Raw genomic sequence first — 56777 nt, forward strand, 5'->3', positions numbered from 1 at the left:
GGTCCATGTCGAGCTGGTCCCGGCCGGAGAAAGCATGAGCCAGCGCCCGGTGCGGCTCGCCAAGCACGTTGAGCGCGAAAGCACCGGAGCGTGCGAAGATATCGTTGCGCGGATTTGCTGCATTGAGGCAGGCAAGGATCGTCGGCGGATCGTCAGAGACCGAGCAGGACGCAGTGATCGTGACGCCGCGCCGCGTGCGCCCATCGGCCGTGGTGATGAGGTCCACATGAGCGGACATGCGGCTCATCGCGTCGCGGTAACTTATTGGGTCCAGTCGGGTCTTCTCCAACACATCTCTCTCCGGATTGATGTCTTGCACATACATAGACTCTCACGGAAAATATGAAACCCGGCCGCGCGAGATTCTTGCGGAGCAGCGGCATAGTCATGGCGTGATCGGAATGGCGAGCTCTTATTGTGCGATCTTTTCCTTTGACGGAGAGAGACACATCCTTAAAACATGGCGTCGTTGCGGGAAAAATGCATGTTTAGATTGATTGTTAAGAGCATCGTCGTTGCCGGATTGATATCGGCCTCCCCTGCCCTTGCGGCGGGTTTGAAAGTTGCCGTCGTCGCTCCCGCCGAAGGGCCCTTCGCCGCGCTTGGAAAGCAGATGGTGGACGGCGCCGCTTTTCAGGCAGAGGATCGTGGAAGTCAGGTTATCCCGATCGCCGAAAGCTGCGATCCTGCCGGCGGCGAGGCGCTGACGAAGGCGCTGCTGGCGAGCGGCGCGGAAGCTGCGATCGGCTTTCTGTGCACGGAGAGCCTCGAAGCTGCCCTGCCTGCCCTAGCCGAGGCTCGCATTCCCGCCATCACGCTTAGCGTCCGCTCCGACATTCTGATGGAGGACGCGTTAAAGAAGGAGTGGCCGTTTTTCCGGCTGGCGCCGAGTGGAAAGGCCGAAACTGCGGCGGTCACCGACGTCATCGTGGCGAACTGGAAGGGCAAACCGCTCGCGCTCATCGACGACGGCACGATCCATAGCCGAGAGCTCGTCGAAAGCGTTCGGAACGCGCTTGCGGAGATCGGGGTGACACCCGTGTTCACCGACACTTACCGTCCGGCGCAGGAGCAGCAGGTTGGCCTCGTCCGTCGACTGGCGAAGAGCGGCGCCACCCACGTCTTTACCGGAGGCGACCGCTACGACACCGCCGTGATCGCGCGGGATGCAAGGGCTGAAAATGTTCCGATAACACTGCTCGGCGGCGACGTACTGAATGCGGCCGACCTTGACGTACCACTCGAAGAGGGAGTGCTTGCCGTGACGGTTCCGGAGGCGTCTCGGTCGAGCGAAGCAGAAGCCATCGCCAAGGCAATGCGCGCAAGCGGAATCGAACCCGAGGGTTATGTCCTGCCGGCCTTTGCCGCGATGTCGCTGCTCGAACAGGCGAAGGATCAGGCTGCCAAGGACGGCAGCGCGCTTTCCGAAGCCTTGCTGAAAGGGCCCTTTGCAACGATCCTGGGGCCGGTAAAGTTCAACGCCAGCCACGAGAGGACCGACACGCCCTATCGGCTGATGGAATGGCACGATGGCCGTTTCGTCGCCGCCACGGGCGCAGGCGGTGCGGAGTGATGCGCAAGGGGCCGAACAATCTGATTACTGATGTCGCTGGCCTGTTGGTCGGCAACGCAGAAGATCACCGGTTGAAATCCGGTGTCACAGTCGTGCTTTGCGAACGGCCGGCAACGGCAGCGGTTCAGGTTCTCGGCGGCGCGCCGGGCACACGGGAGACCGACCTGCTCGCGCCGGAAAACACCGTTCAGAGTGTGGATGCGGTCGTGCTCTCCGGCGGTTCGGCCTTCGGTCTGGATGCCGCCTCAGGGGTGCAGGCCGCCCTGCGGGAGATGGGACGCGGTTTCGAGGTCGGTCCCCACCGCATTCCGATCGTTCCGGCGGCAATTCTCTTTGATCTCGTCAATGGTGGCGACAAGGGTTGGGGACGCTTTTCGCCCTATCGCGACCTTGGTTACGATGCCGTACGGGCTGCCGGTGCCACATTTCTGACTGGGACTGTCGGTGCCGGCACGGGTGCGCTGACCGCCACCTTCAAGGGGGGCCTCGGGTCGGCATCGACCGTGCTGGCCAATGGCATCACGGTCGGCGCACTTGTCGCCGTCAACGCGCTAGGCTCGGCGACGATCGGCAACACCCGCCATTTCTGGGCCGCGCCCTTCGAGTTCGACGGCGAGTTCGGCGGGCTCGGCTATCCTGCCCCAATGCCGCAGGATGCGGCGCTGCCACGCCTCAAGTTCCGCGAGAAACAATCGGCCGCTGCGAATACGACGATCGCCGTCATCGCCACCGATGCGGTGCTCGGCAAGGCCGAGGCAAAACGACTGGCGATCGCCGCCCATGACGGCTTTTCTCGCGCGCTCTGGCCATCGCATACGCCGCTCGACGGCGACCTTGTCTTCGCCTTGGCGACTGGAGCGAGCGGCAAGGCGCCGCTGCTTGAAGATTTCATCGATCTCGGCGCTGCCGCCGCCTCGACAATGGCGCGCGCGATCGCACGCGGCGTTTACGATGCGGTTGCGGCCGACAACGATACGAAGCCGTCCTGGTCGCAATAGAGCGGGATGAGGAACAGTGTGCGCGGTTTACGGCCCGCGTCCCGCGTCTCAACTTATTAGAATCGATAAGGCGCTGAGCCCCGGGGCTTGCCTCCGATGTTGTTTGCGCGTCGGGGGAATGCTATGGCGCGGGAAACATCGGAGCCCGTCATGACCCACCCTATCCGTATCGCCCCGTCGATCCTCGCGTCCAACTTCTCCAAGCTCGGCCAGGAGGTTCGCGATGTCGTCGAAGCCGGCGCTGACTGGATCCATCTCGACGTTATGGATGGTCATTTCGTGCCGAACATCACCTTCGGCCCAGACGTCATCAAGTCGCTGCGTCCGCATACGGACGCGACCTTCGACTGCCATCTGATGATCTCGCCCGCCGATCCCTATCTTGAAGCCTTCGCCAAGGCTGGCTGCGACATCCTCACGGTGCACGCCGAGGCCGGTCCCCACTTGCATCGGTCGCTGCAAACCGTGAAATCGCTCGGCAAGAAAGCCGGCGTCTCGCTCAACCCAGCCACTCCGGAAAGCGCTATCGAATATGTGCTGGACACGGTCGATCTGATCCTGGTGATGACGGTCAATCCAGGTTTCGGCGGACAGAAATTCATTCACGCAACCGAAGAGAAGATCCGGCGCATCAAGGCGATGATCGGCGATCGGCCGATCGAGATCGAGGTCGATGGCGGCATCACGCCTGAGACGGCCGCGCTGCCTGTCAAGGCTGGTGCCAACGTGCTGGTAGCGGGCTCGGCCGTCTTCAAGGGCGATTCCGTCGAGACCTATCGCAGCGCGATCAAGGCGATCCGCAAATCGGCGGAGAAGGCGCGCGGATGAGCAAGCGGGCGGTAGTCATCACAACGCTTCTGGCAGCGGCGACGATTGCGACTGCCGAAGTGCGTGCCGGAGACTTTGCCGCCTTGCAGCCGATCGGATTTTCGTCTGATGGCAATGTGTTCGCCTTCGAGGAATATGGCGTCCAGGACGGTTCAGGCTATCCCTATTCGACCGTCTACGTCCTCGATACACGCAAGGACGCCTTCCTCCCGGGCGCACCTGTCCGCGCCATCATCGAGAAAGATGGAGCGTCACTGCACGAAGCGCGCCGCGAGGCGCACCGCCGTGCCGCACCACTGATCGATGCTTACCGTCTGCAAGAAACACCCGGCATACTGGCGGCATATAACCCTATAACCGAACGAAGCAGCGCGCCCCACACGCTAAGCTATGATGCGTTTCCGGCCAATGAGCCGTTCCGTAGGAGCTACGCGCTGAAGCTTGAGGAGAAGAGCTTCGAGCCACAGGGTGTGTGCAGCAGCTTCTTGCAGGAGGTCAAGGGCTTCCGGCTGGTGATGACGGAGAAGGCGGGGAAACCTGCAACGGACGTGTTGCAGGAGGACACACGCATCCCCGAGAGCCGTCGCTGCCCGACGGGTTATCGCATCGGTGGCGTCGTGACCCGCATCAATGATGATGGTTCCGAGGTCCACGTGGTGATGATCTTGGTCCAATCGCTCGGTTTCGAGGGCTCGACCGATGGCCGCTGGATTGCGCTGCCCGTCCGGCTTCCCAAATGACGAGTGACGAGCAGGCTGCCAAATCGCCCGCGCTCTTTTCGGATGTCGCACCATCGAAACGATCGAGATTTGTGCGCTCGCTCCCCAAACCGCATGAAGTGCTGATCGGTGCCCCCGGCTGGGCCTTGGCAATGGCAATTTCCGCCTGCCTGGCGCTTTGGTTGCGTGGAAACGGGGCGGCCCTCCACCTCAGGGACGTCCTGCTGCTCTACGCACTCGGCGGCCTGTTTGCCTGGCCGCTTTCGCTGTTTGCGGCGCGTTTTGCAGCACAAGAACGAGAGGTCGAGACCCGCTTCTCGGCCTTTCTCCTGTGCCTCATCGCAGGTACGGTCGCTACGACGGCATGTCTCTTCACCTTCGACTACCGGATATTCTATGCGCAGTGGCATGCGGCCACGGGCACGCGCACATGGCTCTTCCAGTTCCTGTTCACGTTTCTCGCCGCCCTGTATCAGTTTCTGGTTCTGGGCGTTCGGCTCTATCTGCCGTTCGGCCTCGTCGCCGTTGTCGCCGCGAGTCTTTGGCTGGCGCAATCGGACATGCGCCAACGGCGTTGAGCTTAAGCGCCATCTTTGATAGACGCACAGCCATCCTTCACTGACGACGAAAGCTTAAGCCCATGATCCCCCGTTACTCCCGGCCGGAAATGGTGGCCATTTGGTCGCCGGAAACGAAATTCCGCATCTGGTTCGAGATCGAGGCGCATGCCTGCGATGCCCTCGCCGAAATCGGTGTCATTCCCAAGGACGCGGCGAAGACGATCTGGGAAAAGGGCGGCGCGGCAACGTTCGACGTTGCCCGGATCGATGAAATCGAGGCCGTCACCAAGCACGACGTCATCGCTTTCCTCACCCATCTGGCGGAATTCGTCGGGCCGGACAGTCGTTTCGTCCATCAGGGCATGACCTCGTCGGACGTTCTCGATACCTGCTTCAACGTGCAGCTGGTTCGTGCGACGGACCTCTTGCTCGCTGACCTCGACAAGCTGCTCGACGCCCTGAAACGCCGTGCCTTCGAGCACAAGGACACTGTCACCATCGGCCGGTCGCACGGTATCCACGCCGAGCCCACCACCTTCGGCATCAAGCTGGCGCTTGCCTACGCGGAATTCGATCGCTGCAAGCAGCGCCTCATCGCTGCACGCGAGGAAGTTGCGACCGGTGCCATTTCCGGTGCTGTCGGCACCTTTGCCAACATCGACCCGCGGGTCGAGGAGCATGTCGCAAAGGCTCTCGGCCTGAAGCCGGAACCGGTCTCGACGCAGGTTATCCCGCGCGACCGCCATGCCATGTATTTCGCGACGCTCGGCGTCATTGCCTCCTCGATCGAGCGTCTGGCGACGGAAATCCGCCATCTGCAGCGCACGGAGGTGCTTGAAGCCGAGGAATATTTCTCCCCGGGCCAGAAGGGCTCCTCAGCCATGCCGCACAAGCGCAATCCGGTGCTGACGGAGAACCTGACCGGACTTGCCCGCATGGTCCGCGCCTTCGTCGTGCCGGCCATGGAAAATGTGGCGCTCTGGCATGAGCGCGATATTTCGCACTCCTCGGTCGAGCGCATGATCGGACCGGACGCGACGGTGACGCTCGATTTCGCACTGGCCCGGCTGACCGGTGTGATCGACAAGTTGCTCGTCTATCCCGAGAACATGATGAAGAACTTGAACAAGTTCCGCGGTCTTGTTCACTCGCAGCGCGTGCTGCTCGCGCTCACCCAGGCCGGCGTTTCGCGCGAGGATGCCTACCGGCTCGTTCAACGCAACGCCATGAAGGTCTGGGAACAGGGCAAGGATTTCCTTGAGGAGTTGCTGGCCGACACTGAAGTTCGGGCCGCACTCTCGGAAGAGGAAATCCGCGAGAAATTCGATCTCGGTTACCACACCAAGCACGTCGACACGATCTTCAAGCGTGTCTTTGGCTGATGCGAACGGGGCATCTTGTCCCGTTACAAGACACGGTGACGTTGTCGCGTGTTGTAAGCGCTCGCATTCGATGCAATTTGTTCGAGTGCGGGCGAGCTTATTAGCAAGTTATTCATAAGTGGTGTGAGAGCTTCCAGATCTGTCAAATCAGGTTTCGGGGAAGCCATGACGTACAGGGACAGTGTTCAACGCGCATCACAGCGCACGCAGACGAAAATAACAGGCAAAGTTACATGCAAGTTCGGGTCGAGCAACGGGGTTGTTAGAGACCTCTCTGACGAGGGTATCTGTTTCCAACTCCTGTTCGACATCGGCGCCCAGACGGGACAGGAAGTCACGATTCAGAGTGAAGAGCTCGGCTATCTGACAGGGATTGTGCGCTGGTATCGCGGCGACAAGATCGGCATCAAACTCAAGCTCTCGTCGAACACCGCGGCGCAAATTTCGTCTTACTATAAATTTTTCCGCCCGTGACAGTGGCCGCAGTCGTGCGGCGAGCCGGAAAATTCTCATAAAAACAATCGCGGCGATCTTGGGTCATTCAAGATCGCCGCGATGTCTTTGGAGGACCCGCCGTTCAGGCCTTGCGGCCGGCAGGATCCGGTTCCACCATCTTCCGATAGAGATGCCATGTGGCGTGGCCAAAGATCGGCATGATGACGGCAAGGCCGACGAAGACCGGAATCGAGCCGATCACCAGTCCAGCCGCGATGATGAGGCCCCAGCAGGCGACCGGCACCGGATTGGTAAGCGTCGCGCGGATAGAGGTCTCGACGGCCGCGACGGCGCCGATATCGCGATCAAGCAGCAAGGGGAATGAAACCACGCTGATCGAGAGCACGATCACGGCGAAGACAAACCCGACGGCATTGCCGACAACGATGAGATTCCAACCCTCTTGCGTGCCGATAATGCCGTTCCAGAAGGCTGCAATCGACATCGGTGGCACCGTTCCGAAAATCCTCACATAAAGCGCCTGTGCAACCAGAAGCCAGGCAATGAAGATAACGAACAACATGGCGGCGACCGCTAAAATCGAGGGCAGCGCCGGCGAGCGGTGCAGTCGCAAGGCGTGCGGCCATGACGCATCCATGCCCAATTCACGGCGGCGGCTGATCTCGTAGAGGCCGATTGCCGCGACAGGACCGATGAGGGCGAAGCCGGAAGCAAGCGGATAGAGCAACGGCAGCATGTTTGCGCCCGCGCTCCAGGTTATCAGCACCGCACCGGCAATAGGGTATATCAAGCACAAGAAAACATAATGCGACGGCTTCTCGCGAAAATCATTCAGTCCGAGACGCAACGCGTCAAACACATCCGCAATGCCAATCTTTCGTATTCCGGGATGCGAGACTCTCGCATTCGCCCCCGACAGGACATGGAAGGTTGTCATGGCTCACACTCCTCAACGAACCAGAGCGGCCACGGACTCGCGACAACGGTGAAACTAGCCGCTGTCAACCGCGACCGGCATTTCGATTATACAGAAAATGCGGCCTCTGTCGCCTGTGCCTTGACTTCGGCGCTTTTCACCTCCAAATCGCCGCAATCATGAAGATTTCAGAAGCTGACATCCTGATCGTGCCGGGCTACACCAATTCCGGCCCGGAGCATTGGCAAACCCGCTGGGAGCGAAAGCTCTCGACGGCGCGCCGTGTCGAGCAGGCCGAATGGTCGAAGCCCGTGCGCGAGGATTGGGTGGCGCGGATGGTCGAGGCAGTCAATGCCGCGCCAAGGCCGGTCGTGATCGTCGCGCATTCCCTGGGTGTCGCCACAGCGATCCATGCCCTGCCCCATTGCGCGAAGAAGATCGCAGGCGCCTTCCTGGTCGCGCCGCCGGACGTCGCCAATCCCAAGATCCGCCCGAAGCATCTGATGACCTTCGGCCCCTACCCGCGCGACCCTCTGCCCTTCCCGTCGCTGATGGTGGCAAGCCGCAACGATCCCTTCGGGTCCTACGAGCACGCCGGAGACATCGCCAACGCCTGGGGTGCGTTCTTGGTCGATGCCGGCGAAGCCGGGCACATCAACGCGGAATCGGGTCACGGCCCTTGGCCCGAGGGTACGATGGTCTTTGCCCAGTTCCTCAGCCGGCTGCGGCCGTAGAGCGTGGAGCGGCGAGCGCGCGCCATTAATCCGAATTTCATTGCTGCAGATCATCATCGGCTTGCAACCCTCAGGATCCGGGATAAGTGACCGAGCCGCACGAACCGATCGACACCGGCAATAGGCCGACGACACAAGACAGCCTGGTGCCGGACGCGATAGATCAAGTCCCGGCGGGTATGATCCTTGTCGGCGCAGGCGATGCCATACGCGCGGCCAACGCGCCCGCCCTCCGGCTGCTCGGGCGGACGGCTGAAGAAGTCATCGGCGCACCGATCGCCGCATTCGTTCACGGTGGAGATCTTCCAGTAATCGTTGCGTTGGAGGGGGCGCAGCCTGCGGTCATCCGCTTCCTCGGTAAATCAGGCACGCTTTCCATGCTCGTTTGCCTCACCCGTCTGCCGGCACCGGGAACCGACGCGACGACGATACTGACAATGCTTCCGGCCGACAGCCTCGTTTCCGAAATCGCAAGCCTGCGCAAGGACGAGACACGTTGGAAATATGCCCTTGAAAGCGCCTTGGAAGGCGTCTGGGATCACGACTTCGAAACCGGCAATCTGTTCTATTCGTCGACCTGGCGGCGTCTGCGAGGGTTGGCGGATGACGCGGAGGTCGACGGCACGCTGGACAAATGGATCGAAAATGTCCATCCGGACGACCGCGCGCACGTTCTCGCCTGCATCGCGCGGCAAGACTCCGGCGAAGTCCAGTTCAACACATTCCAATACCGGGAGCGCCATGCGGACGGACGCTGGGTCTGGATCGAGAGCCGCGGCGCATCGGTCGCTTATGGGCCCGACGGCAAGCCATGCCGCATCATCGGCACCGATACCGACATAACCGCACGCAAGGAAGCGGAGGCCCGGCTCGCGGAGGTTTCGCGCCGCCTGCAATTGGCGCTCGACATTTCGAAGATCGGCGTCTTCGAGCACAATCTCGATACCGGCGTTTCGCACTGGGACGAGGCCATGTTCAGGATGTATGGCCTGGACCCTGCCGGCCAAGCGCCCTCGTCTGCCGGTTGGGAGAGCGTTTTGCACCCGGAGGACAAAGCCGCCGCGATCGGACGCGTCGACGATGCGATCGCCAGCCGCACGCCCTTCACCAACGCGTTCCGCATTATCAGGCCCGATGGAGCCGTTCGCCACATTCGCTCGAATGCCGCGTTTCATACTGATCTCAACGGCGCAACGAGGCTCGTTGGCGCCAATTGGGACGTGACGGATGATATCGCCCTGCAGGAGGAGCTGAGGCGGGCAAAATCCGTTGCCGAGGCGCGCAACTGTGAACTTGAGGCGGCGCGCGTCAGCATCGAGTACAACGCGCTGCACGATCATCTGACGGACTTGCCGAACCGCCGCTATCTTGATCGGATCCTGTCGGAGGCGCGCGTCGTCAACGCCATTCTTCATCTCGATCTGGATCGCTTTAAGCAGATCAACGATACGCTCGGCCACCAGGCCGGAGACGCCATGCTTATTCATGCTGCGACCGTACTGAGGTCACACGCCGAGAGCGACGATTTCATCGCTCGCATCGGTGGCGACGAATTCGTCATCGTATGCCGCAGCGGCCGGGGTTCGATGCAACTCGCAGAGCTTGCCGGGCGCATCATCCAGGCATTTCGCCGTCCCGTCCCCTACGCCGATCAATTATGCCGCCTCGGCGCGAGCATCGGCGTTGCCCTGGACGAAGGCAGGCTTACCGATCCCAGGCAGCTCTTGATGGACGCCGACATCGCCCTTTATCGCGCCAAGAGCCTCGGCCGAGACCGGTTCGAACTCTTTTCCGACGAGATGCAGAACCAGATTCTGACCGCCAAGCGGATCGGCGACGAGCTCCGCGAGGCGCTCGAAAAAGGGCAGTTCGTTCCTTATTACCAGCCGCAGTTCGACGCCCGAACGCTGGAAGTCACGGGCGTCGAAACCCTGGTGCGTTGGAACCATCCGCACCGCGGCGTGCTGGTGCCCATGCAATTCCTGAAAGTCGCCGAAGACATCAATCTTCTCGCAGCAATAGACCGGACGGTGGTCGAAATGGCTTACGCCGACTTTCAAAGCTGGCAGCGCCAAGGGCTCGCGGTCCCCAAGATTTCGGTCAATATCTCCTCACGCCGCCTGCGGGACCCTCAGCTTGTCTCTGACCTGCGACAGATGAACATCCCCCATGGCGTCATGTCGTTCGAGCTGCTTGAGTCGATCTTTCTCGACGAGTTCGAGGACGAAGTTGCGGAAACGATCGCGGCCTTGAACGAACTCGGCATCGACATCGAGATTGATGATTTTGGTACCGGTCACGCGTCGATCATCGGACTCCTCAAACTCAACCCGGCGCGCCTGAAGATCGATCGCGCCTTGGTAGGGCCGGTCACGGAAAACAGCAAACAGCAAAAGCTGGTGCGTGCCATCATCGACATCGGCCATTCGTTGAATATCAAGGTGGTAGCCGAAGGGGTCGAAACGTGGGCCCACGCCGCGCTTCTCGCCGATCTCGGCTGCGACGTCCTGCAAGGCTATGCTCTGGCGAAACCCATGAGCCGGCAGGATTTCGAGAAAATGGCCCAAGGCGGCTTCAACGTGTCGCGCATCTTTTCTGAAGCGCGCCGGATACGGTGACGGCATTCTGCAATTCCAGCGTCAGGCGCCGGGACAAAAAAAGCCGCCCGATTTTGCTGCCGGGCGGCGCGTTTCTTTTTCTTGGGCTGCAGGATCAGTTGTTCTGAACCTGCTCTATCGCTTGGGCGAGAAACTCCATCATCCGCAACCGGATTTCGTCTTCCGACTTTAGGACGCCGGCAGCGTCGAAATCGGCCTTGATCTTGCGCGCCACGTCTTCGTGGCCGGTCGCCGCGAGGTCGATGGTAATGATTTCCGTCGCGTAGGCTTCCGGATCGGCCTTGTTCAAGAGACCTGCGGCCCAAAGACCGAGCAGTCTGTTGCGGCGAGCTTCCGCCTTGAACTTCAGCTCTGCGTCCAGTGCAAACTTCGCTTCGAAGCCCTTTTCGCGGTCCTGCATCGTCGTCATAAGCTATTCTCCCTCAGAATTCCTTGCCGGAAACAGTTATCGCTATAAACCAAAACACAGTGCAATGCGAAGTTTTCGCCTTTGGTGACTTTCATGATACCCTAATCTAAATCGGGGGATGGGAAGATACGCCGATTGTGAAATGCGTTCTTTTCAGATATGGACCCGCTGAGAAAATTCCAATTGCGCGACCCAAGAGCGCCACCAACCACAGAGACAAATTCCATGAATCGTCGCCGCCGTATCTACGAGGGCAAGGCCAAGATCCTTTACGAGGGTCCGGAACCGGGCACGCTGATCCAGTTTTTCAAGGATGACGCGACCGCTTTCAACAAGAAGAAGCATGACGTCATCGACGGTAAGGGTGTTCTGAATAACCGGATCTCCGAGTACATCTTCACGCATCTCAACAAGATCGGCATTCCGACGCATTTTATCCGCCGCCTGAACATGCGCGAGCAGTTGATCAAGGAAGTGGAAATCATTCCGCTCGAGATCGTCGTGCGCAACGTCGCCGCCGGTTCGCTTGCGAAGCGCCTCGGCATCGAGGAAGGCACTGTGCTGCCGCGCTCGATCATCGAATTCTACTACAAGGCCGACGCGCTCGACGACCCGATGGTGTCCGAAGAGCACATCACCGCCTTCGGGTGGGCAAGCCCGCAGGAACTTGATGACATCATGGCGCTTGCCATCCGCATCAATGATTTCCTCTCCGGTCTCTTCCTCGGCGTCGGCATCCAGCTCGTTGATTTCAAGATCGAGTGCGGACGCCTGTTTGAAGGCGACATGATGCGCATCGTCCTCGCCGATGAGATTTCTCCGGATAGCTGCCGCCTTTGGGACGTCGAAACCAAGGAAAAGATGGACAAGGACCGGTTCCGCCGTGACATGGGCGGTCTCGTCGAAGCCTATCAGGAGGTGGCGCGCCGCCTCGGCATCATCAACGAGAACGAGCCGCCGCGCGGTTCTGGCCCGGTGTTGGTCAAGTAATTTCGGGGATAAGCGAAGTGATCAAAGCACGTGTAACCGTGACGCTCAAAAACGGTGTTCTCGATCCTCAGGGCAAGGCAATCGAGGGTGCGCTCGGGGCGCTCGGGTTCAACGGCATCGGCCAGGTTCGTCAGGGCAAGGTCTTCGATCTGCAGATCGAAACGGCAGACAAGGCCAAGGCGGAAGCCGACCTCAAGGCCATGTGCGAGAAGCTGCTGGCCAACACTGTCATTGAAAACTACACCATCTCCCTCGCCTGACGGCGGGGGAATGGCCTTCGCTGGTGATCCGCTGGTCGCCCGCCCTGCAGCGTGCCTCTTTAGATCGACCTCGATTTAAGGACAAAGGCACGCAGTAATTCAAAGTGCTACCGCGACCCTTGCGCGCCCGATGAGACGCGCGGCGCTGTAGGTCCACTGCGCATTGAAACCGCCTCGACCTGCTCAGGCGCCGAGGCCAAGGCAAGGTATGAACGTCCCATGAAGTCTGCCGTCGTCCAGCTCCCCGGTCTCAACCGCGATCGCGACATGATCGCGGCGCTCACCAAGATCTCCGGCCATAAGCCTGTGACCGTTTGGCAGACGGAAACGGAAATTCCGGATGTCGACCTGATCGTCATACCCGGTGGCTTTTCCTATGGCGACTATCTGCGCTGCGGTGCAATCGCCGCGCGCATGCCGGTGATGCAGGCGATCAAGGCCAAGGCCGATCAAGGCGTCAAGGTTCTCGGCGTCTGCAACGGCTTCCAGATCTTGCTTGAAGCGGGCCTCTTGCCCGGCGCCCTGATGCGCAATGCTTCGCTGAAGTTCGTCTGCCGCGAGGTGAAGCTCGAAGTGGTCAACGCCGACACGTATTTCACGCGCGCCTATTCGAAGGGACAGGTCATCCGCAGCCCTGTTGCCCATCATGACGGCAACTATTTCGCCGATGCAGAGACACTGAAGGCGATCGAGGGCAGCGGTCAGGTCGTGTTCCGTTACGCCGAAGGCACCAATCCGAACGGATCGATCAACGACATTGCCGGCGTCATGAATGCGAAGGGCAACGTGCTCGGGATGATGCCGCATCCGGAAAACCTGATCGAGGCGGCACATGGCGGCTCGGACGGACGCGGGATCTTCGCCTCCGCCCTCGACGTAATCGCTGCTTAACCATCGCGCTGATAGAAGACGGCCTCCCGCCACCGCCCGACGATCGAGACCGCCGATGCCTTCATTTTCCTCCGCACGCCTCACCGTGCTTGCCTGCGCCGTCGCGAGCTTCACGCTTGTCGCCGGTTGCCAATCGAATCGTCCGGCGACGCCGTCGGCGAGTTCCGCCGCGTTGCCGACTATGGAGCGCGTGGCGCTCGGCGCCAATGGTTGCTGGTTCAAATCGGGCGACCCGGCCTTCAAGGCCTATCGCCTCGCACCGGAGCTCAACTCCTTCTCGGGCCGTCCGCGCATCCTGATCGTGCCGCGCAAGTCGCCCGAGGCGCGTCCGCTCGCGGTTATCCAGGCTGAAGGGCACCCTGCCCGCCTCCAGGCTTTCGGTCCGCTCCTCAGCGAGTCGGTGGGCACGCGCATAACGACGGATGTGCGCCGTTGGGCGGCCGGCGATGAGGGCTGCAGTTGATCGTGGGCCGTCGGGCTCCCGCTTCAAGGACCTGAGGCTAAGGCGCGTCGCGTTTAAACGGGCTCATGCGACGCGCATTAGGTCCCTGTTTTCATGCATGTCGTTGTCCCAAAACCGCTGCACCTTTGCGCGATACGCATCAGGGACTGTCGTAACCTTCGACGATTGCCAGATCCATCTCCGACTTGCCCTGCCTCAGCGCCATCGCTTTAGCATATTCGGGCGAACGATAGCACTCCAGCGCCGCGCTGTAGGTGGGGAACTCGATCAAGACAATGCGCGAGCGCATCTTTCCCTCGGGTGTCTCGCGCTGACCACCGCGGGCGAGAAAGCGTGCACCGTACTTTCGAAAGGCATTCGCATTCTCGGCAATGTAGGCCTTGTACCCCTCTGGGTCAGTAACATCGACGGAGGCCACCCAGTATCCTTTCGCCATCGCTCTTCTCCCATTCCCCAAGGAAACATGCAGCAGACCGTGTGGGGAGGAACAATACCATCCCCGCGGCCCTGGCAACATATGCCGCCGGAGAGCGAGAACCGAGTATCGCCTACAAGAGTCGCGAGCGCCAGAATGGTACGGCTGCCTCGCGCCGTGCTTCCTCTTCCGTCACGCCGATATCGTCGAGTTGGTACTTGCTCAGTTCATCAAGCGCCAGGCGACTGCGCCTCATCGCGGCCAGTGCGCAATATCGGCGCCAGAGCCGCGAGAACACATTTCGTGCCGGGCCCTGATGCTCGCAGGCGAAGTTTGCGTTGCGGGGCGCCACCGCCCGCGGTCGCAAGGATTGAATCGCAACGATTGTATTCATTGTAAACATTGTCCATTGCCATTGTATCTATTTAGCTATTGCCTAGAGATAATTGACACGGATTTCGATGCAATATAGACAATTGTCACTATGACAACTTGGTTGCCCGATATACAGCAGGGTCAAGGCCCCCTCTACGCCCGGATCGCTGACCAGATCGAACAGGCGATCGGCAGCGGGGACTTGCCTGTGGGGACGAAGCTGCCGCCGCAGCGCAATCTTGCCTTCGACATAGGCGTGACGATCGGGACGATCGGCCGGGCCTACAATATTGTCCGCGAACGGGGACTCGTCAGCGGCGAGGTCGGCCGCGGCACGTATGTCCTTGATCACCCGGAAAGCCGCCCACCCGAACAGGCCGATCCTCTGACGACCTCGTTGGCCGGAACGCGGCCGATCAATGCGCCGCCGGGCAAGTTGCGGTTCGACAGCACGGCGGCGCCCGATGTCGGCCAGGGTGACATTCTGGCGAAATTGCTGGGTGACATCAGCCGCGAGCACCACGCGGACATTGCGAGTTATGCCCGCAATTTCCCCGACGACTGGTTCGAGGCGGGGTGCCAATGGCTCGCGCGCGGCAATTTCCGACCGGAACCCGATCGCATCGTGCCGACGCTCGGCGCCCATGCCGCCGTCATTGCGGTGATCTCCGCCGTCACCTCTCCTGGTGACCGGATCGCGTTCGAAACATTGACCTATTCGCAGGTCAGCCGCAGCGCAGGCCTGGTCGGCCGCAGGACGGCACTGGTAGAAAGCGACGAATTCGGCCTCGTCCCGGACGATTTCGAACGCGTCTGCGCCCAGCAGCATCCGAAACTTGTCTTCCTCATGCCGAGCGCCCAGAACCCGACGGTCGCCGTCATGCCGCTGGACAGGCGTCTGGCCGTCGCAGAGATCGCGCGAAAGTACGGCGTCTGGCTCGTCGAGGATGAAGTCTATGGTTCGATGACGGGCGATCGGGTGCCGTTGCTGGCGGAATTGGCACCGGAGCGAACATTCCTCGTTGGCGGCCTGTCGAAGTCCGTCGCCGCCGGCGTGCGTGGCGGTTGGGTCGCCTGCCCGCCGAACTTCAGCCAGCGCATCCGCATCGCGCACAAGATGGTGAGCGGCGGCCTTCCCTTCATTCTCGCCGAGCTTTGCGCGCGCTTGGTTCTGTCCGGCGCCGCATCCGCCTTGCGCAACCGCGCCGTCGCGGAAATCACCGCGCGTGAAACGATGGCGCGCGAAATCTTCTCGGGACTCGAATTCAATTCCCATCCGAGGGTGCCCTTCCTCTGGCTGAAGCTGCCGGATCCCTGGCTATCGGGAACCTTCAAGCAGGCGGCGCTGCAGGAGGGCGTGCTCGTCGACGACGAGGACGAGTTCAAGGCGGGGCGCGCCGAGCGCGCCTTTCACCGCATCCGCGTCGGCTTTTCTTCACCGCCCGAGCGGTCCGAAGTACAGAGAGGATTTCAGGTCCTGCGGCGGCTGCTCGACAGCGGCCGCACCGGCTACGACAGCTTCGATTGAAGTCAATTTTTGGAGGTGACTTTCGCGCAAGCCACGGCAATCTATTGCTGTGCTGCGTAAAATTGATTCGGTTGAAGGATTTTTTGCATGGCGCATCCACGCTCGTTCGCAGGTCAGGGCAAGTCTTTCCATTTCGCGGTCGCCCTGCTCTTCTCGACCGGGCTGGCGGCGGGCGCATCCCAGGCGAAAGCGGCAGAAGGCATTTTCGATGAGATGCGCTTCGGTGCCACCACCTCGATCGGCAACGGAGACAATCACGAGAGCGGCGTCTTCCCGTCCTTCACGATCTTCTTTGATCCCCTCGGAGCCGACAGCGCCGCCGGCATTGCGGAAAAGATCCTGCGGCCGCGTATTCACGCCGGCGCGTCGATCGCAACCTCCTCCAGCGGCGTCAATGAGGTCTATGGCGGTTTCAGTTGGGATGCCGATCTCACTGAACGGCTTTTTGTCGAACTTGGCGTAGGTGCCACCGTTCACGATGGTGACTTGCACGATGACGGCACGAGCGGACCGAAGCTCGGCTGCCGTCTGCTGTTTCGCGAGTACGCGGCTGCCGGCTATCGCTTCGACGATCATTGGAATCTCTCGGCAACGCTTGAGCATGCCTCGAATGCCGATCTTTGCAACGGCCCCAATGACGGCCTGACGCGTGCAGGCGTAATGCTCGGCTACAAATTTTGATGCTAGGAACTTTGCGCCGTCGCCCGCGGATGCACGCTCCGGCGCCCTGTTGATCGACCTTATTTTTCTGTCGCGCCGCGCCGCAGCATAGGCTAAAGAAGCCGCAAAGCGCCCCCTGCAGTGCCGCGCGTCCTTATCAGACGCGCAAAGGTCGCTGTAGCAGTTGTGTCTGTTGCGGTTCGCACGCGCCGTATCCCTAATGGAAGGGTTGCGCGCCGCCCGAAGGATTGACGGTCGACGATGACGATTTCCAACACCCGCCCCATCACCCCGGATCTTATCGCCTCGCACGGGCTGAAGCCCGATGAATACGAGCGCATCCTGAGCCTGATCGGGCGCGAGCCGACCTTCACCGAACTCGGCATTTTCTCGGCGATGTGGAACGAGCACTGCTCCTACAAGTCTTCGAAGAAGTGGCTGCGGACACTTCCGACCAAGGGGCCGCGCGTCATTCAAGGACCGGGCGAAAACGCCGGCGTTGTCGACATCGATGATGGCGACTGTGTTGTCTTCAAGATGGAGAGCCATAACCACCCCTCCTATATCGAACCCTACCAGGGGGCTGCGACCGGCGTCGGCGGCATCCTGCGCGACGTCTTCACCATGGGCGCACGTCCGATCGCAGCAATGAACGCGCTGCGCTTCGGCTCGCCGGATCACCCCAAGACCCGCCATCTGGTGTCCGGCGTTGTGGCCGGTGTTGGCGGCTACGGCAACTCCTTCGGCGTCCCGACCGTCGGCGGCGAGGTTGAATTCGACGCGCGTTACAATGGCAACATTCTCGTCAACGCCTTCGCCGCCGGTCTCGCGAAGAGCGATGCGATCTTCTATTCGAAGGCGGAAGGCGTCGGCCTGCCCGTTGTTTATCTCGGCGCCAAGACCGGCCGAGACGGCGTCGGCGGCGCGACCATGGCGTCGGCCGAATTCGACGAGTCGATCGAGGAGAAACGCCCGACCGTGCAGGTCGGCGATCCCTTTACCGAAAAATGCCTGCTCGAAGCCTGTCTCGAACTGATGCAGACGGGCGCCGTGATCGCGATCCAGGACATGGGCGCGGCAGGCCTTACCTGCTCGGCGGTCGAGATGGGCGCCAAGGGAGACCTCGGCATCGAACTCGAACTCGACAAGGTGCCTGTGCGCGAGGAGCGCATGACGGCCTACGAGATGATGCTTTCGGAAAGCCAGGAGCGCATGCTGATGGTGCTGCGCCCCGAAAAGGAAGAAGAAGCCAAGGCGATCTTCGTCAAGTGGGGCCTCGATTTCGCAATCGTCGGCAAGACCACGGACGACCTGCGCTTCCGCATCCTGCATCAGGGCGAGGAAGTGGCAAATCTTCCGATCAAGGAACTCGGCGACCAGGCGCCGGAATACGATCGTCCGTGGACGCCGGCAACGACCGCCTCGCCGCTCGCCACCAACGACATTCCGCAGGCGGACGTCGCCGAAGCGCTTCTCAAGCTTGTCGGCTCTGCCAACAATTCGTCGCGCCGCTGGGTTTACGAGCAATATGACACGCTGATCCAGGGCAATTCGCTGCAGCGCCCGGGTGGCGACGCCGGCGTTGTCCGCGTCGAAGGCCATGAGACGAAGGCGCTCGCTTTCTCCTCCGACGTCACGCCGCGTTATGTCGAGGCGGATCCGTTCGAGGGCGGCAAGCAGGCCGTCGCCGAGTGCTGGCGCAACCTCACGGCAACCGGCGCGCTGCCGCTCGCCGCTACCGACAACCTCAATTTCGGCAACCCCGAGCGGCCGGAAATCATGAGCCAGTTCGTCCATGCAATCAAAGGCATCGGCGAAGCCTGCCGCGCGCTCGATTTCCCGATCGTTTCGGGCAACGTGTCGCTCTACAACGAGACCAACCGCCAGGCGATCCTTCCGACCCCGACGATCGGCGGCGTCGGTCTCATCAAGGACTGGTCGAAGATGGCGCGCATCGGCTTTGCCGCGGCGGACGAGATCATCCTGCTCGCCGGTGCGCCGGAAGGCTGGGGTACCCATATCGCCCAATCGGTCTACATGCGCGACATCCATGGCCGCACCGACGGTCCGGCGCCGCATGTCGATCTCACGCATGAACGCAAGGTGGGCGATTTCGTCCGCAGCCTGATCGAGGACGGATTGGTTACGGCCGTGCATGACTGCTCCTCGGGCGGCCTGGCGCTTGCCGTGGCGGAAATGGCGATCGCCTCGGGCGTCGGCGCGACGGTCGAGGCATCCACGGGACGCGATCCCATCCCGGTGTTCTACGGCGAGGACCAGGGCCGCTACGTGCTGACCGTCGCTGCCGGCAACGCCGAGGCGGTCGCGGCGCGGGCAAATGCCGCTGGCGTTTCCTTGCCTGTCATCGGCAGGACAGGCGGCACTGCGGTCAAGCTCGGCGACGCGAAGGCAGTTTCCATCGGCGAATTGCGCACCGCCCATGAAGCTTGGTTCCCCGAGTTCATGGCCGGTGAAATGGCGCCCGAGAACTGAGGGCCTGTCCAAGGCGGGAAGAATTTCCGGACGCGCCATGTTCGATTGGAGCGATCTGAAACATCTCCTCGCCGGTGTGCGCGGGGGCTCCACGGTCGCCGCAGCACGCGTCTCAACGTCAATCAAACGGCGGTGGCCCGCCGCCTGAGGCCCTGGAACGCGGCCTTTGTCTTTCTCTTTGTCCGGCACCCTGCGGCGGCATTGCCGCGGCCGGCTTCTGCATATTTGCAGACCGCGCAGGGTTCTGTGTGCAAGCAATTCAGCATTTGCTTTCCGCACCTGAATCGTGGTTCCCTGAAGCGATGAAAGGCGCCGGCAGCGGTGCAGAATAAAAAGGGAGTTGGCGTATCATGCCCATGACACCAGGCGACATCGAAGACTTGATCAAGGCCGGAATCCCCGGTGCAAAGGTCACGATCCGCGATTTGGCCGGTGACGGCGACCACTATGCCGCCGAAGTCGTGGCCGAAGCGTTTCGCGGCAAGACTCGCGTGCAGCAGCACCAGATGGTCTACAACGCATTGAAGGGCAATATGGGTGGCGTGCTTCACGCGCTCGCCCTCCAGACCAGCGCGCCGGAGTGAGTTTAAATGGCGGATCTGATCAAGGAACTCGTCAGCGGTGTCGTTGACAGTGCGCTGAAGGAGATCCTGAAGAAGACCGGCACGAGGCGTACCGCGACGAAGCGGACGAGGCGCCGGACCAGGAAGGCCAGTGCGGGCGGCGGTCTGCTCGCCGAGATCATCGAAGCTGCGGTCCGCAAACCAGCGAAGAAACAGGTGAGCCGTCGCCGCACGGCCGCCGCGAGGAGCAAGCTGCGCCGCCGCTCCTCGTAGCGAGTGGTATCAAAGCCGCATTTTGAGGACCATCAATATTTGTTGCGATTGGGTGGTGAAAATCACACGCACGCATGCTATCTAAGCCCCAATCGACATCCGGTCCTTGAAGCCGGCGCAGGAAGGAAGACAAAATGAGCGGAATTCACGATTTCATCGACAACGAAGTCAAGACGAACGACGTCGTTCTCTTCATGAAGGGCACGCCGCAGTTTCCGCAGTGTGGCTTCTCCGGCCAGGTTGTCCAGATCCTCGATTATATCGGCGTCGACTACAAGGGCATCAATGTGCTTGCCGATGCGGATCTTCGCCAGGGCATCAAGGACTATTCCAATTGGCCGACTATTCCGCAGCTTTATGTGAAGGGCGAATTTGTCGGCGGCTGCGACATCGTCCGCGAGATGTTCCAGGCCGGTGAATTGCAGTCGCATCTTCAGGGACAGGGTATTTCGGTGAAGGGTGCCGCCTGACCCGGAAGGAATCTTTCCAAATATCGGGAAAGGCGGGCGACCGCCTTTTTTGATTCTGAAGCTATATTTCGACTGTCTAATTTCTAATGTGCTTCTTGAGTGACTGGCAATTTCCGGTTGCGGGGGAGCCTTCTCGATAGCCTGGTATAAGCTGCCCGCGAGGGCACCTTTTTATTCAAGGGCATAAGAAAGCGGATACCGCTTTGCCCGGACCTCCGCTCGCCGCCGGTTCTGACGAGTGAGCGCGTCCTACCTCCACACCTGACGTGGCGATCGGCATTCGCCGGGCGCCAGTCTGTTCGGGACCTCCGACCGTATCGTTCGGGCCGGGCGCGGCCGGCTTCAGATGCGGAAATTCAACGCGTTGCAGCCCTCCCCGCACTCGGGGAGCAAATAGTTTCAAGACCCGATTGCCATGCCCCGGCCATCAGCAGGACAAATGACATGACGAGGCCCATTGATCAGACCGCCACCCTCTCGGGACTGACGAAGTTCCAGTTCATCGCGCTGATGGCGATGCTGATGTCGATCAACGCGATCTCAATCGACATCATGCTGCCGGGGCTGCAGGAGATCGGCGCCAGCCTCGGCGTTGCCGACGAGAACCGTCGGCAATATGTCATCACGGCCTATCTGATTGGCATGGGCTTCGCGCAGCTGTTCTTTGGCCCGCTTTCCGATCGGCTTGGGCGTAAGGCGCCGCTGTTGGCCGGTCTTGCAATCTACGGCCTCTGTGCGCTTGCGATCGCATTCGTGCCGACGTTCAGCGCGCTGCTCGCCTTGCGTTTTGCGCAGGGCGTCGGCGCTGCGGCGACCCGCGTGATCACGGTTTCGGTCGTGCGGGATGTTTACGGCGGTCGACAGATGGCAGAGATCATGTCCCTCGTGATGATGGTGTTCATGATCGTTCCGGTAATTGCGCCGAGCGTTGGGCAATTGATCATGATTTTTGCGGAGTGGCACATGATCTTCGTCGTCATTGCGCTCTTCGCCGTGGCCGTTGCGGCGCCGGTGGTCTTGCGTCTCCGCGAGACATTGGCTCCGGCCAACCGGCGCCCTTTCACCGCTTCGGCGATACTGAACGGTTTCCGTGTCGTGCTGACGAACCGGCTCGCTCTTTGCTACACGCTGGCGACGTCCGTGTTGCTTGGAGCCCTTTTCGGCTTCGTCAATTCGGCGCAACAAATTCTCGTTGGCATCTACGGGCTCGGTATCTGGTTTCCCGCCGTCTTCGCAGCCTTCGCCGGGATGATGGCGGTCGCCTCCTTTACCAACTCGCGGCTTGTCCAGCGGTTCGGCATGCGGGCGCTCTCACATGCGGCGCTTATCGGTTTCACGCTGGCGAGCTTCGTCCTGATGTCCCTTTCGCTGATCGGGCCGATGCCGCTGGCGCTCTTCATGATCCTCTACGCGGGTGTGATGTTCCAGTTCGGCCTGATCGCCGCGAACTTCAACGCGATGGCGATGGAACCGCTCGGTCATGTGGCCGGAACCGCGTCGTCCGTGCTGGGCTTCACCCAGACGATCGGCGGCGGGGTGATTGGCGCGTTCATCGGCCAGGCCTTCGACGATACCGTGACGCCCCTTGCAGTCGGATGCTTCACCGTCGCCATTTTCGCCCTCGCCTTCGTGCTGATCGCGGAGGGTGGTCGGCTCTTCAAACCACACCATCCGGCCGGTTAACCCGAAACGCGGCATGGGGGCGTCACCCGCCTCCATGGCTGACGCGCCGATCTTTCCTCCCAAGCTCAGATTACGGTTATTCGACAATGTCCTCCGTCTCAGAACGATCTTCCATTTCCAAGCACGCCGAGCACGTCGACGGGGTTTCGGGCGCGGCACGCATCCATATGGGGCTCGCCGAGTTCATCGTGACGATCGCGCTCATGACCGCCAGCGTGGCGCTTGCGATCGACAGCATGCTGCCCGCCCTTCAGAGCATTGGTCAATCGTTCGATGTTGCAAATCCGAACGACGCGCAGCTCGTCATCGGCATCTTCCTGCTCGGATTCGGCCTCTCGCAGATCTTCTTCGGCAGCCTCTCCGACGCCTTCGGGCGGCGCATCGTGCTGCTCGGCGGCCTTGCGTTCTTCACGCTCACCTCATTCACCGCGTCACAGGCCACGAGTTTCGAAGCGCTGCTTGTGATGCGTTTCGTCCAAGGGATCGGTGCAGCCGCCATCCGCATCACGACGATGGCAATCGTGCGCGATTGTTTCGGTGGCCGCGAGATGGCACGAGTCATGTCTTACGTGATGATCGTCTTCATGATCATTCCGATCGTCGCTCCGTCCCTCGGCCAGCTTGTGGTCGTCTCCGCAACCTGGCACTGGATCTTCATCCTGATAGGCGGCATCGGCGCAGTGCTCTTCATCTGGGCGCTTACCCGGATGAAGGAGTCCCTGCCGCCAGAGGAGCGTCTGCCGCTTTCGGTCGGCGCCGTCCTCTCCGGATTCCGCACGGTACTGACGAACCGCATAACCTGCGGCTATATGATCGGGCTTACGCTCTTTTCCGCCGTGATCTGTGCCTATGTCGTCAGCGTTCAGCAGGTCTTCGGAGAGGTCTACGGTCTTGGCGACTGGCTGCCGATCGCCTTTGCAGGGACCGCGGGCGGCATTGCAGTTGCCAATTTCGCCAACGGCTTCTTCGTCCGCAGCTTCGGGATGCGCCGCATCTCACATGCAGCGATGATCCTCTTCACGTCGCTGGCGTCGATCGGTTTCGTGCTGTCGCTCGCCGGCACGCCCGCCTTCGCCATCAGCTATCTGCTGTTTTCGATACTGCTGATGTTCTTCGCCGCCATCGCGACGAACTTCACAGCCATCAGTCTTGAGCCGATGGGGCATCTCGCAGGGACGGCGACCGCGATTACCGGCTTCGTGTCGACCACGGGCGGGACACTACTCGGCGCCGGCGTTGGCCAGCTCTTCAACGGCACGCTGCAGCCGTTGTTCGGTGGGTTCGCGCTGTTCGGCCTACTCACCATTCTCGCTACGCTCTGGGCGGAGAACGGCAAGCTCTTCACGCATCCGGGTGACAAGGACGTGGGGCACGACCACGGCGGCGGCAACATGTAAACGAAGAGGCCCACCCGGAGCGTCCGGGCGGGCCTTTTCTTTTGAGAAACCTGCGAATCCTGCTCAGACGGTGAAAACCTCGCGACGCAACACGTCCCAGCTTTCCTTGTCGGTTGCCAGAAGCAGGCCGCCGTTCGTGTGGGCGGGCAGATAGCGCGAGCCATCGAAGCGCGCTGCATAGGCGCCCGCCTCTTCGGCGATCAGCGTGCCGGCCAAGTGGTCCCACGGCATCAGCTTCTGGTACATCAGGAAATGCAGATGGCCGCCGGCAAAGATCCGATATTCATGGGCGGCGCAGCGATAGCTGGTAGCGATCCTGACCTTGGCCAGATTGCCCATGACGATCCGGCGGTCGTCTTCCTTGTAGAAACCGGTCGAAGCGCCGCCGACCATGGCCTCGAGCGGCACGCCAGCGGTCACTGCCAGTTTCTCTTGCGATCCGTCTGGCCGGCAGAGCCAGGCGCCCGCCCCCTTCTCGGCAATGACCCAATCGTTGCCGAGCGGATCGTAGATGATCCCGGCGACGGTCTCGCCCTTGGCGACCACGCTTGCCATCACGCCAAAGAGCGGCAGGCCAGCCGCGAAATTGAAGGTGCCGTCGATCGGATCGACAACGACCGCCAAATTGGCACCGGCGAGCTTGTCGAGAAGCGCCGGGTCAGCGGCGACCGATTCCTCGCCGATGAAGACGGCGCCGGGCGCGATCGTGTCGATCCTGGCCTTGATGAGCCTTTCCGCGGCTTCGTCGCCCTCGGTGACGAGATCGATCGCCTCCGACTTCATCCGCACATCGCCCGAGCCAAGATTGCGGAAACGCGGCAGGATTTCCTTGACCGCCGCCTCCTGCAGAAGGTTGGCAAGCGCGGCGATGTCGACGGAATGGCTCATTCTTTGGGCTCCGGAGCAAGGGATTGGAAATCGAAAAGTTTTAGATCAAGCAAGTGCGACGGGTTCACATGGCCAAGCGCGCGCAACATCGTGTCCTTGCGGCCGGGCATGCGCCGCTCGATGTCGGCAAGCATCGCCTTCATCGCATTGCGTTCGAGGCCGTCCTGCGAACCGCAGAGATCGCAGGGGATGATCGGAAATTCCATGGCCGCCGCAAACTTTGCGAGATCGTCTTCCGCCGCATAGGCAAGCGGCCTCAACACCATGAGATCGCCTTCGTCGTTGAGAAGCTTGGCCGGCATCGAGGCAAGGCGCCCGCCGTGAAAGAGGTTCATGAAGAAGGTTTCGAGGATGTCCTCGCGATGATGACCGAGGACCAGGGCATCACACCCCTCCTCCCGCGCGATGCGATAGAGGTTGCCGCGTCTCAGCCGCGAGCAGAGCGAGCAGTAGGTCGCGCCAGTCGGCACTTTTTCCTTAACGATGGAATAGGTGTCGCGGTACTCGATGCGGTGCTTGACGCCAATCGAGGTCAGGTATTCCGGCAGGATATGCTTCGGGAAGTTCGGCTGACCCTGATCGAGGTTGCAGGCGATGAGTTCGACCGGCAGTAGTCCTCGCCACTGCAGGTCCATCAGCAGGGCCAGCAGGCTGTAGCTGTCCTTGCCGCCGGAAAGGCCGACCAGCCAGCGCCTCGCGCCCCTCAGCATGCCGAAATCGTCGAGCGCCTGGCGCGTTTGCCGCAACAGCCGCTTGCGAAGCTTGTTGAAGGACACGGACGACGGCATCCGGGCAAAAAGCGGATGGGCGTCGGCATCGAGGCCAGCGTCTTCCTCATCTACGATGATGTTCATCCCATCGTGCTGTGACGATCGTGCGAGTTCCATGGCGATAGTCTCGGATTAGGCGGGCGGCAACGGCAGCGCCCCGGTGCATCAACCAGCACTTGCCCTGTCCGGCGCTGGAGATCAAGGGGAAACGGTCTGGAACGGCATGATCAAGGGCCGAAAACGGACCAGCCTGTGCGCGCTGCGAGCATTTCGAGAGCCAGTGAACCGAGCAGCGAATTGCCGTTCTCGTTGAGGCCCGGCGACCAGACAGCGATGGAAGCCCTGCCCGGGGCGACCGCCATAATCCCGCCGCCGACACCGCTCTTGCCTGGCAGGCCGACCCGATAGGCGAAATCGCCGGAGCCGTCGTAGTGGCCGCAGGTCAGCATCAGGGCATTGATGCGGCGCGCACGTTGACGCGAGACGACCGAATGCCCCGTCAGGGGATTGGCGCCGCCGGCTGCCAGGAACAGGCCGGCCTTGGCGAGCTGCACGCAGGTCATCGCCAGCGCGCAATGATGGAAATAGACGCCGAGCACGTGTTCGGCCGGATGATCGAGCCGGCCATAGGAGCGCATGAAGTTGGCAAGAGCGACATTGCGGAAACCGGTTGCCGTCTCCGAGCGCGCTACCTCGTGGTCGATGACGATATTGTCGTCGTCGGCAAGATAGCGGACGAATTGCACGATTTCACCGATCAGCTCCTTCGGCGTGTGGCCTGCGAGGATGAGGTCGCTGATGGTGATCGCGCCGGCATTGATGAAGGGATTGCGCGGCTTGCCGCCTTCGTGCTCGAGCTGCACGATCGAATTGAAGGCCGAGCCGGAGGGTTCGCGCCCGACACGGTGCCAGATGTTCTCGCCGTGCTTGCCGAGCGCGAGGGTCAGGGTGAACACCTTGGAAATGCTCTGGATCGAAAACGGCACCTCAGCATCGCCTACGCGATAGATCTGACCGCTCGTCGTCACGATTGCCATGCCGAAACGGCGAGAGTCGACGCGCGCGAGTTGCGGGATGTAGTCGGCCACCTTGCCTTCGCCGAGGCGCGGCGTCAGTTCGCGATAAATGTCATCGATGATCGCCTGCAGATCTTGCGGCGCCTGCTGCTCCGGCATGCGGCATCCCTCGACACGGATTGATCGGCACATCGTACAAAAAAACCGCCCGTCGCCGGGCGGTTTTTCGAACGCTCACAAGGCCAGAGCCTCGGATTAACGCGAATAGAATTCGACGACCAGGTGCGGTTCCATGACGACCGGGTACGGAACGTCGGTGAGAACCGGAACGCGGACGTAGGTCGCGACCATCTTGTTGTGGTCGGCATCGATGTAGTCCGGAACGTCGCGCTCAGCGAGCTGTACGGATTCGAGAACCGAAACGAGCTGCTTGGACTTTTCCTTGACTTCGATGACGTCGCCCGGCTTGCAACGGTAGGAACCGATGTTGACGCGGACGCCGTTGACCTTGACGTGGCCATGATTGACGAACTGGCGAGCGGCAAAGACGGTCGGAACGAACTTGGCGCGGTAGACGATCGCGTCGAGACGCGATTCGAGCAGACCGATCAGGTTTTCCGGGGTGTCACCCTTGCGGCGCGAAGCTTCGGCGAAGATCGCACGGAACTGCTTTTCACGGATGTCGCCGTAGTAGCCCTTCAGCTTCTGCTTGGCGCGCAGCTGCACGCCGAAGTCGGAAAGCTTGGACTTGCGGCGCTGGCCGTGCTGGCCCGGGCCGTATTCACGACGGTTGACCGGAGACTTCGGGCGGCCCCAGATGTTTTCGCCCATGCGGCGGTCAATTTTGTACTTGGACGATTCGCGCTTGCTCATCGCATTTCCTTTCAAACGGTTACACCGGCCTGTTGCCAAGCCGGATCAAGGAAACACGCCCTCCTCTGAACCCATTTTGGGAGTTCTGACAGGCCTCTCACGATCACGCTGCCGGAGAAACCACGGGACATGTCAAATGAAACACCGGGCATCGCTGCCCGGCGTTGGGCGGGTCTTTACGCACCGGTCGCTGATTTGTCAACGGAATATGACAGGAACATAGCGATTTTCGCGACTGCAGCGCGACCTTTACGCGTCTTTATAGGACGCACGGCGCTGCAGGTTGTCGTTACTCGGCGGCTGCCCGTTCCCCGTTGCCGATGCCCGGACCATTCGCGTCGCCGGGCGCGGTCTCGCTCCCGAGATCGGGGAAAGCCACGATACGCTTGCCGGAAAAATCCGCATGCACGACGATGAGGCCATGCTCTTCAAAATAGCCGAGCAGCCGCCGTGCGCGGCGGGCGGAATGGGTGCCGTAAGCGCGCGCGATCATCGCGTCCGAAGGACACGGCAGGCCGCGCACAGCGGCCTGCGCCATCATCAGGAACACCGCTTGCAAGTCGTCGCTCACGCGGTCGGCAAGGCGGAGCGCCGATGTCCACGTCTCTGTCGCAGCCGTGTCGGCATCGACGCCGGACCGGGCGACGGCCATCTTGCGGCGGAATGCGTTTAACGAGAGTGCCGGCCCCGGCACGCGCCGGATACGGCAACGAACGAGAAAATCCTGGAAGAGTTCTGCGTCCGGCCGGAACGCCGCGTCCGGATTGGCGAGGATTTCGGCGAACAGGCTGTCGAGCAGCGCGTCTCGCTCCTCAGCGGACATTTCCGGCGGGGCAGGTTTGGTTTCCACTGGCGCCAAAGGCTCGGGCCGCGGCCGCGACAGTTCAGCCAGAATGTCGGTCGCCGGACGCGGCTGCGGCGTCGGCCGGCGCAGGACAGGTCGCGTCAATTCTTCCGGATCCGGCGTGAAGATCAGGTCCTCGACATCCTGCGGCGCTTCCGGCAGCGGCATCAGCTTCGGGCTGGTGGACCGCGCGGAGGTCTCGACCGAGCCGATCGTCACCCTCAGTGGCCGACGCGACAGCGCTGGCCCGAGCGCAACGAACGAGCCGCGCTTCAGGTCGCGGAACATCTCGGCCGTGCGGCGGTCCATGCCCAGGAGATCGGCTGCGCGCAGCATATCGATGTCGAGAAAGGTGCGCCCCATCAGGAAGTTCGAGGCCTCGGCCGCGACATTCTTTGCGAGCTTCGCCAGGCGCTGCGTGGCGATGACGCCGGCGAGCCCCCTCTTGCGGCCGCGGCACATGAGATTGGTCATCGCGCCGAGCGATACCTTGCGGGCGTCCTCCGAGACATCGCCACCGACCGACGGCGCGAACATCTGCGCCTCGTCGACAACGACCAGGACGGGGTACCAGTATTCGCGATCCGCATCGAACATCGCATTCAGAAAGACGCCGGCGCTGCGCATCTGCTGCTCGATGTCGAGACCTTCCAGCGAGAGGACGCAGGAGACGCGGTGCTGCCGGATGCGCGTCGCGATGCCGATCAGCTCCGCATCGGTGCGCTCGCCTTCGATGACCACATGGCCGAACTTGTCGGCGAGCGTGACGAAGTCACCTTCGGGATCGATGATGCATTGTTGCACCCAAGGGGCGGACTGTTCGAGCAGGCGGCGCAGGAGATGCGACTTCCCAGAGCCGGAATTGCCCTGCACCAGAAGGCGCGTCGCCAAAAGCTCCTCGATATCGAGCGAGGCCGAAGTCCCTTCGGACGTCGTTCCCATGTCGATGCCGACTTTCATTCCCACCTCGTCAAGAAATGTATATCCGCTCCACGGGACAACCGTGGGCACGTACCAGCGTCTAGCACCGTTCCCTGCGCTTTGCTTGGCGCAATGGGCAAAACCCACAGATATGAGTTTGTTTACCTTACAGTCAGGCCAAAACCCTGCATCAGCCGGCGCGTGGCGAAATCGGGTTTGCCGGAGGTGAAGATCGCAGGATCCTCGCCGTTGAGCGGCTCGAAGCCATTCGGCAGCGGCACTAGCGAGCGGGCGCGCCGGGCAATCGCCTCTGCCGGATCGAGCCAGTCGACCGGCCAGGGCGCCAGCCGCCGGAAAACATTCGCCATGAAGGGGTAATGCGTGCAGGCGAGCACGACGATATCAGTCTTCTTCCCGTCCCTCTCGACGAAACATGGGGCGATCTCAGCCAGGACCGTCTCGTCCTCGAGTTTCTCGCCGCGAATATACGCCTCCGCCATGCGCGCCAGGTTTTCTGAGCCGACAAGCCGCACATGGCATTGCGACGCAAAGGACTGGATCAGATCGCGTGTATAGGCGCGTTTGACCGTACCGGGTGTTGCGAGAACCGAGACCAGCCCGGAACGCGTCCGCTCCGCCGCCGGCTTGATCGCCGGCACCGTGCCGACAAACGTCATCTGCGGGTAAGCTGCACGCAGATCGGTACCGACGAGCGTGAAGGCGGTGTTGCAGGCGATGATGCAGATTTCCGGGTCGTGCGCGGTGAGCAGTTCGCCGAAGAGCGCGATCACGCGCTCCTTCAAGGCCCCCTCCTCCCAGCCGCCATAGGGAAAACCCGCATCGTCGGCGACATAGATGAAATGCCGCTCCGGCATCAGCACGCGCGTCTCGCGCAGCACCGTCAACCCGCCGATCCCGCTGTCGAAGACGAGTATGGGTTTCAGTTCAGTCGTTGTCACCGCCGCCTTGCACTTTCCTGCTGCGACCCGCCGGCGCGCCGGAGCCGCGCGGATTTTCGCGCGTAAACCGGTCGAGCGAAGAGATGACGCCGCGCAGCACCTGGATTTCGGATTCGGTAAAGGATGGTCTCGTCAGAACAGCGCGGAGATTTTCGACCAATTTCGGCTTTTTGTCGGCGGAGCGGAAGTAATTGCGCGCTTCCAGGGCGTCCTCCAGATGATCGAACAGACCTTGCAGATGTTCCTTGGTCGCCGGACGCTGTGCGATCGCCTGGAACGACGTTTCCTCTTCCGAATCCATGCCGGTCTTCATCCACTCGTACGACATGAGCAGCACGGCCTGCGCGAGGTTCAGCGAGGCGAAGGCCGGGTTGACCGGGAATGTCACGATCTCGTCGGCGAGCGCCACTTCCTCGTTGGTGAGGCCCGTGCGTTCGCGGCCGAAGATGATGCCGATCGCCTCCCCGCCTCTAAACCGCTGGCGCAGTGTCCGTGCCGCGACGATCGGCGAGCGTACGGGCTTGTAGCCGTCACGGTCGCGGGCCGTGGTAGCGTAGACGAAGTTCAAATCCGCGATCGCCTCCTCAAGCGAGCCGTAGAGCTTGGCGCCATCGATAACATGGTCGGCGCGGCTTGCGGCGGAGCGCGCCTTTTCACTCGGCCAACCGTCGCGCGGATTGACGAGGCGCAGTTCCGACAGCCCGAAATTGGCCATCGCGCGCGCCACCATGCCGATATTCTCGCCGAGTTGGGGGTAAGCGAGGATGATCGCCGGACCTTCCGTCAAGAGTTCGCGCTCGCTGTTCGTACCTGCCATTGCCTAAGCCTTCGCCTTCTGTTCGGCGCTTCCCTTGCACAATTGTTCACGAAATTAAAGTCATGCCGGCCTTCAGCCTGCAAGATGACTACACGTCAGCAATGTGAAGGCGCCGCAGAGATATGGAGATCATCTCAAGTCCAAGTTGGGCGTCGTCCCGGGAAATCGGCAAGTGGCGTTCGACAGGCGCTCCCACCCGGCGGGTTTCATAGAAGTAGGCGGCGCCATTCCCTCGGACCTGCTTAGCGATCTTCAGGTTTTCTTCGATCTCGGCGACGAATTGAGGCGCGTCGCCATCGGCCGCCTCCGGCATTCGGCGGGCGAAGATGCGGGCCCAATAGGTGCAGCCCATGAAGACCGCCAGCGTCTGGCGCACTTGGCCCGGCCGCGTGACGAGCTGCCAGGAGGCGCCGAGCGGCTTCGCCGCCGCCGCCAGATCCCTGTATGCGCGATCGAGGGCCTGCGATTGGGCAATCAACGACAAACCCGCTGTACCCTTCTTTGCATCTTCAAGCAGCGCGATCAAAGTGTCGCACCAGCCTTTGATTGCCGCATCAAGGGTGGTCCGCGTCCGCGTCGGAAAAACCAGAAACGCGACCGCCGCGCCGGCGACCGAGCCGATGAGCGTTTCCTCGAGACGCAGTTGCAGTAGGTGCGGCGTCAACACGCCCATCAGGCCGTAGAGAAGCGCGAGGACGATCGAGACGAAGAATGTCATCGTCGCGTAGGACACAGCCAGGAAATAGAAGGCGAGGAAGATGCAAACGGCGCTGAGCGGCAGGATGACGTAGAAATTGCCGGCGACCACTGTGCCAAGCGCGATTCCGACGACGATACCGAACAGCGTGCCCGCCGAGCGCTGCAGCGCCTTGACCGCCGTGTCGCCGCGCGAGCGCGTGTTGGTGAAAACGAGAAACGCCGCCAGAACCGCCCAGAACCAGCGGTCCCGCGAAAGCATCAGCCCGAAGAGCATGGCGATGCCCGTGGCAAGCGTTATCTGGATCGCCGTCCGCAGCGCGGGATCGGATAAGGAAAAACGGAAGCGACTGGTCGAAGGCACGCCGCCGTGAGCAGCCGTCGGTTCCTGCAGGTCGCTTTCGTCGAGCGCGGCGAGGCTCCGCTGGAGCCACCGGCGGACGTCACGAAGCCAAAGCAAGGCCTTGGCCGTCTCGATCTGCTTCAAGTTTGCGCCGTCAAGCCGTTGCACTTCGTCTTCGATCTTCAGGGCGTCGCGCGTCAGCATCGCGTCAACAAGGGTTGCCGGTGCCATTGCCTGAAAGCTGAGGACGATGGCGCTCTCGGCGGCGAGATGGATGTCGAACAGATCGATGACGAGGTCCGAGGAGGCGAGGCCGGGCGCCGGCTCCGGCCGCCGGTTCTCCGTCGGGATGAAGCTCTCGGCCATCAGCACCGCTTCCTTCAGCCGTTCTTCCTGCGTCAGCAAGCGGCGACGGTCGATTTCGGTGAAAACCGGTCTGCGGGCGGTTTCGGCCAGCTCGACGAGGATCTGATCCACCCGTCGTTGAATGCTTGCGGCGGCGCGCATGAGGTCAAGGTAGCGATTGTCGGGAAGAAGGCGGGTTCGCACGAGATGTGCGACGGTTGCGGAGATTGCCGCGCCCATGAAGAGCGCCGGCAACTGGTCAGGCGTCGGGCGAAGATAGGCGCCGATGAAGTAGGACATGAAGGCGAACATGCCGACAGCGAACCAGCGCGGCCCGTAACCCCGTCCGTAGACCGCCAGAAAAATGATCACCAGGAAGATCACGTCGGAGAGGTAGCGGTGGCTTTCCAGGGCCGACGCGAGAGCAACCATTGCGACGCTGGCGAGGACGGCAATGACGCGCGTGATCATCTGTTCATGCGGCGTGCGATCCCTGACGGCGAGTCCGCCTTCGATCGACAGGGAAACGGCAAGGCCGTAGGCCGCCGGCGGTAACGCGGCGACGATGAAGTGGAACGCCATCAGCAGGCAAACAGAAATGACGATCGTGGACGTGATGCGCGATGCCTGCCGAAGCCGGGAAAAGGCCGGATCGTTGGCCAGCAGCCAATCACGCAAACGAAGCCGAAACGTCATGAGGCGCCTTCTGCCTTTCCGCGTAGGGGGCGATGCCGGACGCCACCGTCACCCTCTGCATATCTTCCTGGGCGATCTTTTCAAGGACCGACGCGGGTTCACCAAACGATGCGCGTCCTGCGTGCGGACGGTCCGAGGCTACGGTTCCTTCTCCATCCAAAGTTTCACCGAAGCATGCTTTGCCTTGCCGGTTCACAGTGCTATAGGGCTCTGGATTTCTCCCACCCGGGGGGCATCGCGTGCGATGCTCCGCAAGCTACGAGGCATATCCATGGCAAAGATCAAGGTCGCCAATCCGGTTGTCGAACTCGACGGCGACGAGATGACCCGCATCATATGGCAGTTCATCAAGGACAAGCTGATCCATCCCTATCTCGACCTCGATCTCGAATATTATGACCTCAGCGTCGAGAACCGCGACGCGACCGAAGACCAGGTGACAGTCGACGCCGCCAACGCCATCAAGAAGCATGGCGTCGGCGTCAAGTGCGCGACGATCACGCCGGACGAGGCCCGCGTCGAGGAGTTCAAGCTGAAGAAGATGTGGAAGTCGCCGAACGGCACGATCCGCAACATCCTGGGCGGCGTCATCTTCCGCGAGCCGATCATCTGCAAGAACGTGCCGCGCCTCGTTCCCGGCTGGACCAAGCCGATCATCGTCGGCCGTCACGCCTTCGGCGACCAGTATCGCGCGACGGACTTCAAGTTCCCGGGCAAGGGCAAGCTTTCGATCAAATTCGTCGGCGAAGACGGCCAGACGATCGAGCACGACGTCTATGACGCCCCCGGCGCCGGCGTCGCGATGGCCATGTACAACCTAGACGAATCGATCACCGAATTCGCCCGCGCTTCGTTCAACTACGGCCTCCAGCGCAAGGTTCCCGTCTACCTCTCGACCAAGAACACGATCCTGAAAGCCTATGACGGTCGCTTCAAGGACATCTTCCAGAAGGTGTTCGAAGAGGAGTTCGCTGAGCAGTTCAAGGCGGAGAAACTCTGGTACGAACATCGCCTGATCGACGACATGGTGGCTTCGGCCCTCAAATGGTCCGGCGGTTATGTCTGGGCGTGCAAGAACTATGACGGTGACGTCCAGTCCGATATCGTCGCCCAGGGCTTCGGCTCGCTCGGCCTGATGACTTCCGTGCTGATGACGCCGGACGGCAAGACGGTCGAAGCCGAAGCCGCGCACGGCACGGTGACCCGCCATTACCGCCAGCACCAGAAGGGCGAGGAAACCTCGACCAACTCGATCGCCTCGATCTTCGCCTGGACCCGTGGCCTTGCCCACCGCGCCAAGCTCGACGGCAATGCCGAACTCGCCAAGTTCGCCGACACGCTCGAGCGCGTCTGCGTCGAAACGGTCGAAGCCGGCTTCATGACCAAGGACCTCGCTCTGCTGATCGGTCCCGACCAGCCGTGGCTTTCGACCACCGGCTTCCTCGACAAGATCGACGAGAACCTCAAGAAGGCAATGGCAGCGTAAGCAGGCCAACCTGATAGGACGTCTCGGAACCCGGCCATGCGCCGGGTTTCTTGCCTTTATCGGTCCTTTAGGGTCGACCAACAGCCGGGAATGAGGGCAGCCGCGCCGCGGGGGAACGCTTACGGCACTCGATCATTTCCCGATGGACGTCCCCAACTGTGGGCATGAGCGGATGGACCGAGCGGCACCAAAGCCGGTAAGGCTCGTCGCCTTCGATATAGACGGCACGCTTCTTGGCGATGATGAAGCTGCGAACCGCTTTCGTTCGGCCTGGCAGGCGCTCGATGGACGCAAGAGGCCGCTGCTCGTCTACAATAGCGGCCGACCGATCAACGACATATTGGCGCTCGTGGATGTCGACCAGTTACCGCCGCCTGACTACGTGATTGGCGGCGTCGGTACGATGATGGCCGACGGGCGTAAAAGGAAACGGTTGCAGGCGTTCACCGCGGAGCTTGGCTCTCCCATCGACGTCAAGGCGGTGACGGCGATCATGGAGACGGTGGAAGGCGCAGTGCCGCAAGCGGCCGTTGACCAACATGCCCACAAGGCGAGTTGGTGGTTGCCAGAGGCACGAGAAGCGGAAATCGCTGCCATCGGGCAACGGCTGGCATCCGCCGGATTGGACGTGAAGCTTATCTATTCCAGCAGCCGGGATCTCGACATATTGCCGCGCGCCGGCGGCAAGGGCAGCGCGCTCGCCTGGATCTGCCGGGAGCTTACAGTCGATCTCGGCGAGGTGGTCGTGGCCGGCGACACCGGCAACGACCGCGAAATGTTCGACATACCGCGTGTGCGCGGCGTGGTGGTCGCCAATGCGCTTGCCGAACTGCGCCGGGTCGCCGAGCACGAGCGGCGGCATTTTCTCGCGCGGAATTCGTACGCCGACGGCGTGCTCGAAGGGCTGCGCCACTGGGGCGTCATCGAATAGATTCGGTCCTTCGACCCGCCCCTGCGGCGCCGCGCGTCTTACCAGACGCGCAAGGGACGCCGCAGCACTTATCCTTAAATCGGATAGTCATTTCAGCGGAAGAAAGATTTCCGTAATGAGTTCCGTCGGCGCGACCTCCCGTGGATTGTTGAGATACTTCTCGAACATCACGCTGTCGCGGATTGCCCGACCAGATTGCGGCAACCAGGTCGCGTAGAGCCACTGATAGGCCTTCGGCATGTCGGCGTAAGGCCCCTTGTGGCGGAGCACCGCATAGTGGCCACCCTCGATACTTTGCGGCGTCAGTGGCGCTTCGACCGGAAACTCACCGTGTGTCGTGACGCAGGCAAATGAACGGAGCTTGTCCGTGTCTACGAGTTCGGGGTCGTCCAGATAAATGCCAATCATATCCATGCCCGGTCGGAACAGGTTACGCGAAAATAGCGTCCCATAGAGCGTCTCGAAGGCCTGGCCGATGGCCATGTAGGAGCCAGTGTGGGCCACGCCGACAAGCGCGAGCGTGTCGACTTCCCGTAAGGTGACGTCATACATATCAGGATTTCCTTCTATCAAAGTGGTTTCAAAGGCTTTGTGGCTCCCTTCATTCCTGTAGCGCGCCGGCGGCAGGCGATAGAGGGCCTTGAAAGTGCGATTGAAGGACTGAACATTCGGGTAGCCCGAACGTCGCGCGATTGCTTCGACTGAAAGACTGGTCTGGACGAGATCGGCGGCAGCCTGCTGCAACCGCAGTCTCTTCACCGTCGCGGCCAGAGTTTCTCCATGGACTGCACGATAGACCCGATGCCAATGGTGCGGCGACATGCAGGCAATTTCCGACAGCCTATCGAGATCGAGTTCCTCGTCGAGATGCGCATAGATGTAAGCGGAGACGCGGTGAAGTCGCCTCTCATAGCCCGCCCATGCCGTTTCTTCATTCATGCCGAACCTTTCGCGTTTCGCTTGGAAATCGATAAAGCATAGATGGAATTGACAAATCCTGCGGACATCGAGCGCTCGATTGCAACTGCTTGTTCGGCGGAGCGACTCATATAGTCTGACGGTGTCCAGCACGCGTTGCCCGCCATAGTGGATTCCCGAAAGTCTCGTCGATGCCCGATTCTCTCGTCGCCAAAACGGTAAGCGTCTTTAGAGAAGGATATGGTAGCGCTCGCCTGAAGGCGGACGCCTTTGCCGGGTTGACCGTTGCTATCGTCGCCCTGCCGCTGTCCATGGCCATCGCGATTGCCTCGGGTGTTACGCCTGATCGCGGGCTCTACACCGCGATTGTCGGCGGTTTTCTGGTCTCGCTCCTCGGCGGCAGCCGCGTGCAGATCGGTGGCCCTGCTGGTGCTTTCATCGTGCTCGTGGCTGCCACTGGTGCGAGGCACGGCCTCGACGGCCTGCTGCTGGCTACGGCGATGTCGGGCATCATGCTTGTTGCGGCCGGTTACCTGCGGCTTGGCAACTACATCAAGTTCATCCCCTACCCGGTTACCGTGGGCTTTACAGCCGGGATCGCGGTGATCATCTTCGCCAGCCAATTGCGCGACCTCTTCGGCCTGACACTCAGCGGCCGAGAGCCCGGGCCCATCATCGAGAAAGTCGCGACGCTTGGACTTGCCGCCGGTACGGTCAACTGGGGAGCAGTTCTGACGGCAGCGCTAACGATCGGCATCATTCTCGCGCTGCGCAAGCTGCGACCGCATTGGCCCGGCATGCTGATTGCCGTTGCCGCCGCTTCCGCCTTCGTCGCTCTCCTGCAATTGCCGGCGGAAACGATCGGCACGCGCTTCGGCGGCATTCCGCGTGGCCTTCCTTCACCGACATTTCCGCCTTTCTCGCTCGAGAAGGCCGCCGCCGTCTTTCCGGATGCCGTCTCCTTTGCGCTCCTCGGTGCAATCGAGTCCTTGCTGTCGGCCGTTGTCGCCGACGGCATGACCGGGCGCCGCCACCGTTCGAGCATGGAATTGATCGCGCAGGGAATCGCGAACTTTTGCTCGGCGCTCTTCGGCGGGATCTGCGTGACCGGGACGATCGCCCGCACGGCGACGAATGTGCGAGCAGGCGGAACCAGCCCGGTCTCCGGCATGCTGCATTCCATCTTTCTCCTTCTATTCATGCTGCTCGCCGCTCCGCTCGCGAGCTACATCCCGCTCGCCTCGCTGGCCGGCGTGCTCGCCGTCGTTGCCTGGAACATGATCGAGAAGCCCGCGTTCATGGCGCTGCTGCGATCCTCCTACGGCGACGCGGTCGTGCTTCTGGCGACCTTCATCATCGTCGTCTTCCGCGAGCTGACGGAAGGCATCGTGATCGGCTTCGCTCTTGGCGCGGTTCTTTTCATCGACCGCATGGCAAAGAGCATCTCTGTCGGAGAAACAAAACCACTGGAGGCCCTGAAAGAGGAGAATGGAGAGAAGGAACATCCGGTCGTCGCGGACGATCCGGACACGGTCATCTATAGGATCTCGGGCATCTTCTTCTTCGGTTCGGCCGCAACCGTCGGCACGGTCCTCGACCGCATCGCCGACCAGCGTCGGAATTTCATTCTCGATTGCTCGGAAGTGCCCTTCATGGACTCGACCGCGGCCAATGTCATCGAGGGGACACTGCGGAAGGCAGAGCGGACGGGCGTGCGTTTCTTCATCACCGGCGCCAGGTCGCAGGTGCGTCGCGCCCTCCGCCAGCATGACGTTCGCCCGCCGCGTGTCGTGATGCGCGCCTCGATCCAGGCGGCGCTCGAAAGCATCCGCAGCGAAAAGAGCGCGTGAAAAAGGGCGCCGCAGCGCCCTTTCCTTTGGTTGCTCAAGCGCAAGGTCAACCGGCGAGCGCCACGGCGACCGCTTCGATCGCTTCGGCTGCGCGGTTGCCATCCGGTCCGCCGGCCTGAGCCATGTCCGGGCGTCCACCACCGCCCTTGCCACCGAGTGCGGCCGAAGCGACGCGCACCAGATCAACGGCGCTGACCTTCGAGGTGAGGTCGTCGGTAACGGCCACCACCGCGCTTGCCTTGCCGTCGCCGGAAACACCGACGAAGGCGACAACGCCCGAACCGAGCGTCTTCTTGCCGTCATCGGCGAGGCTCTTCAGGTCCTTGGGCTCGACGCCCGACACGACCCTGCCAAGGAAGCGGACGCCTGCGATATCACGGGCGGCATCGGCCGAACCATTCTGGCCATCACCGACGAGAGCCAGCTTCTTCTTCGCCTCGGTCAGTTCCCTCTCCAGCTTGCGGCGCTCGTCGAGCAGGGCCTCGACCCGGCCGAGAACATCCGCCGGCTGGACCTTGAGCGCGGAGGCCAGCGTCTTCACCCGCTCATCCTGCTCGTTGAGGTAGGCGCGAGCCGCCTCGCCCGTCAGTGCCTCGATTCGACGCACGCCGGCACCGACCGCACTTTCAGAAACGACCCGCACAAGACCAATGTCGCCCGTCGCCGATACATGCGTGCCGCCGCAGAGTTCGACCGAATAGGGCTTTCCGGCTTTCGACCCGCGAACGCCTTGTCCCATCGAGACGACGCGGACCTCGTCGCCATATTTCTCGCCGAAGAGCGCCATTGCGCCTTCCGCAATCGCGTCGTCGACTGTCATCAGTCGCGTCGTCACCGGCGAATTCTGAACGATGATCTCGTTCGCCATCTCCTCGACGACCTTCAACTCGTCGGCCGTCATCGGCTTCGGATGCGATACGTCGAAGCGCAGCCGCTCCGGCGCCACAAGCGAGCCCTTCTGCGCCACGTGCGTGCCGAGCACCTCGCGCAGCGCCTCGTGCAGCAGGTGGGTCGCGGAGTGATTGGAGCGGAGCCGCGTGCGACGCGCATGGTCGACGGTCAGCGCGGCCGCCTCGCCGGTTTTCACACTGCCTTCGGCGACAACGCCGTAGTGGACAAAGAGCCCCTCGCCACGCTTCTGGGTGTCAGTGACCGTCAGCTTGCCAGTGTCGGTCGCGATGACGCCGGTATCGCCCATCTGACCGCCGGATTCGCCATAGAAGGGTGTCTGGTTCAGGATCACTTGAACGGTCTCGCCCTTCGCAGCGGATTCGACCACAGCACCGTCGCGGACGATCGCCTGGATCACGCCTTCGGCTGCCTCGGTGTCATAGCCGAGGAATTCTGTCGCGCCGTGCTTTTCCTTGAGTTCAAACCAGATCGTCTCGGTTGCGGCCTCACCGGATCCGGCCCAGTTTGCACGGGCCTCCGCCTTCTGCCGTTCCATTGCCGCGGAAAACGCATCGGTATCGACGGTGATGCCCTTGGCGCGCAGCGCGTCCTGCGTCAGGTCGAGCGGGAAGCCGTAGGTGTCGTAGAGCTTGAAGGCTGTCTCGCCGTTGAACTGATCGCCCTCGGAAAGATCTGCCGAGGCTTCTGAAAGGAGGTTCAGACCGCGCTCCAGCGTCTTGCGGAAACGGGTCTCTTCCAGTTTCAGGGTCTCCGAGATCAGCGCTTCGGCGCGGGCAAGTTCCGGATAGGCGCGGCCCATCTGGCCGACGAGTGCCGGCAGGAGCTTCCACATCAGCGGCTCTTGCGCGCCGAGCAGCTGCGCGTGCCGCATCGCGCGGCGCATGATGCGGCGCAGCACATAGCCGCGGCCTTCGTTCGACGGCAGTACGCCGTCGGCGATCAGGAAGGCGGAGGAGCGCAGATGGTCGGCGATGACGCGGTGGCTGGCGCGGCGGTCGCCCTCCGCCTTGACGCCCGTCGCTTCTTCGGACGCAGCGATCAGCGCGCGGAAGAGATCGATGTCATAATTATCGTGCTGGCCCTGCAGGACGGCAGCAACACGCTCCAGTCCCATGCCGGTATCGATCGACGGGCGCGGAAGATCGATGCGCTCTTCCTTGGTGACCTGCTCGTACTGCATGAACACGAGATTCCAGATCTCGATGAAGCGGTCGCCATCTTCTTCGGCCGAACCGGGCGGTCCGCCCCAGATCTGCTCGCCATGGTCATAGAAGATTTCCGAGCACGGGCCGCAAGGGCCGGTATCACCCATCGCCCAGAAGTTATCGCTGGTCGGAATGCGGATGATCCGGTCGTCGCTCAAGCCGGCGATCTTCTTCCAGAGGCCGAAGGCTTCGTCGTCGGTATGATAGACGGTGACGAGCAGTCGCTTGGCGTCGAGGCCGTATTCCTTGGTGATCAGGTTCCAGGCGAGCTCGATCGCGCGTTCCTTGAAATAGTCGCCGAACGAGAAGTTGCCGAGCATCTCGAAGAAGGTGTGGTGCCGGGCGGTGTAGCCGACATTGTCAAGGTCGTTGTGCTTGCCGCCCGCGCGCACGCATTTCTGCGCGGTCGCGGCCGTCGAATAGGGGCGCTGCTCCAGGCCGGTAAAGACGTTTTTGAACTGCACCATGCCGGCATTGGTGAACATCAATGTCGGGTCGTTGCGCGGCACCAGGGGGCTCGACGGCACGATCTCGTGACCGTTCTTGCGGAAGTAGTCGAGAAACATCGACCGGATTTCATTCACGCCGCTCATCTTGCGTCCTATCTGTGCACCATTCCCGGTCGCGACCGCACTTTTGCCGGGCCGCGCACCGCTATCTTCAACCCCGCGTCTATCGGCAATAGACACGCCCTCCAGCAACGTCGGTCGCTGGAACCAAAGGCTTTTATCTTCCGTGTCTCACGCTGTCCAGACGGCAGCAAAAAACCGGCCGTCTAGAAAAACGACCGGCTTCATTCAAAACTTGCCCGCCTCAGATCTTACATTTCGGCAGCCGCATCGCCGTCGTCATCGCTCTCCGGTCCGCCGTTCTCCAGGAACTTGTCGGCGATCAGGCCCGCATTCTGCCGCAGAGCCATCTCGATCTCGCGCAGAAGATCGGGATTGTCACGCAGGAAAAGTTTCGCGTTCTCCCGGCCCTGGCCGAGGCGCTGGCTATTGTAGGAAAACCAGGCGCCGGATTTTTCGACGATGCCGGCCTTGACGCCAAGATCGATGAGTTCACCGGTCTTGGAAACGCCCTCGCCATACATGATGTCGAATTCCACCTGCTTGAAGGGTGGTGCCATCTTGTTCTTGACGACCTTGACGCGGGTCTGGTTGCCGACGACCTCTTCGCGCTCCTTGACCGAGCCGATGCGACGAATATCGAGGCGAACTGACGCATAGAACTTCAGCGCGTTGCCACCCGTCGTCGTTTCCGGCGAACCGAACATGACGCCGATCTTCATGCGGATCTGGTTGATGAAGATAACCATGCAGTTGGACTTGGAGATCGACGCAGTGAGCTTGCGCAGTGCCTGGCTCATCAGGCGGGCCTGCATGCCCGGCAGACTGTCGCCCATTTCGCCTTCGATTTCGGCGCGCGGCACGAGAGCTGCAACGGAATCGACGACGAGGACGTCGATCGCGCCGGAACGGACCAGCGTGTCGGTGATTTCCAGCGCCTGTTCGCCGGTGTCCGGCTGCGAAATCAAGAGGTTTTCAAGATCGACGCCCAGCTTGCGCGCATAGACCGGATCGAGCGCATGTTCGGCGTCAACGAAGCCGCAAATGCCACCCTTCTTCTGTGCCTCGGCGATGGTCTGCAGCGCCAGCGTCGTCTTGCCCGAGCTTTCAGGGCCGTAGATTTCAATGATGCGCCCTTTCGGCAGGCCGCCAATGCCGAGCGCGATATCGAGGCCGAGCGATCCGGTCGAAACAGTTTCGATCTCGATTACACTGTCCTTCGAACCGAGCTTCATAATCGATCCCTTGCCGAACGACCGTTCGATCTGGGAGAGAGCCGCTTCAAGTGCCTTGCTTTTATCCACCGATTTGTCCTCTACGAGCCGCAAAGAGTTTTGTGCCATTTGGTCCCACCTTTAGGTTATTGAAGCTACCGAGGCAATGAAGCCGCCGCAGGAGTTTTTGTACATGGTTTGTTCTGCTTTGGCAATAGAGTGGCAACCAATTGAATGATAACGGTTATTCTCGTTGCGTTCGATTCTTGTTCACGGGCATTGTACCACATTTCCGCAAAGCCCATGCCGAAGCTCGGCCGGGCTTGGCTACACTAGCGCGATTCGCGACCGTGCCGCCTCTGTGAATGCGGATTGAAGCAGTCCAAAGAGGAGCTTTTATGAAGAAACGCGAAATCGCCGTGTTCGGCGGCGCCCACATCGACCGCCGCGGCCGCATCAGCGGCGTGACCGCTCCCGGCGCGAGCAATCCCGGTTCGTGGTTCGAGGAAGCGGGAGGCGGCGGTTTCAATGCGGCGAGAAACCTCGCCCGCATCGGTCACAGCGTACGAATGATCAGCCCGCGTGGCGGCGACGCAGCAGGCGAGATGGTGGCGGCGGCCGCGGCCGCGGCAGGCGTCATCGATTGCCCCTTCACCTTTCTCGATCGGAAAACGCCGAGTTATACGGCGATCCTCGAAAACGATGGCAACCTCGTCATCGCGCTTGCTGACATGGAGCTCTACCAGTTGTTCTCGCCGCGCCGGCTGCAGCAGCGCGCGATACGCGAAATATTGGCGGTAAGCGATCTGGTGCTCATGGATGCCAACCTCCCCGAGGAAACGCTTGTCGCCTTGGTCAACGCGGCATCCGGGGACGGCCGACTTGTGGCCGGCATCGCCGTGTCGCCGGCAAAGGTGATGCGCTTCAGGAAATGCCTCAGCGGGCTCAGCTTCCTGTTCATGAACGAGGCGGAAGCGCGTGCCCTGACCGGGATCGACGCCAGCGACGCCAAAAACTGGCCAACGCTGTTGCGGGAGGCAGGCCTCAGGGGTGGCGTCGTAACACGCGGCGGCGCCGCTGCGGTCGCCTTCGACCGCGGCGAGGCAAGCGTCATTTTCCCGCCAGCCCTCCCGGCGCTGGCGGATGTCACTGGCGCCGGCGACGCCTTGGCCTCGGGGTTCCTCACGGCGCGGCTTTCGGGTTTCGATCTTGCCGGATGCCTGCGCCATGGCATAGCCGCGGCCGGGATTGCGCTTCGCTCGCCTTTTGCCGTTTCGGAAGAAATGTCTCGGGGCAATCTCGAACAGGCGATTGCCCTTGTGCCGGCGCCGCAAATGCTGTCATGAGAACCGACGTTGAACGCCGGGCGGGACGAAAGCATGCGCAGCTTTCCGCCCGCTCTCACTTTCACCTTTTTTACAAACGATCTCGATGATTTTGGTTCGATTCAGCCGAGCATGATCGTGATTTAAGGATAGATTCATGAGCAAGCCCTCCTCCCCGTCCCTGCCGATCGAATATTCCGATGAAGTGGCGGCCGCAAAGGCACGCGGTGCGCCGATCGTCGCGCTGGAATCGACGATCATCACCCATGGCATGCCCTACCCCGGCAACCTCAACATGGCCCGCAGCGTCGAGGCGATCATCCGTGAACAGGGCGCCGTGCCCGCGACCATTGCGGTCATTCACGGTGTCCTTCACATCGGTCTCGACGACGCGAAGCTGGAAGCACTTTCGAAAACGGAAGGCGCGATGAAGCTGTCGCGTGCCGATCTTGCCTTCGCGATCGCCGAACGCCGTACGGGCGCCACGACCGTGGCGGCGACGATGATCGCTGCGGCGCGCGCCGGCATCAGCGTATTTGCCACCGGCGGGATCGGCGGCGTTCACCGCGGCGCGGAAGAGAGCTTCGACATTTCCGCCGATCTGGACGAACTTGCCCGCACCGGCGTGATCGTTGTCTGCGCCGGCGCCAAGGCCATTCTCGACATTCCGAAAACGCTTGAAGTGCTGGAGACTCGCGGTGTTCCGGTCGTCACCTATGACAGCGAAACCTTCCCGGCCTTCTGGTCGCGCGATTCCGGTATCAAGAGCCCATTGATGCTCAACAGCCCCGCCGCGATCGCCAATTTTCAGAAGATGCGCGACCTGCTCGGCATCGACGGCGGCATGCTTGTTGCCAATCCGGTTCCCGAAGGGAGCGAAATTCCGCGCGAGGAGATGGAAATCTACATCACCCGTGCCCTCGACAATGCGGCGAGTGACGAGATCGTCGGCAAGGCCGTCACGCCCTACCTGCTCGACAACCTTTTCCACATGACCGACGGCCGCAGCCTCGACACCAATATCGCGCTCGTGGAAAACAACGCCCGTCTCGCCGCCGAGATCGCGGTCGCACTGACGGCGAAGTAAGTAACGCAACGCAACCCTGACGAGAGGTCGTTACACTTTTCCAGGAATTTGCTCGAAGAAGGCCCGGCATTGGCTCGGGCCTTTTTCATGAACGCGTTAGAGATCAACGCCCGATCAAGAATCCAGCATCTCGCGAACGGCCACTGCCAGCTGTTTCAGCGAGAATGGCTTCGGCAGGAAACCGAATTTCGCGTCGGCCGGGAGGTTGCGCGCAAACGCGTCTTCCGCGTAACCCGACACGAAAATGAACTTCAAGTCCGGGTATTTCTTGCGCAGTTCACGCAGCAGCGTCGGCCCGTCCATCTCCGGCATCACGACGTCCGATACGACGATGTCGACCGCGCCGTTGAGTTCGTCCATGATGTCGAGCGCTTCGACACCAGATCCGGCCTCGTGAACGGTGTAGCCGCGCGTTTCGAGCATGCGCTTGCCGCCGCGGCGCACCGCTTCCTCGTCCTCGACCAGCAGCACGACAGCGGAATCGCCGGTGAGGTCCGCGGGCTCCGATTCAGCCTTAGGCGCGGGCGCCACGACCAGGTTACTGGCCGCCGGCATCGGCGCCTCGGTTGCCGACGTCACTTCGGCTGCGACTTCCTCGACATGGCGCGGCAGCAGAATACGGAAGGTGGTGCCCTTGCCGACTTCCGATTCCGGATAGATATAGCCGCCCGACTGCTTGACGATGCCGTAGACCATCGAAAGGCCGAGACCGGTGCCCTTGCCGACTTCCTTCGTCGTAAAGAAGGGCTCGAAGATCTTGTCCATGATCTCCTGGGGAATGCCGGTGCCCTGGTCGGCGACCTCGACCAGGACGAAGTCGTCCTCCGGCAGCTCCCGTCGTCCGAGCGCCGCCACTTCGCTTGCCGGCAGATTTCGCGTCCGCAGCGTGATAGTTCCGCCTTCAGGCATGGCGTCGCGCGCATTGACGGCGAGATTGAGCAGGACCTGCTCGAACTGACCGAGATCGGTCTTCACCGGCCAAAGGTCTCGCCCGTAGTCAACCTCGACCTTGACATTGGTACCGGTCATCCGGTCGACAAGCATGCGCAGGTCGCCGATGACGTCGGTGAGGTTAAGCACCGTCGGGCGCATCGTCTGCTTGCGCGAGAACGCAAGCAGCTGCCGCACGAGCACGGCGGCGCGATTGGCATTGCGCTTGATTTCCATCAGGTCGGCGAAGGTGGCATCCGCGGGGCGCGCCGAAAGCAGAAGGTGGTCGGAGGAAAGCAGGATCGCGGTCAGGACATTGTTGAAATCGTGTGCGATGCCGCCTGCGAGCGTCCCCACGGCGTTCATCTTCTGCGTCTGCGCCATCTGGGTCTCGAGCGCCTTCTGCTCGGTGATCTCCAGCGCATAGATGATCGCTGTCTCCTCCGGCGCCTGATCGCTCTGGTCGATCACGGCGTTGACGTAGAAGCGGAAATGCCGCGCCTCGTCACTCGGATGCAAGGCGTCGATCGGCGCGATGTCGCCCTGCCGGTCCTTCGCCGCCGCAAGTGCTTCCTGAAGGCGGCCCTTTTCGGATTCGTGGACGACGGTTTCGATCAGCGCGCCGCGCTCGACGTCGTCCTGTGAAACAAGCCCAGCAAACAGCTTCAGGAACGGAGCGTTGGTCCTCAGGATCCGCCCGTCGCCGTCGACCGAGGCGATCGCCATCGGGGTGTTGTTGAAGAAGCGCGTGAAGCGCATGGCGGCGTTCGAAGCCGACTGATCGCCATCATCGCCTTCACGCGACATGACAATCGTCCGACTTTCGCCGGGCGCACCGTCACGGGTGGACGAAACGCGGTGGATCAGACGCACCGGCAGGCTCTGGCCGTTGGCCTTGCGCAGGTCGAGGTCGAGCACCTTCGTCTTCTTGAAGCCTGGTTCCGCCTGGACCGACTGGACGAGTGCGAGACCCTCGCCGGCGACCACATCGGCAATGCTGACCGACCCCGGTTGAAACTTGGTGAGATCGATGCCGAGCCAATCGGCAAGGGTGGCATTGATGTAGAAGATCTCGCCCTTGCGTCCGGCCGAGAAGAAGCCTGCAGGGGCGTGATCGAGATAGTCGATCGCGTTCTGCAGTTCCTTGAAGAAGCGCTCCTGATCGTCGCGCTCGGCGGTGATGTCGGCGATCTGCCAGAGATAGAGCGGGTTCCTGTCGCTGTCCTCCAAAGGCAGCACGCGAGCCTTCAGACGGAACCAGTGGGCGCCGGAGGCGATCGATGCACCGTTTGCGAGCGGCTTCAGCAGCCGGAATTCCTCGTGCCCCTTCTTGCCTTCGTGGAGCCCGTTGGTGAGCCGATAGATCGCTTCGGTTGCCTCGCGGTTCCTGGAGAGAATGGTCTCGAGCGATTGGATGCCGGCGGCGCTCTTGGCACCGGTCAGAGCGCCGTAGGCGGCATTGGCATAGATGATCCGCCCCCTGCGGTCGGTGACGATCGTGCCATCCTCGTGGGCATCGAGAAAGGCACGCGCGAGCTCGTCGGGACGCGTCTGCGGCATGACCTCTATGAAGCCGATCACCGACGAGACCAGGAAGAATATCCCGACCATCGCCAGCACGCCCAGGATGCCGAGGACGATTTCGTTTTCGAGCTGGTTCTTGAAGACGACGAAGGCGGCTGCCGACGCGGTGAGAACGATCGCCAGCAGGATGATCCGCAAGACCGTGCCGGGCCGGACGCCGCGGTCAACGACCGGCATCTGGTAGTCACCTGACTGCCGCAATTTCGTCATCGGGTCCTCACCTGCCGCTGCGGCCGCGCGCTCCTTGTTCAGGCGTGCAAGACTCGCTGCAATCCTTTGCGTTGCTGCATAACTTATCCTCAAATCGATCCCGGCTTAAGGAATCATGCAGTAGCCGGCGTTCGACCAACGCTTCGCGAAATCCGCAAGTGCTTTTCCCGCGTTCGGATCATCGAACTGGAATCATCTTTAACAATCAGAGATAACAGCAAAAAGCGTCTCTGCGGAAGCATCGCGGTCAATTCACAGGGAATGTCGGGCGCGCGCTTGTACCGGCCTGAAAAAAGCCGTCAAATATTGACATGCGGGGGAGGCAGAAGGAGTTCAGCCTATGATCGAAACCATTGTCGGGGACAACGGCAGCCGCTTCATCATCGCCGCCGCGGCCGTTGCCGTCGGGCTCTTGTGCCTTGTAGCCGTGCTCTGGATCATGCGCCACAGGCCCTCCTCTCCCTTTGTGCGCGGCGGCAAGAACAGACAGCCGAGACTCGCCGTCCTCGATGCCGCTGCCGTCGATGCGCGCCGCCGCCTGGTGCTTGTTCGCCGCGACGACGTCGAACATCTCATCATGATCGGCGGCCCGACGGACATCGTCGTCGAAAGCCGAATAGCGCCCGGTAGGACCCCACCGGCAGAGACGGGCGCCGCCGTCCCCGCGGAACAAAAGGCCGTCGAGGCGCCGAAGGTCGCCCCCAGTCCTGAACCGAGACCCGAACCAAGGCATGCCCCGGCGCCGGCACCGATCCCGGCAGAAACGGGAGCCCCTGCCCAGATGCGCCCAGCAGCGCGCGTGGAAGAGCAGGTGCAGCTAGCGGCTCCCCGAGTGGAGCCGGCACCGCCGATCCGTCTTGCTGCGGAGCAAAGACCCGCGGCGGCGGCGCAGCCACTCCAGCAACAGCCGCCCGCCAGGATCACGCCGCCCGTGTCCGCGGTTCCCACCACCTCCGCCATAGAACGTGCGGAAGATATTTTCGACGTCGCCCGCGAGCGGGTGCTGCCAGCCGCGCCGCGGCGCGAGCAGGCGCCCATGCAGCAGGGCTCAATCCAAACGGCCTTCGTGCCGGCGGCGCAGACACCGGCGATGCCGGTTCAACCGGCGGCGTCGGATAGGGTTTCGGACTTCGAGCGGATTCTCGATGCGGAGATCAGCGGCGATCTTCAACGGCTGGCGCCCACTGTTGGGCCCCAGGCCGAGAGCCGGCCGATCGCGGCTGGCCGTCAGGAACCCTTGCTCGGAGGCAGTCCGGACAATATCCGCAAGGAGCCGACGATCGAAGACGAAATGACACGCATGCTCGCCGACATTTCCGCCGGGCGTAAGCCCTGAGCGCTGGTTGCTCGAAGGCATGTAGGCCTTGAAAGTGCTTCGCGTTTAAGCGGCCTCATGTGACGGGCTTCGGTCTTTGTTTTCACCTATGTCGTTGTTCAAGACCGCTGCATACTTTTAGGCGACATGCATTAAGTGGCCCCATAAAGAAAAACGGCGCAGTTAACTGCGCCGTTTTTTCCGATCAGGAAGAACCTGTATCCGTTACTCGTCCCGATAGACTTTCTCGCGACGTTCGTGGCGCTCCTGCGCCTCGATCGAGAGGGTTGCAATCGGCCGGGCGTCCAACCGTTTCAAACCGATCGGTTCGCCCGTTTCCTCACAATAACCGTAGGTGCCTTCGTCAAGCCGCTGCAATGCAGCATCGATCTTGGCGATCAGTTTCCGTTGCCGGTCCCGGGCGCGCAATTCGATGGCCCGGTCTGTTTCGGAAGAAGCTCGGTCCGCGAGGTCCGGATGGTTGGCGCTCTCCTCTGCCAAGTGGTCCAGTGTCTCACGGGCTTCGCGAAGGATATCATTTTTCCAGGCATTCAACTTTGCACGAAAATATGCCCGGTGGCTTGCATTCATGAATTCCTCGTCCTCGGAGAGGACAAAGGTACTAAGATCGATCTTCTCACTCAACGCGATTCTCCTGAAGAACATCTCATTGCGGCGGTGTATAGACCTATGGAAGCTCTGATTCAAGCCTTGTGCCAGACACTCAACCGCATTTTAACAATGCTTGCATTTCAGGCTAACTGGCGATTATTTCATCAAAATTACACACGAAGTCTTGATCGCCGATGAAGGCTGGCCGCTCTACCCCGAACCGCCGGCCGATGCCGGCGAGATATTGGATTGCGACATCTGGTGTGCCCTGGGCGTCAATTCAATAGGTTTAGGTTCCAAGGAAAACGTAAGCCGACGGCTTGATCTTTGCTGCGGCCGCGGGACAAGGTACCGATCCTGCCGGACTCGCGACTGGGATCCGGCCACAATAGGTGCCTCCAACCCTCGGGCGATTTGGCCGCCCCCGGAAGATATATGCAAGACAGCGTCGCCCCGGCATTTCGCCTCTTCCTTCTCCGCCACGCCCGTTCGGGCTGGGCGCTGCCGGGCCAGCGGGATTTCGATCGCACGCTTGACGATACCGGCTTCGCCGAGGCGGAACTGATCGCCCAGAGTGCTGCCGACCATGGCATTCGACCGGACTTGATCCTATGCTCGACCGCGGTGCGGTGTCGCCAGACCGCCGAACCGCTCTACCGAACGCTCGGCGAAGACATCGACCTTCAATACATCGATGCGCTCTATACGGGATCTATGAACGTCTACGCCGAGCTTCTCGATGCAAATTCCAGCCTGGCCTCGCTGATGCTCATCGGTCACAATCCGATGATCGAGGAACTGTTTCGGCGTCTCCTCGGCGACGCCGCCGCGGACAGGATCCTCGCGGACGGCTACCCCCCGGCCGCCTTGGCAGTCATCGACTTTTCGGCACCCCCGAGCGCGGGCGCCAGATGGTTGGCGAGGCTTTCGACGCTGTTGCTGCCCGTGCCGGGGGAGCCGGGAAGATCGTGACGAAATCCTGCCCACCACCCGAAAATCCGACTACGTCGTTGCAGTGGCGGAAAGATTTCCTATATCGCACCACGGTCAAAGCATGTGCGCGGCGTCTTTAGGGCAATTCCAGGAAAAGTGTGTAACGGTTTTCCGTCCGGAATTGCGTAGTTTCAATGATCTAATGGCTGCAGGTGAGCAGAAGATTCTCATAGCGACGGAATCAATCCCGAGGAACGGATAGACTTGGCGCCCATTTTGAGCAGCTTCAAAGATGATGCCCTGATTGCGCTGGACAATCTTGCCGATCGCGCATCCGGGCTCGTCAATCCCGCAGTCCGGCTCGGAGTGACCGGCCTGTCGCGTGCCGGCAAGACCGTTTTCATTTCGTCGCTCGTCCATAATTTGCTGAATGGCGGTCGCCTGCCCGTGTTCGAACCCATCCGATCCGGGCGGGTCTCGAAGGTCCGTCTGGAGCCGCAGCCTGACGATGCGGTGCCGCGCTTCCAATACGAGGATCATATCGCCGCTCTGGTCAGGGATCGGGTCTGGCCCGATTCGACGAGGGCGATTTCGCAGCTGCGCATCACGCTTGACTATGAAAGCGCCAGCGGCTGGAATCGGATGTTCTCGCCCGGGCGGCTGTCGATAGACATCGTCGACTATCCGGGGGAATGGCTGCTCGACCTGCCCCTGCTCGCGCAGGATTTTCGGCAGTTCAGCGAGGGCACGGTGCAGCGGGCGCGTGCCGGCACACGCGCAAGTCTTTCGCGCGAATGGCTGGCGCTTGCGTCGGTGAGTGGTGCCACTGCGGCAGCCGACGAGGGCAGCGCCCGGCGGCTTGCCGAAAGCTTCACTGCCTATCTCCAAGCCTGCAAGGCCGACGAGCGATCCCTCTCGACGTTGCCGCCGGGCCGTTTCCTGATGCCCGGAGACCTCGAGGGTTCGCCGGCGCTGACCTTTTCGCCGCTTCCGGATCTGCCTGCTGGCCGCGCGCCGAAGGGATCGCTCTGGGCGATGATGGAGCGCCGGTACGAAGCCTACAAGACCCACGTCGTCAGCCCGTTCTTCCGCGAGCACTTCGCCCGTCTCGACCGCCAGATCGTCCTTGTCGACGCTCTGCAAGCGATCAATCGCGGGCAGGAAGCGCTGAGTGATCTGGAACAGGCACTTGCCGACGTGCTCGCCTGCTTCCGGCCCGGCACCAATTCTTGGCTTTCGTCGCTGTTCACGCGCCGGATCGACCGGGTCCTGGTCGCCGCTACCAAGGCCGACCATCTGCACCACGAAAGCCACGACCGGCTCGAACGCATCACCGCCCGGCTCGTGAGCCGCGCGGCTGAACGGATCGGCATGAGTGGCGCAGGTCTTGAAGTGATGGCGCTTGCATCCGTACGCGCGACGCGCGAGGCGACGGTAAACCACAACGGCCATACGCTTCCGGTGATCGTCGGCACCCCGATCGCCGGCGAGAGGATCAATGGCGACGTATTCGACGGAGAAAGAAAGACGGCGATATTTCCCGGTGACTTACCGGAAGATCCTGAAGTTCTTTTTGAGCAAATGGATGGGCATTACAACACCTCGAAACCCACGGAAGCGGAGCGCTCAATGCCTGAGCTGAACTTCGTGCGCTTCCGCCCACCGCATCTGGAAGAGACGCGCGGCGGATTGAAGCTCTCGGTCCCACATATCCGGCTCGACCGTGCGATGCAGTTCCTGCTCGGAGATCGCCTGGCATGAGCGACGATTTCAAGAACCGTGGGCGCAAGCCCGCCTCCTTCTCCGTCGAGCCTGACGAACAGACCGAACATGCTGAGCGACAACAACAACGCCGCGCGCCGGCAAGCTTCGGCGACCGGGTCGTCATGACGCCTGATGCTGAAGATCCCTTCATCGAGACGACGGCAGCGATCGAGGCACTCAATCCGCCGGAAGCCAGCCCGCGTCGCCGTCGGTTTTCTTTCGGTAAGGTGGCCGCGGGCGCGCTGGGAATACTGCTTTCGCTTGCCCTGGGCTTGTGGGTCGATCGCCTGATTCGCGACCTGTTTTCCCGCGCCGATTGGCTTGGCTACGGCGCGATCGCTATCGTCGCGATTGGTGCCCTCGCCTTCCTGGGCGCGGTCGTGCGCGAGCTCTTCGGGATGATGCAGCTGACAGCGATACAGCAGTTGAAAAAGGATGTCAGTGATTCTGCGGCCAGCGCCAAGACTGCGCGTGCCGCAACCGCGAGGCTTGTCCACCTGCTGGCCGCCAATCCCCGCACGGCGAAAGGCCGGGCGCGGCTCGCGGAAACCGATGGCGAGATCATCGACGGCCCTCACCTCATAGAGTTGACCGAGCGGGAACTGCTGACCCCGCTCGACCGCGAGGCGCGCCGGATCATTCTGGCCGCCTCGAAACGCGTGTCGATCGTCACCGCCGTAAGCCCGCGCGCACTCGTCGATCTCGGCTATGTCCTCTACGAATCCGCCCGGATGATCCGTGCTATGGCGGAACTCTACGGCGGTCGCCCGGGCACGCTCGGCATGCTGCGGCTCATGCGCGACGTCATCGCGCATCTCGCCGTCACCGGCTCGATCGCCGCCGGTGACAGCCTCATCCAACAGGTTTTGGGCCACGGCCTCGCGTCCAAACTCTCCGCGCGGCTTGGCGAGGGGGTCATCAACGGACTGATGACCGCGCGCATCGGGATAGCGGCGATGGATCTGTGCCGCCCCATGCCATTCCGCGCGCTGAAGCGTCCGGGGATCGGCGACTTCCTTTCCGATCTCGCGCCCGGTGCGTCGCGTTCGGCAGATCGACCCGAGAGCTGATCGCCACCAGTGGCGGCGGGCTAACCATGGCTGTTTACGGACGAATACAGCCCGCCGGCGGCGCTAGATCATTTCATTGTTTCATTGAAACAGTGAAATGATCTAACCCTTTGAAACTACGCAATTCCGGACGGAAAACCGTTACACACTTTTCCTGGAATTGCTCTATATGCCCGCATACCAGTCATAGCCGAGGTCCTCCCAGAAACCGCCCTTTCCCTGACCGTAGGGAGCGAGGTCGGAGGCGAGTTCGATCGAGCGAACGTATTTCGCCATCTTGTATCCGAGCTGGCGCTCCACCCTCAGGCGCAAGGGCGCGCCGTTCGCGACCGGGAGCGGCGAGCCGTTCAATCCATAGGCGAGGATCGTCTGTGGATGGCGCGCATCCAGCATATCGATCGACTCGTAGTAGGCGACCTCCCCGGAGAGGCCGAGACTCATCGTATCGAAGCATCGAAACACGACGTAGCGTGCCTCCGGCTTCGCCCTTGCTTCGTCCAGAACGGTGGCGAGCGGGACACCTGTCCACTTCGCGATGCAACTCCAGCCTTCGACGCAATCGTGCCGGGTGATTTGCGTGCGGGAAGGCATGTTGCGCAATTCATCGAGCGACAGGCTGAGAGGCCGGTCGACAAGCCCGCCGATGTCCAAACGGTAGCCGGCGAAAGCGCTATCCCGAAGCGCGATGTAGGTGGCGTCCGTTGGGTCGGTCGAGCCGTTCGGCCTTTGTCCTTGCCGGATCTCGCTCTCCGAATATTCTTTTGCCAGGCTGTCGGCACCGATCAGGAAGCGCTGGACGCGATAGGTCAGGCCATTCGCCTTGGCCATGGCATTACGCGCGGTCGCTCCGCTCGCCAGCATGCCGTCCAATGCATCGCATCCAGCAAGCGGCAACGTAGATGCTGCGACACCTGCCACGGTCAAAAGCCGCCTACGGTTGATGTTGATCCGGCTCATCGTTCGGACCTTCCCTCGGCCGCCTCCCGGTCGATGCGGTAACGCCCGGTCACCATGGAGCGCAGCTCGTTGATCGGTCCGGCGGCAAAGACCATGAGGATGTGGATGGCAAAGAAGCCAACGAGCAGCAGCATGACAACAAAATGGATGGTGCGCGCCGTCTGGCGGCCGCCGAAGATCTCCGTCAGCCAGGGCAGTGCCGCGTTCATTCCCGGTGACATCGTCAGTCCCGTGAGGATCATAAGCGGGAAAAGTGCGAGAAGAACAATCGCATAGGAGATTTTCTGAAGACCGTTGTAAGAGCGGCCGTGATGAAAACGGAACCGCAAATGCTCGACGACATTGCCCGGCAAGCCGCGAATATCCGAGAAGGTCGGCAGGATGTCGCGCCGCAGGTGGCCGTTAATCAGGCTCGCAGCAAACCACGAGGCGAACGTGGCCGCAAACAGCCAGGCGAAGAAGAAGTGGACGACCCTGCCTGTCGCGAGATCATGATAGGACGGCACGGTCAGCCAGGCCGGAAATGCCTGGTACGCCCGGTCCTCCTCCGGTCCGCTGACACCGAACAGGCCGGTGGTGTCGATAGGCCGACCGAATAACGTTGTCAGACCTTCGGCGTTACCGTCGGCTCCTCTGACCGCGCGGATCGACAGCACGCTATTGTCGAATGCGAAACCGGATTGCTCGCCGATATAAAGCGATGGGTGGGCATTGAAGATCTGCAATCCGCTGAGGAGCAGGAAGAACAGCGCGACCGCCCATGTCCAGTGTGTGATCCGCGTCGCGAGCCCATGCCGACGAATCGTCGTCCGCTGGAGCTTAGTGTCATGCTTGTCTATCGCCGTTGCCATGTCCAAGACCTCCCGCGATATGACAATGACGTAACAGGCAGCGATAAAGTTTCAAAAACACGTCTGCCCTCATCGACGCAATTCCCGGTGAGGCCTGCGTGAGCCACCCAAGCGGCGTTTTTTTCATAGGCGCTGTCCAGGGGGCTGGTATGTATATGAGCAATAAAGAAACCGTCCATTAACCATTTCAGCGCAAATGTGGTTACCAGTTTCGGACGTTGACCCATCAAGGATCGATTATGTTCTCGCGCCCTTCTTTGATCGTTCGCGGCGTTGCCGCTTTTGCGCTTGCTGCCACAGTCGGCCTTGCGACGCCGGCGTCTTCCGGCGCCCGCGACAAGGCGTTTTTTGAGAGGGTGGCCGGCCAGTGGAAAGGTCCCGGCGAGATCGTCGCCGGCAAATACAAAGGCACGAAATTTACCTGCGACCTCACCGGCGAACCGACATCGGGTGCAGACGCCGGGATCAAGCTTGACGGCTTCTGCCGGGTCGGCGTCTTCAAGCAGCCGATGTCTGCCATGATTACGCAGAAGGGCGGCAGCTATACGGGCAAGTTCCTCGATGGCGCCGACGGCAAGGGCCTCGACGTGGTCTCCGGCAATGTCGCCAAGGATAAGGTCGTTGTAGGGATCAATCGCAAGCAGCTCAATGGCGCGATGATCGCCCGGCTGCAGGATGCGGAGACCATGAACATCACGATCTCCGTCAAGGTCGAGAACACCATGATCCCGGTCATCGGCGTCAACCTCAACCGGCAAATGGACAACATCGCCGTCGGCTCGATCAAGTAGCGACGGAAGACGATGCAAGCGGCCCGGCCTCAGCGCCGGGCTTATTTTATTGCCCGCGGTGTTTTTCGCGCTCAATTACGCTCGCGCCACCAATCGGCGTCGGCATTGGCCACTTCAATTCCGGCAACATCGGCGTCGTTCAGCCACTCGCGGACCGCGCGCCCTTGTATGCAAAGGTCGGCCGCGAAGTCGGCGAGCGGCATCAGCACGAAACCGCGCATCGTCATGCGCGGATGCGGCAATTCCAGCTTTTCGCTCGTTGAGCTCACTCCTTCGAAGGTCAGCAAGTCGATATCGATCGTGCGGGGCCCCCAGCGCTCCTTGCGGATCCGCTTCATCGCACGCTCGATATCAAGGCAGGTGTCGAGCAGCGTTTCGGGATCGAGTGCCGTCTCCACCTCGGCGCAGGCGTTAAAGAACCAGGCCTGATCGGTCTTACCCCAAGGTGGTGTTCGGTAGAGCCGCGACACAGCCGTAATCTTGCAGTCCGGTCTTTCATCGAGTGCGCGTAATGCCTGCGCCATAGCCCGCGGCGGATCGCCGAGATTGCCGCCCAGACCGAGCGTAGCGTGACGCCAGGTCCTACTCTGCGACATGCTCGACCGTGACTTCGACGTAATCCAGCACGCCCGGGACCGGCGCGTTCGGCTTGCGGATGGAGACCTTCGCGCGCCGGATTTGCCGGAAGCGCGCGCAAAGGGTCTTTGCAACCTCTAGCGCCAGCGCCTCGATCAGGTAGCGCCGGCGCCCGGTGACGATTCTCTCGATTTCCGCAAAGGCGATGCCGTAATGCACGGTGTCGTCTATGCAATCCTCCGCGAGTGCCGTGCCCTGCTCTACCTCGAGTTCGGCATCGACGAAGAAGCGTTGCCCGAGAAACTCCTCCTCGTCGAGCACGCCGTGGCGGGCGAAGAAGGCGCAATTCTTCAAGGTGATAATGTAGGTCGCAGTCATGGCTTCGTATCCCGTCGGCTGTTCTTTGCCGCCAGCATAGCATCTGCCATTACCAGTGCATCCCTGTTGATTGCGACATCATGCACCCGAAATATCGCAGCGCCCGCAGCCCTGAGAAGCGCGGTCGTCGCGGCCGTTCCGACGTCACGCGCCGGTGCGTCTCGTCCCGTGACCGCGCCGATGAAGCGTTTGCGCGACGTTCCGACCAGCATCGGCAAGCCGAAGCGATGCAACTCGCCGAAACGGGCCATCAGTTCCAGATTCTCATCGGTGTCCTTGGCAAAGCCGAAACCCGGATCGAGAACGATTCTTTCCCGCGCGATTCCGGCCCCGGCCGCAATCTCAAGCGATCGGTCGAGAAAATGAAACTGATCATCGACGACATCATCGAGCTTCTGCCGCTCGCGGCCCGTATGCATGATGCAGAGCCCTGCGCCCGTTGCCGCTGCTGCCTCAGCGATCGCCGGCTCGCGCTGCAGCCCGTGCA

Annotated in this window: 54 protein-coding genes (2 of these 54 only partly in view); 31 read left to right on the forward strand and 23 right to left on the reverse strand. The window is 61.6% G+C overall.

Translation table 11 applies throughout. The features are described 5' to 3' along the window. Positions 1 to 325, reverse strand: the 5' portion of a protein-coding gene (locus FKV68_RS10045) for a flavin reductase (RefSeq protein ID WP_180941331.1). 203 nt of this gene lie to the left of the window's left edge; only the first 325 of its 528 coding nucleotides appear in the window; its start codon is at positions 323 to 325; its stop codon lies beyond the left edge, outside the window. A 159-nt stretch (positions 326 to 484) separates the two neighbouring features. On the opposite strand from FKV68_RS10045, the gene FKV68_RS10050 reads away from it, so the two are divergent. From FKV68_RS10050 to FKV68_RS10080, 7 genes are all read left to right on the forward strand, one after another. Further along, entirely contained in the window at positions 485 to 1573 is a 1089-nt protein-coding gene (locus FKV68_RS10050) for a branched-chain amino acid ABC transporter substrate-binding protein (RefSeq protein ID WP_180941332.1), read from the forward strand. Continuing rightward, on the forward strand, positions 1570 to 2571 hold the full coding sequence (locus FKV68_RS10055) for a P1 family peptidase (RefSeq protein WP_180941333.1): 1002 nt from the start codon (positions 1570 to 1572) through the stop codon (positions 2569 to 2571). Before FKV68_RS10050 ends, FKV68_RS10055 begins: the two co-directional genes overlap by 4 nt. Positions 2572 to 2721: 150 nt before the next feature. Next, a complete protein-coding gene (gene rpe / locus FKV68_RS10060; RefSeq protein WP_180941334.1) occupies positions 2722 to 3399 on the forward strand; it encodes a ribulose-phosphate 3-epimerase in 678 nt (225 codons plus the stop codon). Then, complete coding sequence (locus FKV68_RS10065; protein WP_180941335.1) at positions 3396 to 4139, forward strand: DUF2259 domain-containing protein; 744 nt, start codon at positions 3396 to 3398, stop codon at positions 4137 to 4139. Before rpe ends, FKV68_RS10065 begins: the two co-directional genes overlap by 4 nt. Beyond that, positions 4136 to 4696, forward strand: coding sequence for a hypothetical protein (locus FKV68_RS10070; RefSeq protein ID WP_245181182.1), 561 nt, complete (start codon positions 4136 to 4138; stop codon positions 4694 to 4696). The genes FKV68_RS10065 and FKV68_RS10070 overlap by 4 nt, the downstream gene beginning before the upstream one ends. A 62-nt stretch (positions 4697 to 4758) precedes the next feature. After that, positions 4759 to 6060, forward strand: a complete 1302-nt coding sequence (purB, locus tag FKV68_RS10075; RefSeq protein ID WP_180941336.1) for an adenylosuccinate lyase — start codon at positions 4759 to 4761, stop codon at positions 6058 to 6060. A 165-nt stretch (positions 6061 to 6225) separates the two neighbouring features. Continuing rightward, the gene (locus FKV68_RS10080; RefSeq protein WP_180941337.1) at positions 6226 to 6534 is read left to right on the forward strand and encodes a PilZ domain-containing protein; all 309 of its coding nucleotides are present in this window, start codon (positions 6226 to 6228) and stop codon (positions 6532 to 6534) included. Positions 6535 to 6637: 103 nt separating this feature from the next. Here FKV68_RS10080 and FKV68_RS10085 read toward each other — a convergent pair whose 3' ends face one another. Continuing rightward, positions 6638 to 7453 (reverse strand): DUF2189 domain-containing protein, encoded by an 816-nt coding sequence (locus FKV68_RS10085; RefSeq protein WP_180941338.1) that lies wholly within the window; start codon positions 7451 to 7453, stop codon positions 6638 to 6640. A 158-nt stretch (positions 7454 to 7611) separates the two neighbouring features. On the opposite strand from FKV68_RS10085, the gene FKV68_RS10090 reads away from it, so the two are divergent. Beyond that, positions 7612 to 8166 carry an RBBP9/YdeN family alpha/beta hydrolase gene (locus FKV68_RS10090; RefSeq protein WP_180941339.1) on the forward strand — a complete coding sequence of 185 codons (555 nt, stop codon included), beginning with the start codon at positions 7612 to 7614 and terminating at the stop codon, positions 8164 to 8166. Positions 8167 to 8252: 86 nt separating this feature from the next. Further along, positions 8253 to 10784: a sensor domain-containing protein gene (locus tag FKV68_RS10095; RefSeq protein WP_180941340.1), complete on the forward strand. Its 2532-nt coding sequence runs from the start codon at positions 8253 to 8255 to the stop codon at positions 10782 to 10784. Positions 10785 to 10878: 94 nt separating this feature from the next. Here FKV68_RS10095 and FKV68_RS10100 read toward each other — a convergent pair whose 3' ends face one another. Next, complete coding sequence (locus tag FKV68_RS10100; RefSeq protein WP_180941341.1) at positions 10879 to 11193, reverse strand: DUF1476 domain-containing protein; 315 nt, start codon at positions 11191 to 11193, stop codon at positions 10879 to 10881. A 225-nt stretch (positions 11194 to 11418) separates the two neighbouring features. Here FKV68_RS10100 and purC point away from each other — a divergent pair, with 225 nt between their 5' ends. The 4 genes from purC to FKV68_RS10120 all read left to right on the forward strand — a co-directional run bounded on the left by purC (position 11419) and on the right by FKV68_RS10120 (position 13797). Beyond that, positions 11419 to 12183 carry a phosphoribosylaminoimidazolesuccinocarboxamide synthase gene (gene purC / locus FKV68_RS10105; RefSeq protein ID WP_180941342.1) on the forward strand — a complete coding sequence of 255 codons (765 nt, stop codon included), beginning with the start codon at positions 11419 to 11421 and terminating at the stop codon, positions 12181 to 12183. 17 nt (positions 12184 to 12200) lie between these two features. Further along, positions 12201 to 12443, forward strand: a complete 243-nt coding sequence (purS, locus tag FKV68_RS10110; RefSeq protein WP_180941343.1) for a phosphoribosylformylglycinamidine synthase subunit PurS — start codon at positions 12201 to 12203, stop codon at positions 12441 to 12443. 219 nt (positions 12444 to 12662) lie between these two features. Beyond that, a complete protein-coding gene (gene purQ / locus FKV68_RS10115; protein WP_180941344.1) occupies positions 12663 to 13334 on the forward strand; it encodes a phosphoribosylformylglycinamidine synthase subunit PurQ in 672 nt (223 codons plus the stop codon). A gap of 55 nt (positions 13335 to 13389) precedes the next feature. Further along, positions 13390 to 13797 carry a hypothetical protein gene (locus FKV68_RS10120; RefSeq protein ID WP_180941345.1) on the forward strand — a complete coding sequence of 136 codons (408 nt, stop codon included), beginning with the start codon at positions 13390 to 13392 and terminating at the stop codon, positions 13795 to 13797. A 139-nt stretch (positions 13798 to 13936) separates the two neighbouring features. Here the strand turns inward: FKV68_RS10120 and FKV68_RS10125 are convergent, their stop codons facing one another. After that, a complete protein-coding gene (locus FKV68_RS10125) occupies positions 13937 to 14233 on the reverse strand; it encodes a DUF1330 domain-containing protein (RefSeq protein WP_180941346.1) in 297 nt (98 codons plus the stop codon). A 112-nt stretch (positions 14234 to 14345) separates the two neighbouring features. Further along, positions 14346 to 14606 carry a DUF1127 domain-containing protein gene (locus tag FKV68_RS10130; protein WP_180941347.1) on the reverse strand — a complete coding sequence of 87 codons (261 nt, stop codon included), beginning with the start codon at positions 14604 to 14606 and terminating at the stop codon, positions 14346 to 14348. 90 nt (positions 14607 to 14696) lie between these two features. Between FKV68_RS10130 and FKV68_RS10135 the strand changes: the two genes are divergently transcribed. From FKV68_RS10135 to FKV68_RS10170, 8 genes are all read left to right on the forward strand, one after another. After that, the gene (locus FKV68_RS10135; protein WP_180941348.1) at positions 14697 to 16115 is read left to right on the forward strand and encodes an aminotransferase-like domain-containing protein; all 1419 of its coding nucleotides are present in this window, start codon (positions 14697 to 14699) and stop codon (positions 16113 to 16115) included. Positions 16116 to 16202: 87 nt separating this feature from the next. Further along, positions 16203 to 16796 (forward strand): acyloxyacyl hydrolase, encoded by a 594-nt coding sequence (locus tag FKV68_RS10140; protein WP_180941349.1) that lies wholly within the window; start codon positions 16203 to 16205, stop codon positions 16794 to 16796. 240 nt (positions 16797 to 17036) lie between these two features. Next, positions 17037 to 19268, forward strand: coding sequence for a phosphoribosylformylglycinamidine synthase subunit PurL (gene purL, locus FKV68_RS10145; RefSeq protein ID WP_180941350.1), 2232 nt, complete (start codon positions 17037 to 17039; stop codon positions 19266 to 19268). 350 nt (positions 19269 to 19618) lie between these two features. Beyond that, a complete protein-coding gene (locus FKV68_RS10150) occupies positions 19619 to 19852 on the forward strand; it encodes a BolA family protein (RefSeq protein ID WP_180941351.1) in 234 nt (77 codons plus the stop codon). Positions 19853 to 19858: 6 nt separating this feature from the next. Beyond that, positions 19859 to 20104, forward strand: a complete 246-nt coding sequence (locus tag FKV68_RS10155) for a hypothetical protein (protein WP_180941352.1) — start codon at positions 19859 to 19861, stop codon at positions 20102 to 20104. A gap of 134 nt (positions 20105 to 20238) precedes the next feature. Beyond that, positions 20239 to 20574 (forward strand): Grx4 family monothiol glutaredoxin, encoded by a 336-nt coding sequence (gene grxD, locus FKV68_RS10160; protein ID WP_153440927.1) that lies wholly within the window; start codon positions 20239 to 20241, stop codon positions 20572 to 20574. Between the two features lie 444 nt (positions 20575 to 21018). Then, entirely contained in the window at positions 21019 to 22257 is a 1239-nt protein-coding gene (locus tag FKV68_RS10165; protein WP_180941353.1) for a multidrug effflux MFS transporter, read from the forward strand. A gap of 86 nt (positions 22258 to 22343) precedes the next feature. Next, positions 22344 to 23654 carry a multidrug effflux MFS transporter gene (locus FKV68_RS10170; protein ID WP_180941354.1) on the forward strand — a complete coding sequence of 437 codons (1311 nt, stop codon included), beginning with the start codon at positions 22344 to 22346 and terminating at the stop codon, positions 23652 to 23654. A 63-nt stretch (positions 23655 to 23717) separates the two neighbouring features. On the opposite strand, the gene FKV68_RS10175 is transcribed toward FKV68_RS10170, so the two are convergent. The 8 genes from FKV68_RS10175 to FKV68_RS10210 all read right to left on the reverse strand — a co-directional run bounded on the left by FKV68_RS10175 (position 23718) and on the right by FKV68_RS10210 (position 32822). Next, positions 23718 to 24542 (reverse strand): inositol monophosphatase family protein, encoded by an 825-nt coding sequence (locus FKV68_RS10175; protein ID WP_180941355.1) that lies wholly within the window; start codon positions 24540 to 24542, stop codon positions 23718 to 23720. Continuing rightward, complete coding sequence (gene ttcA / locus FKV68_RS10180; protein ID WP_180941356.1) at positions 24539 to 25429, reverse strand: tRNA 2-thiocytidine(32) synthetase TtcA; 891 nt, start codon at positions 25427 to 25429, stop codon at positions 24539 to 24541. Before ttcA ends, FKV68_RS10175 begins: the two co-directional genes overlap by 4 nt. 110 nt (positions 25430 to 25539) lie before the next feature. Further along, positions 25540 to 26487 carry a glutaminase gene (locus tag FKV68_RS10185; RefSeq protein WP_180941357.1) on the reverse strand — a complete coding sequence of 316 codons (948 nt, stop codon included), beginning with the start codon at positions 26485 to 26487 and terminating at the stop codon, positions 25540 to 25542. A gap of 96 nt (positions 26488 to 26583) precedes the next feature. Then, positions 26584 to 27201, reverse strand: coding sequence for a 30S ribosomal protein S4 (rpsD, locus tag FKV68_RS10190; RefSeq protein ID WP_173513251.1), 618 nt, complete (start codon positions 27199 to 27201; stop codon positions 26584 to 26586). Positions 27202 to 27490: 289 nt separating this feature from the next. Continuing rightward, positions 27491 to 29005, reverse strand: coding sequence for a helicase HerA domain-containing protein (locus FKV68_RS10195; RefSeq protein WP_180941358.1), 1515 nt, complete (start codon positions 29003 to 29005; stop codon positions 27491 to 27493). Positions 29006 to 29127: 122 nt separating this feature from the next. Continuing rightward, a complete protein-coding gene (gene murI, locus FKV68_RS10200) occupies positions 29128 to 29925 on the reverse strand; it encodes a glutamate racemase (protein WP_180937737.1) in 798 nt (265 codons plus the stop codon). Beyond that, positions 29912 to 30742, reverse strand: coding sequence for an RNA methyltransferase (locus FKV68_RS10205; protein ID WP_180937738.1), 831 nt, complete (start codon positions 30740 to 30742; stop codon positions 29912 to 29914). Before FKV68_RS10205 ends, murI begins: the two co-directional genes overlap by 14 nt. Before the next feature lie 88 nt (positions 30743 to 30830). After that, positions 30831 to 32822, reverse strand: a complete 1992-nt coding sequence (locus tag FKV68_RS10210; protein ID WP_180937739.1) for an FUSC family protein — start codon at positions 32820 to 32822, stop codon at positions 30831 to 30833. 271 nt (positions 32823 to 33093) lie between these two features. Here FKV68_RS10210 and FKV68_RS10215 point away from each other — a divergent pair, with 271 nt between their 5' ends. Beyond that, positions 33094 to 34308: an NADP-dependent isocitrate dehydrogenase gene (locus FKV68_RS10215; RefSeq protein ID WP_180937740.1), complete on the forward strand. Its 1215-nt coding sequence runs from the start codon at positions 33094 to 33096 to the stop codon at positions 34306 to 34308. A gap of 172 nt (positions 34309 to 34480) precedes the next feature. Next, positions 34481 to 35239 (forward strand): HAD-IIB family hydrolase, encoded by a 759-nt coding sequence (locus FKV68_RS10220; RefSeq protein WP_245181183.1) that lies wholly within the window; start codon positions 34481 to 34483, stop codon positions 35237 to 35239. 87 nt (positions 35240 to 35326) lie between these two features. On the opposite strand, the gene FKV68_RS10225 is transcribed toward FKV68_RS10220, so the two are convergent. Further along, a complete protein-coding gene (locus FKV68_RS10225) occupies positions 35327 to 36178 on the reverse strand; it encodes an AraC family transcriptional regulator (protein ID WP_180937742.1) in 852 nt (283 codons plus the stop codon). 170 nt (positions 36179 to 36348) lie between these two features. On the opposite strand from FKV68_RS10225, the gene FKV68_RS10230 reads away from it, so the two are divergent. Then, a complete protein-coding gene (locus FKV68_RS10230) occupies positions 36349 to 38007 on the forward strand; it encodes a SulP family inorganic anion transporter (RefSeq protein ID WP_180937743.1) in 1659 nt (552 codons plus the stop codon). A gap of 46 nt (positions 38008 to 38053) precedes the next feature. Here the strand turns inward: FKV68_RS10230 and alaS are convergent, their stop codons facing one another. Both alaS and recA read right to left on the reverse strand, forming a co-directional pair. Next, positions 38054 to 40717 carry an alanine--tRNA ligase gene (alaS, locus tag FKV68_RS10235; protein ID WP_180937744.1) on the reverse strand — a complete coding sequence of 888 codons (2664 nt, stop codon included), beginning with the start codon at positions 40715 to 40717 and terminating at the stop codon, positions 38054 to 38056. A 227-nt stretch (positions 40718 to 40944) separates the two neighbouring features. Beyond that, on the reverse strand, positions 40945 to 42036 hold the full coding sequence (gene recA / locus FKV68_RS10240) for a recombinase RecA (protein WP_136505560.1): 1092 nt from the start codon (positions 42034 to 42036) through the stop codon (positions 40945 to 40947). Between the two features lie 269 nt (positions 42037 to 42305). Between recA and FKV68_RS10245 the strand changes: the two genes are divergently transcribed. Next, complete coding sequence (locus FKV68_RS10245) at positions 42306 to 43253, forward strand: carbohydrate kinase family protein (RefSeq protein ID WP_180937745.1); 948 nt, start codon at positions 42306 to 42308, stop codon at positions 43251 to 43253. Positions 43254 to 43389: 136 nt separating this feature from the next. Then, positions 43390 to 44319 (forward strand): pseudouridine-5'-phosphate glycosidase, encoded by a 930-nt coding sequence (locus tag FKV68_RS10250; RefSeq protein WP_180937746.1) that lies wholly within the window; start codon positions 43390 to 43392, stop codon positions 44317 to 44319. A gap of 114 nt (positions 44320 to 44433) precedes the next feature. Here FKV68_RS10250 and cckA read toward each other — a convergent pair whose 3' ends face one another. Continuing rightward, the gene (gene cckA, locus FKV68_RS10255; RefSeq protein WP_180937747.1) at positions 44434 to 47043 is read right to left on the reverse strand and encodes a cell cycle histidine kinase CckA; all 2610 of its coding nucleotides are present in this window, start codon (positions 47041 to 47043) and stop codon (positions 44434 to 44436) included. 340 nt (positions 47044 to 47383) lie between these two features. On the opposite strand from cckA, the gene FKV68_RS10260 reads away from it, so the two are divergent. Then, complete coding sequence (locus FKV68_RS10260; protein WP_180937748.1) at positions 47384 to 48379, forward strand: flagellar biosynthetic protein FliO; 996 nt, start codon at positions 47384 to 47386, stop codon at positions 48377 to 48379. A 204-nt stretch (positions 48380 to 48583) separates the two neighbouring features. Here the strand turns inward: FKV68_RS10260 and dksA are convergent, their stop codons facing one another. Continuing rightward, positions 48584 to 49003: an RNA polymerase-binding protein DksA gene (gene dksA / locus FKV68_RS10265; protein WP_180941460.1), complete on the reverse strand. Its 420-nt coding sequence runs from the start codon at positions 49001 to 49003 to the stop codon at positions 48584 to 48586. A gap of 402 nt (positions 49004 to 49405) precedes the next feature. On the opposite strand from dksA, the gene FKV68_RS10270 reads away from it, so the two are divergent. The 3 genes from FKV68_RS10270 (at position 49406) to FKV68_RS10280 (ending at position 52737) form a co-directional block, all read left to right on the forward strand. Next, a complete protein-coding gene (locus tag FKV68_RS10270; protein ID WP_180937749.1) occupies positions 49406 to 49942 on the forward strand; it encodes a SixA phosphatase family protein in 537 nt (178 codons plus the stop codon). A 225-nt stretch (positions 49943 to 50167) separates the two neighbouring features. Beyond that, on the forward strand, positions 50168 to 51664 hold the full coding sequence (locus FKV68_RS10275) for a YcjX family GTP-binding protein (protein WP_180937750.1): 1497 nt from the start codon (positions 50168 to 50170) through the stop codon (positions 51662 to 51664). Further along, positions 51661 to 52737: a YcjF family protein gene (locus FKV68_RS10280; protein ID WP_180937751.1), complete on the forward strand. Its 1077-nt coding sequence runs from the start codon at positions 51661 to 51663 to the stop codon at positions 52735 to 52737. Before FKV68_RS10275 ends, FKV68_RS10280 begins: the two co-directional genes overlap by 4 nt. Positions 52738 to 52902: 165 nt before the next feature. Here FKV68_RS10280 and FKV68_RS10285 read toward each other — a convergent pair whose 3' ends face one another. After that, positions 52903 to 53694 carry a molybdopterin-binding protein gene (locus FKV68_RS10285; RefSeq protein WP_180937752.1) on the reverse strand — a complete coding sequence of 264 codons (792 nt, stop codon included), beginning with the start codon at positions 53692 to 53694 and terminating at the stop codon, positions 52903 to 52905. Continuing rightward, positions 53691 to 54545 (reverse strand): cytochrome b/b6 domain-containing protein, encoded by an 855-nt coding sequence (locus FKV68_RS10290; protein ID WP_180937753.1) that lies wholly within the window; start codon positions 54543 to 54545, stop codon positions 53691 to 53693. The genes FKV68_RS10285 and FKV68_RS10290 overlap by 4 nt, the downstream gene beginning before the upstream one ends. Positions 54546 to 54784: 239 nt before the next feature. Between FKV68_RS10290 and FKV68_RS10295 the strand changes: the two genes are divergently transcribed. Continuing rightward, complete coding sequence (locus FKV68_RS10295; protein WP_180937754.1) at positions 54785 to 55336, forward strand: hypothetical protein; 552 nt, start codon at positions 54785 to 54787, stop codon at positions 55334 to 55336. 71 nt (positions 55337 to 55407) lie between these two features. Here the strand turns inward: FKV68_RS10295 and folK are convergent, their stop codons facing one another. The 3 genes in view from folK to folP are tightly spaced (each overlapping or abutting the next) and all read right to left on the reverse strand, a layout consistent with a single transcriptional unit that may run on beyond the window. Next, positions 55408 to 55932, reverse strand: a complete 525-nt coding sequence (folK, locus tag FKV68_RS10300) for a 2-amino-4-hydroxy-6-hydroxymethyldihydropteridine diphosphokinase (protein ID WP_180937755.1) — start codon at positions 55930 to 55932, stop codon at positions 55408 to 55410. Next, positions 55919 to 56290, reverse strand: coding sequence for a dihydroneopterin aldolase (folB, locus tag FKV68_RS10305; RefSeq protein WP_136505573.1), 372 nt, complete (start codon positions 56288 to 56290; stop codon positions 55919 to 55921). The genes folK and folB overlap by 14 nt, the downstream gene beginning before the upstream one ends. Then, positions 56287 to 56777, reverse strand: the 3' portion of a protein-coding gene (gene folP, locus FKV68_RS10310) for a dihydropteroate synthase (RefSeq protein WP_180937756.1). The gene runs 379 nt beyond the window's last position; 491 of the gene's 870 nt are visible here — the last part of the coding sequence; its start codon lies beyond the right edge, outside the window; it ends in the stop codon at positions 56287 to 56289. Before folP ends, folB begins: the two co-directional genes overlap by 4 nt.

It is taken from the genome of Sinorhizobium mexicanum (assembly GCF_013488225.1).
GTDB lineage: Bacteria > Pseudomonadota > Alphaproteobacteria > Rhizobiales > Rhizobiaceae > Sinorhizobium > Sinorhizobium mexicanum.

Bases quoted from the DNA above. Each gene is read 5' to 3' on its own strand.
- FKV68_RS10090 (WP_180941339.1), top strand. From the start codon at position 7,612: ATGAAGATTTCAGAAGCTGACATCCTGATCGTGCCGGGCTACACCAAT.
- FKV68_RS10175 (WP_180941355.1), bottom strand. From the start codon at position 24,542: ATGAGCCATTCCGTCGACATCGCCGCGCTTGCCAACCTTCTGCAGGAG.
- FKV68_RS10085 (WP_180941338.1), bottom strand. From the start codon at position 7,453: ATGACAACCTTCCATGTCCTGTCGGGGGCGAATGCGAGAGTCTCGCAT.
- alaS (WP_180937744.1), bottom strand. From the start codon at position 40,717: ATGAGCGGCGTGAATGAAATCCGGTCGATGTTTCTCGACTACTTCCGC.
- purB (WP_180941336.1), top strand. From the start codon at position 4,759: ATGATCCCCCGTTACTCCCGGCCGGAAATGGTGGCCATTTGGTCGCCG.
- FKV68_RS10100 (WP_180941341.1), bottom strand. From the start codon at position 11,193: ATGACGACGATGCAGGACCGCGAAAAGGGCTTCGAAGCGAAGTTTGCA.
- folK (WP_180937755.1), bottom strand. From the start codon at position 55,932: ATGTCGCAGAGTAGGACCTGGCGTCACGCTACGCTCGGTCTGGGCGGC.
- FKV68_RS10150 (WP_180941351.1), top strand. From the start codon at position 19,619: ATGCCCATGACACCAGGCGACATCGAAGACTTGATCAAGGCCGGAATC.
- FKV68_RS10140 (WP_180941349.1), top strand. From the start codon at position 16,203: ATGGCGCATCCACGCTCGTTCGCAGGTCAGGGCAAGTCTTTCCATTTC.
- ttcA (WP_180941356.1), bottom strand. From the start codon at position 25,429: ATGGAACTCGCACGATCGTCACAGCACGATGGGATGAACATCATCGTA.
- FKV68_RS10135 (WP_180941348.1), top strand. From the start codon at position 14,697: ATGACAACTTGGTTGCCCGATATACAGCAGGGTCAAGGCCCCCTCTAC.
- FKV68_RS10165 (WP_180941353.1), top strand. From the start codon at position 21,019: ATGACGAGGCCCATTGATCAGACCGCCACCCTCTCGGGACTGACGAAG.
- FKV68_RS10205 (WP_180937738.1), bottom strand. From the start codon at position 30,742: ATGGCAGGTACGAACAGCGAGCGCGAACTCTTGACGGAAGGTCCGGCG.
- folB (WP_136505573.1), bottom strand. From the start codon at position 56,290: ATGACTGCGACCTACATTATCACCTTGAAGAATTGCGCCTTCTTCGCC.
- FKV68_RS10120 (WP_180941345.1), top strand. From the start codon at position 13,390: ATGCCTTCATTTTCCTCCGCACGCCTCACCGTGCTTGCCTGCGCCGTC.
- purQ (WP_180941344.1), top strand. From the start codon at position 12,663: ATGAAGTCTGCCGTCGTCCAGCTCCCCGGTCTCAACCGCGATCGCGAC.
- FKV68_RS10215 (WP_180937740.1), top strand. From the start codon at position 33,094: ATGGCAAAGATCAAGGTCGCCAATCCGGTTGTCGAACTCGACGGCGAC.
- FKV68_RS10295 (WP_180937754.1), top strand. From the start codon at position 54,785: ATGTTCTCGCGCCCTTCTTTGATCGTTCGCGGCGTTGCCGCTTTTGCG.
- FKV68_RS10285 (WP_180937752.1), bottom strand. From the start codon at position 53,694: ATGAGCCGGATCAACATCAACCGTAGGCGGCTTTTGACCGTGGCAGGT.
- rpsD (WP_173513251.1), bottom strand. From the start codon at position 27,201: ATGAGCAAGCGCGAATCGTCCAAGTACAAAATTGACCGCCGCATGGGC.
- FKV68_RS10155 (WP_180941352.1), top strand. From the start codon at position 19,859: ATGGCGGATCTGATCAAGGAACTCGTCAGCGGTGTCGTTGACAGTGCG.
- FKV68_RS10210 (WP_180937739.1), bottom strand. From the start codon at position 32,822: ATGACGTTTCGGCTTCGTTTGCGTGATTGGCTGCTGGCCAACGATCCG.
- FKV68_RS10225 (WP_180937742.1), bottom strand. From the start codon at position 36,178: ATGAATGAAGAAACGGCATGGGCGGGCTATGAGAGGCGACTTCACCGC.
- FKV68_RS10245 (WP_180937745.1), top strand. From the start codon at position 42,306: ATGAAGAAACGCGAAATCGCCGTGTTCGGCGGCGCCCACATCGACCGC.
- FKV68_RS10195 (WP_180941358.1), bottom strand. From the start codon at position 29,005: ATGAAAGTCGGCATCGACATGGGAACGACGTCCGAAGGGACTTCGGCC.
- FKV68_RS10250 (WP_180937746.1), top strand. From the start codon at position 43,390: ATGAGCAAGCCCTCCTCCCCGTCCCTGCCGATCGAATATTCCGATGAA.
- FKV68_RS10230 (WP_180937743.1), top strand. From the start codon at position 36,349: ATGCCCGATTCTCTCGTCGCCAAAACGGTAAGCGTCTTTAGAGAAGGA.
- FKV68_RS10185 (WP_180941357.1), bottom strand. From the start codon at position 26,487: ATGCCGGAGCAGCAGGCGCCGCAAGATCTGCAGGCGATCATCGATGAC.
- FKV68_RS10070 (WP_245181182.1), top strand. From the start codon at position 4,136: ATGACGAGTGACGAGCAGGCTGCCAAATCGCCCGCGCTCTTTTCGGAT.
- FKV68_RS10065 (WP_180941335.1), top strand. From the start codon at position 3,396: ATGAGCAAGCGGGCGGTAGTCATCACAACGCTTCTGGCAGCGGCGACG.
- grxD (WP_153440927.1), top strand. From the start codon at position 20,239: ATGAGCGGAATTCACGATTTCATCGACAACGAAGTCAAGACGAACGAC.
- cckA (WP_180937747.1), bottom strand. From the start codon at position 47,043: ATGACGAAATTGCGGCAGTCAGGTGACTACCAGATGCCGGTCGTTGAC.
- FKV68_RS10050 (WP_180941332.1), top strand. From the start codon at position 485: ATGTTTAGATTGATTGTTAAGAGCATCGTCGTTGCCGGATTGATATCG.
- FKV68_RS10270 (WP_180937749.1), top strand. From the start codon at position 49,406: ATGCAAGACAGCGTCGCCCCGGCATTTCGCCTCTTCCTTCTCCGCCAC.
- FKV68_RS10130 (WP_180941347.1), bottom strand. From the start codon at position 14,606: ATGAATACAATCGTTGCGATTCAATCCTTGCGACCGCGGGCGGTGGCG.
- purL (WP_180941350.1), top strand. From the start codon at position 17,037: ATGACGATTTCCAACACCCGCCCCATCACCCCGGATCTTATCGCCTCG.
- FKV68_RS10080 (WP_180941337.1), top strand. From the start codon at position 6,226: ATGACGTACAGGGACAGTGTTCAACGCGCATCACAGCGCACGCAGACG.
- FKV68_RS10125 (WP_180941346.1), bottom strand. From the start codon at position 14,233: ATGGCGAAAGGATACTGGGTGGCCTCCGTCGATGTTACTGACCCAGAG.
- rpe (WP_180941334.1), top strand. From the start codon at position 2,722: ATGACCCACCCTATCCGTATCGCCCCGTCGATCCTCGCGTCCAACTTC.
- recA (WP_136505560.1), bottom strand. From the start codon at position 42,036: ATGGCACAAAACTCTTTGCGGCTCGTAGAGGACAAATCGGTGGATAAA.
- FKV68_RS10280 (WP_180937751.1), top strand. From the start codon at position 51,661: ATGAGCGACGATTTCAAGAACCGTGGGCGCAAGCCCGCCTCCTTCTCC.
- FKV68_RS10290 (WP_180937753.1), bottom strand. From the start codon at position 54,545: ATGGCAACGGCGATAGACAAGCATGACACTAAGCTCCAGCGGACGACG.
- FKV68_RS10260 (WP_180937748.1), top strand. From the start codon at position 47,384: ATGATCGAAACCATTGTCGGGGACAACGGCAGCCGCTTCATCATCGCC.
- purC (WP_180941342.1), top strand. From the start codon at position 11,419: ATGAATCGTCGCCGCCGTATCTACGAGGGCAAGGCCAAGATCCTTTAC.
- FKV68_RS10220 (WP_245181183.1), top strand. From the start codon at position 34,481: ATGGACCGAGCGGCACCAAAGCCGGTAAGGCTCGTCGCCTTCGATATA.
- FKV68_RS10170 (WP_180941354.1), top strand. From the start codon at position 22,344: ATGTCCTCCGTCTCAGAACGATCTTCCATTTCCAAGCACGCCGAGCAC.